This is a genomic window from Polaromonas sp. (assembly GCF_039932935.1).
GTDB lineage: Bacteria > Pseudomonadota > Gammaproteobacteria > Burkholderiales > Burkholderiaceae_C > Polaromonas.
Genome location: NZ_JBDTPB010000145.1, coordinates 1 through 55,801, shown reverse-complemented (window position 1 = coordinate 55,801; position 55,801 = coordinate 1). Strand labels below are relative to the sequence as shown.

The 55,801-nt window shown below is 62.3% G+C and carries 56 protein-coding genes (1 of these 56 cut by a window edge); 34 read left to right on the top strand and 22 right to left on the bottom strand.

All coding sequences use genetic code 11. The features are described from left to right. Together ABI546_RS21965 and ABI546_RS21960 are read left to right on the top strand one after the other, a co-directional pair. Nucleotides 1–3,291: the 3' portion of an efflux RND transporter permease subunit gene (locus tag ABI546_RS21965; RefSeq protein WP_348050240.1), read on the top strand. 12 nt of this gene lie to the left of the window's left edge; only the last 3,291 of its 3,303 coding nucleotides appear in the window; the start codon falls outside the window, past its left edge; the stop codon is at nt 3,289–3,291. An 11-nt stretch (nt 3,292–3,302) separates the two neighbouring features. Then, a complete protein-coding gene (locus ABI546_RS21960; protein ID WP_348050238.1) occupies nt 3,303–4,760 on the top strand; it encodes an efflux transporter outer membrane subunit in 1,458 nt (485 codons plus the stop codon). A gap of 258 nt (nt 4,761–5,018) precedes the next feature. Here the strand turns inward: ABI546_RS21960 and ABI546_RS21955 are convergent, their stop codons facing one another. Continuing rightward, nucleotides 5,019–5,966 carry a LysR family transcriptional regulator gene (locus tag ABI546_RS21955; RefSeq protein WP_348050236.1) on the bottom strand — a complete coding sequence of 316 codons (948 nt, stop codon included), beginning with the start codon at nt 5,964–5,966 and terminating at the stop codon, nt 5,019–5,021. Between the two features lie 121 nt (nt 5,967–6,087). On the opposite strand from ABI546_RS21955, the gene ABI546_RS21950 reads away from it, so the two are divergent. The 11 genes from ABI546_RS21950 (at nt 6,088) to ABI546_RS21900 (ending at nt 15,839) form a co-directional block, all read left to right on the top strand. After that, nucleotides 6,088–7,050, top strand: a complete 963-nt coding sequence (locus ABI546_RS21950; protein ID WP_348050234.1) for a tripartite tricarboxylate transporter substrate binding protein — start codon at nt 6,088–6,090, stop codon at nt 7,048–7,050. A 47-nt stretch (nt 7,051–7,097) separates the two neighbouring features. Further along, complete coding sequence (locus ABI546_RS21945) at nt 7,098–8,129, top strand: 4-hydroxythreonine-4-phosphate dehydrogenase PdxA (protein ID WP_348050232.1); 1,032 nt, start codon at nt 7,098–7,100, stop codon at nt 8,127–8,129. Nucleotides 8,130–8,234: 105 nt separating this feature from the next. Continuing rightward, nucleotides 8,235–9,407 (top strand): L-rhamnonate dehydratase, encoded by a 1,173-nt coding sequence (locus tag ABI546_RS21940; protein ID WP_348050230.1) that lies wholly within the window; start codon nt 8,235–8,237, stop codon nt 9,405–9,407. Nucleotides 9,408–9,416: 9 nt separating this feature from the next. Further along, nucleotides 9,417–10,349, top strand: a complete 933-nt coding sequence (locus tag ABI546_RS21935) for a dihydrodipicolinate synthase family protein (RefSeq protein ID WP_348050228.1) — start codon at nt 9,417–9,419, stop codon at nt 10,347–10,349. A 79-nt stretch (nt 10,350–10,428) separates the two neighbouring features. Beyond that, nucleotides 10,429–11,373, top strand: coding sequence for a YncE family protein (locus ABI546_RS21930; RefSeq protein ID WP_348050226.1), 945 nt, complete (start codon nt 10,429–10,431; stop codon nt 11,371–11,373). Nucleotides 11,374–11,413: 40 nt separating this feature from the next. Then, on the top strand, nt 11,414–12,379 hold the full coding sequence (locus ABI546_RS21925; protein ID WP_348050224.1) for an amidohydrolase family protein: 966 nt from the start codon (nt 11,414–11,416) through the stop codon (nt 12,377–12,379). A gap of 70 nt (nt 12,380–12,449) precedes the next feature. After that, nucleotides 12,450–13,901 carry an aldehyde dehydrogenase family protein gene (locus ABI546_RS21920; protein ID WP_348050222.1) on the top strand — a complete coding sequence of 484 codons (1,452 nt, stop codon included), beginning with the start codon at nt 12,450–12,452 and terminating at the stop codon, nt 13,899–13,901. A 2-nt stretch (nt 13,902–13,903) separates the two neighbouring features. Next, nucleotides 13,904–14,359, top strand: a complete 456-nt coding sequence (locus ABI546_RS21915; RefSeq protein WP_348050220.1) for a hypothetical protein — start codon at nt 13,904–13,906, stop codon at nt 14,357–14,359. Nucleotide 14,360: 1 nt separating this feature from the next. Further along, nucleotides 14,361–14,654: a hydrolase gene (locus ABI546_RS21910; protein ID WP_348050218.1), complete on the top strand. Its 294-nt coding sequence runs from the start codon at nt 14,361–14,363 to the stop codon at nt 14,652–14,654. A 28-nt stretch (nt 14,655–14,682) separates the two neighbouring features. After that, the gene (locus ABI546_RS21905) at nt 14,683–15,171 is read left to right on the top strand and encodes a hypothetical protein (RefSeq protein WP_348050216.1); all 489 of its coding nucleotides are present in this window, start codon (nt 14,683–14,685) and stop codon (nt 15,169–15,171) included. Between the two features lie 71 nt (nt 15,172–15,242). Further along, entirely contained in the window at nt 15,243–15,839 is a 597-nt protein-coding gene (locus ABI546_RS21900; RefSeq protein WP_348050214.1) for a DUF6151 family protein, read from the top strand. Between the two features lie 91 nt (nt 15,840–15,930). On the opposite strand, the gene glmM is transcribed toward ABI546_RS21900, so the two are convergent. From glmM to ABI546_RS21880, 4 genes are all read right to left on the bottom strand, one after another. After that, complete coding sequence (gene glmM, locus ABI546_RS21895; protein ID WP_348050212.1) at nt 15,931–17,262, bottom strand: phosphoglucosamine mutase; 1,332 nt, start codon at nt 17,260–17,262, stop codon at nt 15,931–15,933. An 89-nt stretch (nt 17,263–17,351) separates the two neighbouring features. Beyond that, a complete protein-coding gene (gene folP, locus ABI546_RS21890; protein WP_348050210.1) occupies nt 17,352–18,209 on the bottom strand; it encodes a dihydropteroate synthase in 858 nt (285 codons plus the stop codon). Nucleotides 18,210–18,357: 148 nt separating this feature from the next. After that, nucleotides 18,358–20,277: an ATP-dependent zinc metalloprotease FtsH gene (gene ftsH / locus ABI546_RS21885; protein ID WP_348050208.1), complete on the bottom strand. Its 1,920-nt coding sequence runs from the start codon at nt 20,275–20,277 to the stop codon at nt 18,358–18,360. A gap of 130 nt (nt 20,278–20,407) precedes the next feature. Further along, nucleotides 20,408–21,166 (bottom strand): RlmE family RNA methyltransferase, encoded by a 759-nt coding sequence (locus ABI546_RS21880; RefSeq protein ID WP_348050206.1) that lies wholly within the window; start codon nt 21,164–21,166, stop codon nt 20,408–20,410. 42 nt (nt 21,167–21,208) lie between these two features. Here ABI546_RS21880 and ABI546_RS21875 point away from each other — a divergent pair, with 42 nt between their 5' ends. The 3 genes from ABI546_RS21875 to ABI546_RS21865 all read left to right on the top strand — a co-directional run bounded on the left by ABI546_RS21875 (nt 21,209) and on the right by ABI546_RS21865 (nt 24,589). Continuing rightward, nucleotides 21,209–21,685 carry a YhbY family RNA-binding protein gene (locus tag ABI546_RS21875; protein ID WP_348050205.1) on the top strand — a complete coding sequence of 159 codons (477 nt, stop codon included), beginning with the start codon at nt 21,209–21,211 and terminating at the stop codon, nt 21,683–21,685. A 112-nt stretch (nt 21,686–21,797) separates the two neighbouring features. Further along, on the top strand, nt 21,798–23,870 hold the full coding sequence (locus ABI546_RS21870) for a M3 family metallopeptidase (protein WP_348050204.1): 2,073 nt from the start codon (nt 21,798–21,800) through the stop codon (nt 23,868–23,870). 98 nt (nt 23,871–23,968) lie between these two features. Further along, entirely contained in the window at nt 23,969–24,589 is a 621-nt protein-coding gene (locus ABI546_RS21865) for a glutaredoxin family protein (protein WP_348050669.1), read from the top strand. A gap of 65 nt (nt 24,590–24,654) precedes the next feature. Here ABI546_RS21865 and rpiA read toward each other — a convergent pair whose 3' ends face one another. Continuing rightward, complete coding sequence (rpiA, locus tag ABI546_RS21860; protein ID WP_348050667.1) at nt 24,655–25,326, bottom strand: ribose-5-phosphate isomerase RpiA; 672 nt, start codon at nt 25,324–25,326, stop codon at nt 24,655–24,657. A gap of 147 nt (nt 25,327–25,473) precedes the next feature. On the opposite strand from rpiA, the gene ABI546_RS21855 reads away from it, so the two are divergent. After that, on the top strand, nt 25,474–26,526 hold the full coding sequence (locus ABI546_RS21855; RefSeq protein WP_348050202.1) for a quinone-dependent dihydroorotate dehydrogenase: 1,053 nt from the start codon (nt 25,474–25,476) through the stop codon (nt 26,524–26,526). 12 nt (nt 26,527–26,538) lie between these two features. Here the strand turns inward: ABI546_RS21855 and xth are convergent, their stop codons facing one another. Next, nucleotides 26,539–27,420, bottom strand: a complete 882-nt coding sequence (gene xth / locus ABI546_RS21850; protein WP_348050200.1) for an exodeoxyribonuclease III — start codon at nt 27,418–27,420, stop codon at nt 26,539–26,541. Between the two features lie 10 nt (nt 27,421–27,430). Continuing rightward, on the bottom strand, nt 27,431–27,679 hold the full coding sequence (locus ABI546_RS21845; protein ID WP_348050198.1) for a hypothetical protein: 249 nt from the start codon (nt 27,677–27,679) through the stop codon (nt 27,431–27,433). A 405-nt stretch (nt 27,680–28,084) separates the two neighbouring features. Here ABI546_RS21845 and ABI546_RS21840 point away from each other — a divergent pair, with 405 nt between their 5' ends. Continuing rightward, nucleotides 28,085–30,136: an NADPH-dependent 2,4-dienoyl-CoA reductase gene (locus tag ABI546_RS21840; RefSeq protein WP_348050664.1), complete on the top strand. Its 2,052-nt coding sequence runs from the start codon at nt 28,085–28,087 to the stop codon at nt 30,134–30,136. A 66-nt stretch (nt 30,137–30,202) separates the two neighbouring features. Here ABI546_RS21840 and ABI546_RS21835 read toward each other — a convergent pair whose 3' ends face one another. Genes ABI546_RS21835 through ABI546_RS21825 form a run of 3 tightly spaced genes read right to left on the bottom strand, consistent with a single transcriptional unit; the run spans nt 30,203 to nt 31,280 of the window. After that, on the bottom strand, nt 30,203–30,667 hold the full coding sequence (locus tag ABI546_RS21835) for a tetratricopeptide repeat protein (protein ID WP_348050196.1): 465 nt from the start codon (nt 30,665–30,667) through the stop codon (nt 30,203–30,205). A 35-nt stretch (nt 30,668–30,702) separates the two neighbouring features. Further along, nucleotides 30,703–30,912 (bottom strand): DUF3820 family protein, encoded by a 210-nt coding sequence (locus ABI546_RS21830; RefSeq protein ID WP_348050195.1) that lies wholly within the window; start codon nt 30,910–30,912, stop codon nt 30,703–30,705. 8 nt (nt 30,913–30,920) lie between these two features. Next, nucleotides 30,921–31,280, bottom strand: a complete 360-nt coding sequence (locus ABI546_RS21825; protein ID WP_348050193.1) for a translation initiation factor Sui1 — start codon at nt 31,278–31,280, stop codon at nt 30,921–30,923. A 229-nt stretch (nt 31,281–31,509) separates the two neighbouring features. On the opposite strand from ABI546_RS21825, the gene ABI546_RS21820 reads away from it, so the two are divergent. After that, on the top strand, nt 31,510–32,265 hold the full coding sequence (locus ABI546_RS21820) for a DUF2726 domain-containing protein (protein ID WP_348050191.1): 756 nt from the start codon (nt 31,510–31,512) through the stop codon (nt 32,263–32,265). 29 nt (nt 32,266–32,294) lie between these two features. Here ABI546_RS21820 and ABI546_RS21815 read toward each other — a convergent pair whose 3' ends face one another. Continuing rightward, entirely contained in the window at nt 32,295–32,936 is a 642-nt protein-coding gene (locus ABI546_RS21815) for an FHA domain-containing protein (RefSeq protein WP_348050189.1), read from the bottom strand. A 135-nt stretch (nt 32,937–33,071) separates the two neighbouring features. Beyond that, nucleotides 33,072–33,530, bottom strand: a complete 459-nt coding sequence (locus ABI546_RS21810) for a surface-adhesin E family protein (RefSeq protein WP_348050187.1) — start codon at nt 33,528–33,530, stop codon at nt 33,072–33,074. Between the two features lie 254 nt (nt 33,531–33,784). Between ABI546_RS21810 and ABI546_RS21805 the strand changes: the two genes are divergently transcribed. Both ABI546_RS21805 and ABI546_RS21800 read left to right on the top strand, forming a co-directional pair. Next, nucleotides 33,785–34,015: a CsbD family protein gene (locus tag ABI546_RS21805; RefSeq protein ID WP_348050184.1), complete on the top strand. Its 231-nt coding sequence runs from the start codon at nt 33,785–33,787 to the stop codon at nt 34,013–34,015. A 211-nt stretch (nt 34,016–34,226) separates the two neighbouring features. After that, complete coding sequence (locus ABI546_RS21800; RefSeq protein ID WP_348050182.1) at nt 34,227–35,324, top strand: ROK family protein; 1,098 nt, start codon at nt 34,227–34,229, stop codon at nt 35,322–35,324. A 143-nt stretch (nt 35,325–35,467) separates the two neighbouring features. Here the strand turns inward: ABI546_RS21800 and ABI546_RS21795 are convergent, their stop codons facing one another. Further along, on the bottom strand, nt 35,468–37,933 hold the full coding sequence (locus ABI546_RS21795) for a transglycosylase domain-containing protein (RefSeq protein WP_348050180.1): 2,466 nt from the start codon (nt 37,931–37,933) through the stop codon (nt 35,468–35,470). Between the two features lie 621 nt (nt 37,934–38,554). On the opposite strand from ABI546_RS21795, the gene msrB reads away from it, so the two are divergent. The 4 genes from msrB (at nt 38,555) to ABI546_RS21775 (ending at nt 41,359) form a co-directional block, all read left to right on the top strand. Beyond that, nucleotides 38,555–39,001, top strand: coding sequence for a peptide-methionine (R)-S-oxide reductase MsrB (gene msrB / locus ABI546_RS21790; RefSeq protein ID WP_348050662.1), 447 nt, complete (start codon nt 38,555–38,557; stop codon nt 38,999–39,001). A gap of 2 nt (nt 39,002–39,003) precedes the next feature. After that, nucleotides 39,004–39,720 (top strand): peptide-methionine (S)-S-oxide reductase MsrA, encoded by a 717-nt coding sequence (gene msrA, locus ABI546_RS21785; protein ID WP_348050178.1) that lies wholly within the window; start codon nt 39,004–39,006, stop codon nt 39,718–39,720. A 192-nt stretch (nt 39,721–39,912) separates the two neighbouring features. After that, nucleotides 39,913–40,158: a DUF3606 domain-containing protein gene (locus tag ABI546_RS21780; RefSeq protein WP_348050176.1), complete on the top strand. Its 246-nt coding sequence runs from the start codon at nt 39,913–39,915 to the stop codon at nt 40,156–40,158. 91 nt (nt 40,159–40,249) lie between these two features. After that, entirely contained in the window at nt 40,250–41,359 is a 1,110-nt protein-coding gene (locus ABI546_RS21775; protein ID WP_348050174.1) for a lyase, read from the top strand. Between the two features lie 118 nt (nt 41,360–41,477). Here the strand turns inward: ABI546_RS21775 and ABI546_RS21770 are convergent, their stop codons facing one another. The 3 genes from ABI546_RS21770 to ABI546_RS21760 form a co-directional block, all read right to left on the bottom strand. Next, a complete protein-coding gene (locus ABI546_RS21770; protein ID WP_348050172.1) occupies nt 41,478–41,888 on the bottom strand; it encodes a hypothetical protein in 411 nt (136 codons plus the stop codon). Beyond that, complete coding sequence (locus tag ABI546_RS21765) at nt 41,885–42,265, bottom strand: hypothetical protein (protein WP_348050170.1); 381 nt, start codon at nt 42,263–42,265, stop codon at nt 41,885–41,887. The genes ABI546_RS21770 and ABI546_RS21765 overlap by 4 nt, the downstream gene beginning before the upstream one ends. Before the next feature lie 273 nt (nt 42,266–42,538). Next, nucleotides 42,539–43,069, bottom strand: a complete 531-nt coding sequence (locus ABI546_RS21760; protein WP_348050168.1) for a helix-turn-helix domain-containing protein — start codon at nt 43,067–43,069, stop codon at nt 42,539–42,541. Between the two features lie 100 nt (nt 43,070–43,169). On the opposite strand from ABI546_RS21760, the gene ABI546_RS21755 reads away from it, so the two are divergent. Beyond that, nucleotides 43,170–43,571, top strand: a complete 402-nt coding sequence (locus ABI546_RS21755) for a nuclear transport factor 2 family protein (RefSeq protein ID WP_348050166.1) — start codon at nt 43,170–43,172, stop codon at nt 43,569–43,571. Further along, complete coding sequence (locus ABI546_RS21750) at nt 43,568–44,068, top strand: DUF3237 domain-containing protein (protein WP_348050165.1); 501 nt, start codon at nt 43,568–43,570, stop codon at nt 44,066–44,068. The genes ABI546_RS21755 and ABI546_RS21750 overlap by 4 nt, the downstream gene beginning before the upstream one ends. 306 nt (nt 44,069–44,374) lie before the next feature. On the opposite strand, the gene ABI546_RS21745 is transcribed toward ABI546_RS21750, so the two are convergent. Beyond that, nucleotides 44,375–45,535: an esterase-like activity of phytase family protein gene (locus ABI546_RS21745; protein WP_348050164.1), complete on the bottom strand. Its 1,161-nt coding sequence runs from the start codon at nt 45,533–45,535 to the stop codon at nt 44,375–44,377. Between the two features lie 102 nt (nt 45,536–45,637). Continuing rightward, complete coding sequence (locus tag ABI546_RS21740; RefSeq protein ID WP_348050163.1) at nt 45,638–46,861, bottom strand: MFS transporter; 1,224 nt, start codon at nt 46,859–46,861, stop codon at nt 45,638–45,640. A 149-nt stretch (nt 46,862–47,010) separates the two neighbouring features. Between ABI546_RS21740 and ABI546_RS21735 the strand changes: the two genes are divergently transcribed. Next, complete coding sequence (locus tag ABI546_RS21735; RefSeq protein WP_348050161.1) at nt 47,011–47,367, top strand: VOC family protein; 357 nt, start codon at nt 47,011–47,013, stop codon at nt 47,365–47,367. Between the two features lie 113 nt (nt 47,368–47,480). Here ABI546_RS21735 and ABI546_RS21730 read toward each other — a convergent pair whose 3' ends face one another. Continuing rightward, on the bottom strand, nt 47,481–48,671 hold the full coding sequence (locus ABI546_RS21730; RefSeq protein ID WP_348050660.1) for a PLP-dependent aminotransferase family protein: 1,191 nt from the start codon (nt 48,669–48,671) through the stop codon (nt 47,481–47,483). A 209-nt stretch (nt 48,672–48,880) separates the two neighbouring features. On the opposite strand from ABI546_RS21730, the gene ABI546_RS21725 reads away from it, so the two are divergent. Genes ABI546_RS21725 through ABI546_RS21710 form a run of 4 tightly spaced genes read left to right on the top strand, consistent with a single transcriptional unit; the run spans nt 48,881 to nt 51,479 of the window. After that, nucleotides 48,881–49,480 (top strand): TetR/AcrR family transcriptional regulator, encoded by a 600-nt coding sequence (locus ABI546_RS21725; RefSeq protein ID WP_348050159.1) that lies wholly within the window; start codon nt 48,881–48,883, stop codon nt 49,478–49,480. Between the two features lie 30 nt (nt 49,481–49,510). Continuing rightward, on the top strand, nt 49,511–50,038 hold the full coding sequence (locus ABI546_RS21720) for an SRPBCC family protein (protein ID WP_348050157.1): 528 nt from the start codon (nt 49,511–49,513) through the stop codon (nt 50,036–50,038). Next, nucleotides 50,028–50,450 (top strand): PaaI family thioesterase, encoded by a 423-nt coding sequence (locus ABI546_RS21715; RefSeq protein ID WP_348050155.1) that lies wholly within the window; start codon nt 50,028–50,030, stop codon nt 50,448–50,450. Before ABI546_RS21720 ends, ABI546_RS21715 begins: the two co-directional genes overlap by 11 nt. 39 nt (nt 50,451–50,489) lie before the next feature. Continuing rightward, a complete protein-coding gene (locus ABI546_RS21710; protein WP_348050153.1) occupies nt 50,490–51,479 on the top strand; it encodes an AraC family transcriptional regulator in 990 nt (329 codons plus the stop codon). Nucleotides 51,480–51,531: 52 nt separating this feature from the next. On the opposite strand, the gene ABI546_RS21705 is transcribed toward ABI546_RS21710, so the two are convergent. Continuing rightward, entirely contained in the window at nt 51,532–53,244 is a 1,713-nt protein-coding gene (locus ABI546_RS21705) for an alkaline phosphatase family protein (protein WP_348050151.1), read from the bottom strand. Between the two features lie 188 nt (nt 53,245–53,432). Here ABI546_RS21705 and ABI546_RS21700 point away from each other — a divergent pair, with 188 nt between their 5' ends. Together ABI546_RS21700 and nth are read left to right on the top strand one after the other, a co-directional pair. Then, nucleotides 53,433–54,467 (top strand): BLUF domain-containing protein, encoded by a 1,035-nt coding sequence (locus ABI546_RS21700; protein WP_348050149.1) that lies wholly within the window; start codon nt 53,433–53,435, stop codon nt 54,465–54,467. 36 nt (nt 54,468–54,503) lie between these two features. Next, nucleotides 54,504–55,145, top strand: a complete 642-nt coding sequence (gene nth / locus ABI546_RS21695; RefSeq protein WP_348050147.1) for an endonuclease III — start codon at nt 54,504–54,506, stop codon at nt 55,143–55,145. Nucleotides 55,146–55,360: 215 nt separating this feature from the next. On the opposite strand, the gene ABI546_RS21690 is transcribed toward nth, so the two are convergent. After that, the coding region (locus ABI546_RS21690; RefSeq protein ID WP_348050145.1) for an ABC transporter substrate-binding protein at nt 55,361–55,801 on the bottom strand (441 nt) is incomplete at its 5' end.

Here is a 55,801-nt window from a genome sequence, read left to right as displayed (position 1 = left end):
GAACCCTTCGTCCGCCGCCCAGTAGCCACAGTCCTCCTAACCATAGGCCTGGCCCTCGCCGGCATAGCCGCATTCTTCGTACTGCCAGTCTCGCCACTCCCGCAGGTGGACTTTCCGGTGATCTCGGTCAGCGCCTCGCTGCCGGGCGCCAGCCCTTCCACCATGGCCAGCAGCGTGGCCACGCCGCTGGAGCGCCGCCTCGGCGTGATCGCAGGCGTCAACGAGATGACGTCCAACAGCGGCACAGGCTCGACGCGCATCAGCCTGCAGTTCGACCTGAACCGCAAGATCGACGCGGCGGCGCGCGAAGTGCAGGCCGCCATCAATGCCTCGCGTGCCGACCTGCCCGCTACCTTGCGCAGCAACCCGACTTACCGCAAAGCCAACCCCGCTTCGGCGCCTGTCATCATCCTGGCGCTCACTTCCAAAACGCGCTCACCGGGCCAGATCTACGACGAGGTGTCCAACCTCGTGCAGCAAAAAATTGCGCAGGTGCCGGGTGTGGGCGACGTGGAACTCGGCGGCGGTTCGCTGCCCGCTGTGCGCGTGGAGTTGCTGCCGTTTGCGCTCAACCGCTATGGCGTCTCCATGGAAGATGTGCGTGCGGCCCTGCAGGCGTCGAACGCCAACCGGCCCAAGGGCGCCATCGAAGGCAACGGGCAGCGCTTCCAGATCTACTCAGGCTCCAACACCGCCAGCGGCGGACTCAAGGCCATTGACTACCGCAACCTCGTGGTGGCCTGGCGCAACAATGCGGCCATCCGGCTGCAGGACGTGGCCGAGGTACAGGACGGCGTGGAAAACATCAACACGTTGGGTCTTTTCAATGGTGAACCCGCCGTGATCGTGCTGGTCACGCGCCAGCCTGACGCCAACGTGATCGCCACCGTCGACGGCGTGCGCGCCCTGATTCCCGAGCTGCAGGCCGCCCTGCCGCAGGATGTGCAGCTGCAGGTGGCGTCCGACAGCACCAACTCCATCCGTTCCTCGCTGCACGAGATCGAGGTGACGCTGCTGATCTCCATCGTGCTGGTGGTGCTGGTGGTCAGCGCCTTCCTGCGCAGCGCCCGCGCCACCATCATCCCGGCCGTCGCCACTGTGGTGTCGCTGCTGGGCACTTTCGGGGTGATGTACCTGCTCGGCTTCTCCCTCAACAACCTGAGCCTGATGGCGCTCACCGTGGCCACCGGCTTCGTGGTGGACGACGCCATTGTGGTGCTGGAAAACACCAGCCGGCATATCGAAGCCGGCATGGACCGCTTCAAGGCCGCACTGCTGGGCGCACGCGAGGTGGGCTTTACCGTGCTGTCGATCAGCCTGTCGCTGGTGGCGGTGTTCATCCCGCTGCTCTTCATGGGTGGGCAGGTGGGCCGGTTGTTCCGGGAATTTGCGGTCACGCTGTCTGCCGCGGTGCTGATCTCGCTCGTCATCTCGCTGACCACCACACCCATGATGTGCGCCTGGCTCTTGAAGCCCGATGCGCACCAGAAAAAATCCGGGCGTTTTGCCTTTGTGGCGCGCTGGTTCGAGCGCGGCTTCAACCGCGTGCATCGCAGCTACGAAGTGAGCCTGGACTGGGCCCTGCACAGCAAGCTGCTGGTGATGCTGATTTTGCTGGCCGTGATCGGGCTCAACGGCTTTCTCTTCGTCAAGGCGCCCAAGGGGTTCTTCCCGCAGCAAGACACCGGGCAGATCAACGGCGGCCTGCGCGCCGACCGCAGCATTTCGTTTCAGGCGCTGCAGTCCAAGCTCAAACAGCTGGTGGACATCATTCGTGCCGACCCGGCCGTGGACACGGTGGTGGGCTTTACCGGCGGTTCCCGTGCAGGCGGAGGCTTCATGTTCATCAACCTCAAGCCTGTGGGGCAGCGCGACGTCGCCGGCCAGGCCGTGATTGCGCGGCTGCGCCCGCAGCTGGCGCAAGTCACGGGGGTCAGCCTCTTCCTCAACCCCGTGCAAGACCTGCGCGGCGGTGGCCGCCAGACCAATTCGACTTACCAGTACACCCTCAAAAGCGACAATGCCGCCGACCTGCGCGTGTGGGCCACGCGCCTGGCCGACCAGATGAAACTGCAGCCCGCGCTGACCGACGTGGACACCGACCAGCAGGAAAACGGCGTGGAAACCATGGTCACTGTCGACAAGCAAAGCGCGGCGCGAATGGGCATCAGCTCAAAGGACGTGGACAACGCCCTCTATAACGGCTTCGGCCAACGCCAGGTGGCCACGATTTACGCCGAGCTCAACCAGTACCACGTGATCATGGAAGTGGCGCCCCGCTATACCCGAAGCCCGGAAGCACTGAAAGACATTTACGTACCGGCCAAGGGAGCCGGCAGCAGCGCCGCCACGACGGCCGCTGCCGCCGCGACAGGCAGCGCGGGCGGCTCCACCGCAGCGGCGGCCACGGTGGCCACAGCCACTTCCGTCGCCAACCCATCCCTGCGCGACTCCTCAACCGGCCAGGTCCTGAGCGCTTCAGCCACCACCATGGTGCCGCTGTCGGCGATTGCCACGTTCAGCGAAAACCCCACGGCGGCTTCGATCAGCCATGAAGACGGCGAGCTTTCCACCACGGTTTCCTACAACCTCGCCGACGGCAGCACGCTGAGCGACGGCCAGGCGGCGGTGCACCAGGCGGAGGCCGACATTCGCTTGCCCAACAACGTGCGCGGCAGTTTTGCAGGCACGGCACTCAACGCGCAGCAATCGCAAAACGAACAGCCGATGCTGATCCTGGCGGCGCTGGTGGTGATCTACATCGTGCTGGGCATCTTGTACGAAAGCCTGATCCACCCGATCACGGTGCTGTCCACCCTGCCCTCGGCCGGTGTGGGCGCGGTGCTGGCCTTGCTGCTGTTCAAGCTGGATTTCTCCCTCATCGCGCTGATCGGGGTCTTCCTGCTGATCGGCATCGTCAAGAAAAATGCCATCCTGATCATCGACTTCGCACTAGAGGCCGAGCGGGCCCGCGGCCTTTCTGCCGTCGAGGCGGTGCGCGAAGCCTGCCTGCTGCGTTTTCGCCCCATCCTCATGACCACCTTGGCCGCCATTTTGGGCGCGTTGCCGCTGGCCATCGGCTTTGGCGAAGGCGCCGAACTGCGCCGCCCGCTGGGCATCGCCATCATCGGCGGGCTGATCGCCAGCCAGGTGCTGACATTGCTCACCACGCCGGTGGTCTACGTGCTGATGGACAAGCTGCGCCGGCGCAGCCCGGCCGAGCGCCAGCTCAGCCGCCACCCTGACGAAGCCGACATGCCGCCGCCCGGCGCCCCGCTCCAACTGCAATGACTGACGCCGCCATGAACCACTTTTCTGAAACCCGCTCCGCGCACCTTTCACGCTTTCAGCTTCGCCTGCTGTGTGCGGCACTGGTGATCGCCGTCGGCGGCTGCGCGGTAGGCCCCGACTACCAGCGCCCGACCACGGTAGACGTCAGCACCTACAAGGAGGCTGAAGGCTGGGTTCCCGCAGCGCCCGCGGACGCCCTGGAGCGCGGGCCCTGGTGGTCGCTGTTCAACGATCCGGTGCTGGACCAGCTGGCATCGCGTGTGGAAGTGTCCAACCAGAACGTCGCGGTGGCCGTGGCAACCTATGCACAGGCCCGCGCGCTGGTGCGTGAGCAGCGGGCGTCTCTGTTTCCGACCGTTTCACTGAACGGCAACGCCAGCCGTTCGGGCAGTAGCAGCAGTAGCAGCAGCTCAACGACGGGAAGCTCATCGGGCGGGCGTGTCGGAAACAATTACCAGCTGAGCATTGGCGGCAGCTGGGAGCCCGATGTGTGGGGCCGCTTGGGCCGCAGCGTGGACGGCGCGAAGGCCGGCGAGCAAGCCAGCGCCGCCGACCTGGCATCGGCCAAACTGTCGGCGCAAGGTGAGCTGGCGACCAATTATTTGTCCTTGCGCCAGACGGATGCGCAAAAGGCCTTGCTGAAAACCACCATTGAAGGCTACCAGCGTGCGCTGGACATCACGCAGAACCGCTACACCGCGGGCATTGCCGCCAAAACCGATGTGTTGCAGGCCCAGACACAGCTGGCCAACGCACAGGCCGACGACGCCGGGCTGGTGCGCCAGCGCGCCCAGCTGGAGCACGCCATCGCGGTGCTGGTCGGCGAAGCACCGGGTAACTTTTCGATCGCCCCCGTCGCCTGGAACCCTTCGGTGCCCGACGTGCCCGTGGGCATTCCTTCGGAGCTGCTGCAGCGCCGCCCCGACATTGCCGCCGCCGAACGCCGCGTGGCGTCGGCCAACGAGCAAATCGGCATCGCCAAAAGCGCGTACTACCCCAGCCTGTCGCTGAGTGCGTCGGCGGGCCAGGGCGCCAGCCGGGTGGCCGACCTTTTCAAGGCCTCGAGCAGTGTCTGGTCCATCGGCATCTCGGCCGCGCAAGTGCTCTTCAATGCAGGGGCCACCGGCGCCCGCGTAGAGGGTGCCGAGGCCGGGCACCAGCAGGCCGTGGCGCGTTACCGCCAGGCTGTGCTGGCGGCCTTTCAGGACGTGGAAGACCAGCTCTCGGCCACCCGCGTGCTGCTGACCCAGCAGGAGCTGCGCCGCCAGGCGTCGCAGGCCGCCGACCAGGTGGAGCAGCAGGTGCTGAACCGCTACCGCAGCGGCCAGGTGGGCTACACGGAAGTCATCACCGCCCAGGCCACCGCACTGAGCGCACGCCGCGCGCTGGTGCAGGCCATGGCAGACCGGCAGACCACAGCGGTGGCCCTGATCCAGTCGCTGGGCGGTGGCTGGCAAACGGCAAAGTAGCGCGCCAACAGCAGCCTGCGAGTTTGACGATTGCTATCTATTTAATAGCTGCTTGCGCACGACCAATAAGGGTTGCAGCGCTGTTTTATAGTAAAAATCCCGCCATTCCGGGCTGCCGGGCAGTTACAGGAGCCCCGGAGGCGCAAAAACCAGTCTGACACGGCCAATTTATGCACAAAATCAGCCTCCAGCCCTTATTGGCCGTGCGCAAGCAGCTATCAAATAAGTAGCATTCAAGCGCCGCGGGCCCCCTCCAGCTCAGTGTGACGGCTCTTCCTGCAAGGCCGATCCGTGCAGCGCCGACAAAAAGAAGCGCGCAGCGTCGCTCAGCGGCCTGTCTTTGCGGGTGATGCTGCCGAAGGCTTCCATCTTGTGCTGGATAAAGCAGGGCAGCACCTTGAGCAACCCATGGCGGGCGTAGTGGTCGGCAATCGACTGCGGCATGACGCCCACCATGTCGGTTTCGGCAATCAGGTTGGTGGTGGTGAGGATGGACGCGGTTTCGATCAGGCCCTTGGGCGTCGGTGCCTGCAGCATGCGGAACTCCTGCTCAAGCACCTCGCGCATGGGGCTGCCTTTGGGCTGCAGTATCCACGGGTAGTCCAGCAGGCTGTCGAACCGGACGGTCTTCTTTGTCCCCAAGGGGTGATGCGTTCCCACCACCACCGACAGCGCCTCGTTTTCCAGCGCGGTGAAGGCGTAGTCGGCACGGTGCTCGTCGCGGATGCGGCCGATGGCCACGTCCAGCCGGCCCTCGCGCAGCAGTTCGAACAACCGGTCACTGGTGTCGAGCATGATGTCGACCGACAGCAGCGGGTAGGCCTTTTTGAGCGCGACGATGGCGTGCGTCAACAGGTTGGGCGACGGCGCCATGATGCTGCCCACCGACACGCGGCCCGAGCCGCCCAGCCGCAACTCAGCGAGCTCGCGCGTCATCGACTCGACCGAACCGCGCATGCCGCGGAAATACCGCAGCACGCTGTCCCCGGCCGGTGTGAGTTTTTGCCCGCGCCCTACCCGTTCAAACAGGCGCTGGCCCAGCGCGGATTCCAGCTCCTGAATCATCTTGGTGGCCGCCGGCTGCGTCATGCCCAGCTCGGCGGAGGCCTTTCGCAAAGTGCCGTGTTCACCCACAGCCAGGATGAGCGCCACTTGCCGCATGCGCAGGCGGTTCAGCAGTTGGGGAATGAGTGAGGCGTTGGGCATGGTTTGGCCTGATTCGATTGATAACCTGAGATTATCAAATAATCATGGATTTTCAATTTACGTTAACTGTCGCCCTGCCTACCATCAGCGCATTGATTCATAACAAATGATGGAGACAAGCATGAAATACCTACCTGTCCTGCTGGCGGCAGCCTGCGCATGGGCCACACACACACCCCTGTTGGCGCAAGAGTGGCCGACCAAGCCGGTGCGCATTTTGGTGGGCTCGGCCCCCGGCGGCGGCACCGACGCCATGGCCCGCGCCGTGGCCGACCGGCTGGGCCCGCTGCTCAAGCAACCGGTGGTGGTCGAAAACCGCCCCGGCGCTTCCAACACCCTGGCGGCCGACCTGACAGCCAAGGCCACCGACGGCCACACCATGATCATGGGCGTTTCCACTGCCCATGCGATTGCACCGCACCTGCTCAAGCTGGGCTACGACAACAACAAGGACCTGGTGCCCGTGGTCTTCGTCGGCGCCGTGCCCAATGTGCTGGTGGTCAACAACGCGCTGCCGGTCGACTCGGTGCAGTCGCTCATCAAGCTGGCCAAGGCCAAGCCCGGCCAGCTCAACTACGCCACCAGCGGCTCGGGCAGCACGCAACACATTGCGGCCGAGCTCTTCAAGGACCAGGCCGGCGTCTTCATCACGCACATCCCTTATCGCGGCAGCGGCCCGGCGCTGATCGATCTTGTGGGCGGCCAGGTGCAACTGAGCTTTGACACCATGCCCTCGGTGATCGGTCAGATCAAGAACGGCCGCATCAAGCCGCTGGCCGTCGCCAGCGCCAAACGCAACCCGCAGCTCCCCAATGTGCCGACCATGGCCGAAGCCGGCGTGAAGGGCGTGGAGATGAGCGCCTGGTACGGCATCTACATGCCGGCGACGACACCCAAGGCGGTACAGGAACGTGTTTACGCTGAAGTGACCAAGGTGCTGGCCATGCCCGAGACGCAATCCCGGCTGGGCGCCATTGGTGCAGACTTGACGCCGATGACGCAGGCACAGTTTGCGCAATTTCACCAGGACGAGAACAAGCGTTATGGTGACCTGATCGCCAAGAAAAACATCAAGCTCGACTGAGCTCGATTTATCTCGACGAACCTGAATTCACTGACTGGACCGACGCCATGAGCAACACGCAGACACCTGCACAAAAACCTGTGGTCGCGCTGACTCTGGGCGATGCGGCGGGCATAGGCCCCGAGCTGATCGCGCGGCTGCTGGCTCAGCCCGGCATCACGGAGGGCGCCAACATCGTGCTGGTGGGTGATGCCTGGCTCTGGCAACAAGGCCAGGCTATCGCCAAGCAGACTGTGGCCACGCAAGTTGTGACCAGTCTGGCCGAAGTGCGCGGTCGCGCCGACACCCGCCTGCCGGCCTTTTTGGCCACCGACACCGTTCAGGCCGCCCAGGTGCAGCGCAGCCAGGCGCAAGCCGCCTGCGGTGCGGCCGTGCTCACGGTGCTCAACCGCTGCATGGACGGCGCCAAGCGCGGCGAGGTTGACGCGATCTGCTTTGCGCCGCTGAACAAGCAGGCCATGAAGCTGGGCGGCCTGAAGCATGAAGACGAGCTGCACCACTTTGCCGAGTACCTGGGCGTGACGGGCTACTTCTGCGAGTTCAACACCCTGGGCGACTTGTGGACAGCACGTGTTTCTTCGCACATTCCGCTCAAGGATGCAGCAGCCATGCTCAGCAAGGAACGCATCATGGATGCCACCCGGCTGATCTATGCGTCGCTCAAGGCCAGCGGCAACCACAGTCCCAAAGTAGCGGTGGCCGCGTTTAACCCGCACGGCGGCGACGGCGGCGTCTGCGGGCGCGAAGAAATTGACATCATCGAGCCGGCGGTGGCACAGCTGCGCGCCAGCGGCATACCAGTGGACGGCCCCTTCCCGGCCGACACCATCTTCCTGAAAGCGCAAGCCGGCCAGTACCAGGCCATCGTCACCATGTACCACGACCAGGGGCAGATCGCCATCAAGCTTCTGGGCTTCAGCAAAGGCGTCACGGTGCAGGGCGGCCTGCCGGTGCCCATCACCACGCCGGCGCACGGCACGGCGTATGACATTGCCGGCCAGGGTGTGGCGGATGTGAATGCCACGCTCAATGCCTACAAGATTGCCTGCCGCATGGGGCAAGCAGCCCTCGCTCGTTAACCCGGCCGTTCGGACTGAGCCTGTCGAAGCCTCCATGCACGTCGACAGGCCCAATGCGAACGCTTACCTGACTACCCGTTTATTCAGCTCCCCAAGGAATTCACCATGAAAATCAAATCAGTGCGCGCACGCGTGTTCGAATGGAAGGGCAAAACCGTTCCACCGCAAGGCAACTTCTGCTCCAACGCGATGGACCTTGTCTACTCGAAGACCGAGTCGATGAGCACCTTCCGCTTCCACTCCTGGACGGTAGTTGAGATTGAAACCGACGACGGCATCATCGGCCTGGGCAACGTGGCGCTGGCACCGCACATTGCAAAAGCCATCATCGACCAGTACCTCACGCCGCTCGTGCTGGGCCAGGACCCGTGGGATTACGAATACCTGTGGCAGCGCATGTACCGCAGCACGCACGCCTGGGGCCGAAAGGGCGTAACCATGGCCGCGATTTCAGCGGTGGACCTGGCGATCTGGGACATCCTGGGCAAGTCGGTGAACAAGCCGGTGTTCAAGCTGCTGGGCGGCCGCACCAAAGAGAAGATTCCCTGCTACTACTCGAAGCTCTACCGCACCGACATCAAGGCCATGCAGGACGAGGCGCAGAAATACCTGGACCAGGGTTTCACCATGTTCAAGTCGCGCTTTGGCTACGGCCCGGCGCACGGCACCAAGGGCGCGACCGAAAACCTGAAGGCCGTGGAAGCCATTCGCGAAGTAATCGGCTATGACAACGACCTGATGATGGAGTGCTACATGGGCTGGAACCTGGAATACGCCAAGCGCATGCTGCCCAAGCTCGAGAAGTTCCAGCTGCGCTGGGTTGAAGAGCCGGTGATTGCCGACGACATCGACGGCTATGCCGAACTTAACCAGCTGACCAGCATTCCGATCTCGGGGGGCGAGCATGAGTTTTCGCTCTACGGCTTCAAGCAGCTGCTCGACAAAAAGGCCGTGTCGGTCGTGCAGTACGACACCAACCGCGTGGGCGGCATCACGGCGGCGCACAAGATCAATGCGCTGTGCGAGGCCTACAGCGTGCCGGTGATTCCGCACGCCGGCCAGATGCACAACTATCACCTTACCATGAGCACCCTCGCCTCGCCCATGAGCGAGTACTTTCCGATGTTCGACGTGGAAGTCGGCAACGAGCTCTTCTATTACATCTTTGACGGCGAGCCGGTGGCCGAAAACGGCTTCCTGCAGCTCGACGACAACAAGCCAGGCCTGGGCCTGACGATGAAGACCGAGTTCCTCAAAGACTTCAACATCGTCGAGTAAGCAAGCAGCATGAAAGCAAGCTATACCGGCGAAAAATATACCGGAGTCTTTCCGGTTGTACCCACCACCTTCAACGATGCGGGCGGGCTGGACCTGGAAAGCCAGAAACATTGCGTCGATTTCATGATCGATGCGGGCTCGACGGGCCTGTGTATCCTGGCCAATTTCTCGGAGCAGTTTGTGCTGTCCGACGAAGAGCGCGAAGTGCTCACCGCCGCCATCCTCAAACACGTCGCGGGCCGCGTACCGGTGATTGTGACGACCACGCACTTTGGCACCCGGGTCTGCACTGAACGCAGCCGCCGCGCGCAAGACCTGGGTGCGGCCATGGTGATGGTGATGCCGCCGTATCACGGCGCCACCATCCGCGTGACTGAAGAAAAGACCTATGAGTTTTTCGCCACGCTGTCGGCCGCCATCGACATTCCCATCATGATCCAGGACGCACCCGTCAGCGGTACGCCGCTTTCGGCGACCTTCCTGGCGCGCATGGCCAAAGAGATCCGCAACGTCGCCTATTTCAAGATCGAGACGCCGGGCGCGGCCTCCAAACTGCGCGAACTGATCCGCCTGGGCGGTGACGACATCGAAGGCCCCTGGGACGGCGAAGAAGCCATCACGCTGCTGCCTGACCTGGAAGCCGGCGCCACCGGCGCGACGACGGGCGGTGGCTACCCGGACGGCATACGCAAGATCATGGACGCCTGGGCGGCCGGCAAGCGTGACGAAGCCATTGCCGAATACACGCGCTGGCTGCCGCTCATCAACTACGAAAACCGGCAGGGCGGCATCCTGACGGCCAAGGCGCTCATGAAGGCCGGCGGCGTCATCGCCTGCGAAGCGCCGCGCCATCCGTTTCCCGCCATGCACCCTGAGGTGCGCAAAGGCCTTCTCGAAACCGCCCGCCGGCTGGATCCGATGGTGCTACGCTGGGGAAAATAGGCGGGCCTCACTGCAGCGTCCCTGACTGCCTTTTCACACTCCCCGTTTCCTTTCCGGCAACCCCATCTTCAGAAAAACCATGCCACTTCGGGAAACACTCTTGCTGGTGCAGAAATGCGCCCATACCTTCAGCTTTTACGACCTGGCGACAAGCCAGGCTGAAAAGCACATCGTGCTGCCCAATTTTCCGCATGAGTTCACGGTGGACCCGCGGCACCGGCGCGCCTACGTGGGCCACTACGGCATTGAAACCGCCAGCCACCTTGGCGACGTGGGCGGGCATTCGGTGTTTGTCATCGACCTGGACAAGCAGGCCCATGTGGCCACGCTCAACATTTGGCCGTTCTACCGCCCGCACGGGCTGACGGTCGATGCCGAGGGCCGCCTGTTCGTCATGTCGGAGGCACACAATGTGTTGCTGCGCTTTTCGGATCCGATCAACGTCCACGTACCCGACCTGGCGGTGCCATCGGGCGGCTACAAGACCCATCTGTTTGCGCTGACGAAGGACGCACAGACAGCCTACGCGCTGAACCTGCTGTCAAACACGGTCACCAAAATCAAGCCCAACGACCCGACCTTCACGCCCATCGCCATGGTGCCGGGCCCTGTGCCCGAGGGCAATGTGTTGTCGGCCGATGAGTCGCTGCTGTACGTGGCCAACCGCGGCGACGACACCATCGTCGCGGTTGACACGGCGAGCATGAAAGTCGTGGCGTCAGGCAAGACCCGGCGCGACCCGAACCGGGTTTACCGTTTCCGAGGGGCCGAAGGCGCCGACCTGCTGCTCACCACCAACTCCGGCGAGCATTCGTTGTCGATTTTCGGCCTTGACCTGCAGGAGCAGCGCTGCTTTGCGCTGCCGAGCAATCCGCTCGCGCTGTCATTTCACCCGGTGGACCGGGCGGTGTATATCTCGTTTCAGGACGAAACCGTGCGCCGCCTCAACCTTGACAGTTTTGAGTTTGAGCAGGAGATCAAAACCCTGCGCGAACCCGATTCATCGTACGTCTGGCGGCGTTGAGCTCAAGCAACGTGCCGGGGCATCTAATCCTTCAATCGCCATGAAGAGCGCGAGCCCCCCTCCTCCTGCCGCCTTGCAGCCAAGGCTTCGCATCGTCGATGCGCATCACCACCTCTGGGATCTGTCACAGGGCCACTATCCCTGGCTGCAGGAATCGTACGACCCGGAGGCATTTTTCCTGGGCGACTACCGGCCGATTTGCCGCGACTTCCTGGCCCCTGACTACCAGGCAGCCGCGGCCTCATGCGACGTGGTTGCAACGGTACATGTAGAAGCCGAACGCAGCCGCCTGGAGCAGGTCGCCGAAACGGCATGGCTGCATGAAGTCCATGCCCGATACGGTTTTCCAAATGCTGTCGTCGCCCACGCCTGGTTTGACCGCCCGGATACCGAGGAATGCCTGATCACGCAGTCTCAGTTTCCGCTGGTGCGGGGCATACGCAGCAAACCCGTGACTTCTGCCACCGCGGCGCACAGCGTGAAGGGGCAGGCCGGCACCATGCAGGACGAAGCCTGGTTACGCGGTTTCTCATTGCTCGAAAAATACGGCCTGCGGTGGGACCTGCGCGTGCCGGCCTGGCACCTGCCCGAAGCAGCGGCCGTGGCGGCGCAATTTCCCAAGGTGCCCATCGCCCTGAACCATCACGGCTTTGCCTGGGACCGGAGCGAGGAAGGCCTCAAGCGCTGGCGTGGCTGGATGGAGACCCTCGCGCGTCAGGAAAACGTGCACGTCAAACTGTCCGAATTCGGCCTGCGCGACCAGCCTTGGGACCAGCAGGAAAACGCGCGAATTGTGTATGAAGTGATTGCAATTTTCGGATGGCAGCGCTGTATGTTCGCGAGTAACTTTCCGGTGGCGAGCTTGCGCATAAACTATGCGGACCTGGTTGGCGGTGTGGCCGGCATGCTGAGCCACCTTCCTTCCGACCAGCAACATGCGATGATGTGTGAGAACGCCCTGCGTTTCTACGCGATTGACGTGACACCGGCTGTGGCAAATATCTAGTGAGTACCTAGCCAAACCGCAGCCCGCGTGCCCTCCGCCCCGATCAACCCCTGACTTCTGGAACTACCCCATGACCACAAAACACGACAACCTCATTGCCGGCCAATGGCTGGCCGGCACAAGCTACAGCCCCAACCTGAACCCCAGCAACCTCGCCGACGTGATTGGCGAGTACACGCAGGCCGACGCGGCCGGCCTTGACGCCGCCGTGCAAGCCGCACAGGCCGCTTTCCCCGCGTGGTCCACTTCGGGCATCCAGGCCCGTTCGGATGCGCTCGACAAAATCGGCACCGAAATTTTGGCCCGCCGTGAAGAGCTGGGCACCCTGCTCGCGCGCGAAGAAGGCAAAACCAAGCCCGAAGGCATTGGCGAAGCCACGCGCGCCGGCCACATCTTCAAATTCTTCGCCGGCGAATGCCTGCGCCTGGGCGGCGAAACCATTCCCTCCGTGCGCCCCGGCATTGGCGTGGAGATCACCCGCGAACCAGTCGGTGTGGTCGGCTTGATCACGCCATGGAACTTCCCCATCGCCATTCCGGCCTGGAAAGTTGCACCGGCGCTGGCCTTCGGCAACTGCGTCGTGCTCAAGCCCGCTGACCTTGTGCCCGGCAGCGCATGGGCTCTGGCTGAAATCATCTCGCGCTCCGGCATTCCGGCCGGTGTATTCAACCTGGTCATGGGCCCGGGCCGCGTGATCGGCGATGCGCTGGTCAACCATCCAGGCGTCAATGCCATCAGCTTCACCGGCTCGGTCGGTGTGGGCAGCCGCATCGCTGAAACCTGCGCAAAGAACCTCAAGAAGGTGCAGCTCGAAATGGGCGGGAAAAACCCCCAGATCATCCTCGACGACGCCGACCTGACCCAAGCGGTGGAACTGAGCGCACAAAGTGCTTTTTATTCCACCGGTCAGCGCTGCACCGCATCAAGCCGCCTCATCGTGACTGAGGGCATCTACCCCGCCTTCGTGAAGGCGCTGCACGAGCGCATGGCCCGCATCAAGGTGGGTGATGCCCTGACCGCCGGAACCGACATCGGCCCCGTCTCGTCGCAAGCGCAACTTGAGCAGGATTTGAGCTACATCGCCATCGGCCAGCAGGAAGGCGCAACGCTCTCGTTTGGCGGTGACCGTGTTCGCTGCCACACCGGCAGCGGTGCGGAAGGCTACTTCATGACGCCCGCGCTTTTCAGCGAAAGCACGGCTGGCATGCGCATCAACCGTGAAGAAATCTTCGGCCCCGTGGCCAGCATCATTCGCGTGAAGGATTACGACGCTGCACTGGCCACCGCCAATGACACGCCATTCGGTTTGTCAGCCGGCATTGCCACCACGTCACTGAAATACGCCACCCACTTCAAACGCCACAGCCAGGCCGGCATGGTCATGGTCAACCTGCCCACCGCGGGCGTCGACTACCACGTCCCCTTCGGCGGCCGCAAGGGCTCCAGCTACGGCCCGCGCGAGCAGGGCAAGTACGCGCAGGAGTTTTTCACGACGGTGAAGACGGCGTATACGCTGGCTTGACGATGGTGGGACTGACGCGGGGACTGATGCCGGGAGTACGGCACGCCCGCGGGCTGCCGAAGGTGTTGCTGGCCCTGACAGGAGCTTACTTCCTGACCAGCCTTGGGCACTTCAGCCACAACGCCGAGTTCATCTGCGAATACCCGAACCTGCCCGCCTGGCTCACACGTGCGCAGGTGTATGCGGTGTGGGCTGGCATCACCTCGGTTGGCGTAACCGGCCTGGTGCTGATGCGCAAGAAATTCATGGCCACGGGCCTCTTTTTGATGGCCGTTTACGCCGCAATGGGATTTGACGGCCTGGGTCACTATGCCTTCGCGCCTATCGAGTTGCATCCATTGATCGCCAATATCACCATTCTTTCGGAAGTCGCTGCCGCCGCGCTTTTGCTGCCGGTGGCCTTGTGGCTGCTGGCGTCACACATATTCCGGGGTCAAACAAAGGTTCAACACCCATGACTTGGAAAATCGTTTTGTCGATGTCGATGACACCATGGTCAGGTCCGTTGGTGCGAAGCGTATTCCCATGCCCGCGGTAATTGCCCAGGTCAGGCGACTGAAATCCGAAGGGGCGACTTTGTTTCTCTGGAGTTCCGGAGGCGCCGAGTACTGCAGGACCACGGCCATTGAACTCGAAATCACCGACTGTTTTGACGGCTATCTGCCGAAGCTCACGACCTATATTGACGACCAGCCCGTGCATGAGTGGCGGTTTTGCAAGCACCTTTATCCATCGCAGGCTGAGAATGCGTGATGCGAGCCATGGACAAATTGCGCACTCCATGCCCGCAGCGCGCGTCGTCCCCTTCTTCATGGGCTTGCTGCTTTGCTCGTTATCTGTATACGCGGCGGGCGCCGACAAACCGACAGGCAGGAACTGCGACCTGACGTTGCCGCCGGTCGCTGCGGGTGAAACAGCCCATCATGGCATCACCCTGCGCATCTACCCGCGCGCCAAGGACATCGACACGCGTTATAGCGGATGCCAGGTGCTGTTCGCTCCGGAGGGTGAAAAATGGATCATGCTTTCCCTGACCGAAGTGATCGACGGTGATCCGGTTCGGGTTTGGTCAGCCTATGAAACAGATACTGAGGTCCTCGCTTCCCGCTTCAGGCAAGGCAAGGTGGTTCAGGGCAACCCGGACGCATGTCCCGCGTCTCGATTCATTCTGCTCGAATCGCTGGCGCCAGGTTGTACACGCCTTGTTCAAGATGCTGTCACCAAATATGGCCTCGGGGCTCCGCGGCCGCCCGAATGCCAAACCCAGTGATGGGTATGCCAATGAATAAATTCACCTCTCATTCAATAGACGCTCCACCTCGCAAGCGGTAAGCTCCCCGCATGAACCACACCTTGCGCTGCCAATGCGGCACTTTACGAGGCAACGTCAGCCATACTGAAAGTGTGTCTCGAGGCGTTTGCTACTGCAAAGATTGCCAGGCTTATGCGCACTTCCTGGGCAAGGCCGGCGATATTCTGGATGAGATGGGGGGAACAGATGTGGTCGCTACCCTTCCCCAGTACGTCACCTTCACCCAGGGTTTTGAAGCGCTCGCCTGCATGTCGCTCAGCGACAAAGGCATGCTGCGCTGGTATGCGAATTGCTGCAACACGCCGATCGGCAATACGGCGCGGGACTTCAAGGTCTCGCATGTCGGCCTAGTGCATAACTGCCTGGAAGACCCGTCTACCAGTCTGGACAGCGCCTTTGGGCCCGTCCGCATGCGGGTGGGAATGAAGAGTGCCAAGGGAGCACCGAAGGCCATGCCGGTCAGCACCACCGTATCCATTCTGCGATTCATGGCGTCACTGATCCGCGCGCGGTTGAACGGTAGCTACAAGAATACGCCCTTCTTTGACCCGGATCAGGGAACACCTCGCGTAGCAGCTAGAGTGCTTACGCCGGATGAGCGAGCTCATTTGGCGCAAACCACCTAGCCTGCCCTGTCGCCATTGTTTTGCTATCCATTTGATAGCTGCTTGCGCCCGCTGTTAAATGGCTTCAGGCACTATTTACCTAGAAAGCAACTCAGGATCGAACTGTATCCGCCACACGCTCGGCACAGCTTTTTGCCTGCGCCGCATCGCGCGCCTCAACCATCACGCGCAGCAGCGGTTCAGTACCGCTGGCGCGGATCAACAGGCGACCGGTGTCGCCCAATTCGGTTTCGACGATCTTTGTCATGTCGGCCAGCGGCTTGTTGTCCTTCCACTCCTGCCCGGACTTGAGGCGCACGTTGATCAGTGTCTGTGGAAACAGCACCACATCGCTGAGCAGCTGAGCCAGTGTTTTCTTGCTGCGCACACAGGCCTGCAATACCTGCAAAGCGCTGATGAGGCCGTCGCCGGTGGTGTGCTTGTCGAGCGCCAGCAAATGGCCCGAGCCCTCGCCGCCCAGCAACCAGCCGCGCTTGTCGAGTTCCTCGAGCACATAGCGGTCGCCGACCTTGGCGCGCACGAATTCGACACCCTTTTTCTTGAGCGCGACCTCCACGGCCATATTGGTCATCAGCGTGCCGACGGCGCCCGGCACTTTCTCGCCGCGCGCCAGGCGCTCGTTGACCATGAGGTACAACACTTCGTCGCCGTTAAAGAGCCGGCCCTCGGCGTCCACGATTTGCAGCCGGTCGGCGTCGCCGTCCAGCGCAATGCCGTAATGCGCCTTGCTGGCCTTCACCTTGGCGATCAGCGCTTCGGGATGCGTCGCGCCGACTTCGTGGTTGATGTTGAGGCCATCGGGTGCGCAGCCGATGGCGATCACTTCTGCGCCCAGCTCATGAAACACCATGGGTGCGATGTGATACGCCGCGCCGTGGGCGCCGTCGACCACGATCTTCAGGCCTCGGAGCGTCAAGTCGTTGGCAAAAGTGCTTTTGCAAAATTCGGTATAGCGCCCGGCTGCGTCGTCGAGGCGGCGCGCCTTGCCCAGGTTGGCCGAATCGGCCCACACCGGCGGCTCGTCGAGTGCAGCCTCCACAGCCAGTTCCCACGCGTCGTCGAGCTTGGTGCCCTGGGCGCTGAAAAACTTGATGCCGTTGTCGGGATAGGCATTGTGGCTGGCACTGATAACGACACCCAGGCTGGCACGCTGGGCCCGCGTGAGGTAGGCCACACCGGGCGTGGGCAAAGGGCCGAGCAACACCACATCAACACCTGCAGAGTTAAAGCCCGACTCCAGCGCGCTTTCGAGCATGTAGCCGGAAATGCGGGTGTCCTTACCGATCAGCACCGTGGGGCGGGCTTCCGTCTTGCGAAGAACCCTGCCGACAGCGTGCGCGAGCCGCAGCACAAAGTCGGGGGTGATGGGAGGCTGGCCTACCGTGCCGCGAATGCCGTCGGTGCCGAAATATTTTCTGATCATTTGAATGTCCCCTGTGAAGCTTGTTGTTGTCGAGCGCTTGCCGTTATTTTAGGCGGTGCAATGCGTGGCCTCTGACAAGCGCCAGCCTCTTAACTGGCGGCGGACCACACCTTGAGGGCCTGCACGGTTTCGCGTACATCGTGCACGCGCACAATGCGGGCCCCGCGGTCAACGGCCAGCACTGCCGCGGCCACGCTGGGAACCATGCGGTCAACGACGTTTAGCTGCGCCACGCTTCCGAGCGACATCCCGCTCACCGCCGCCAGCGAGGACTTTCGGGACCAGGCCGCCAGCAAAGGGTATCCCGCCGCCAGAAATTCGTTCTGGCGGGCCAGTAATGAGAAATTCTGCGCGACGGTTTTTCCGAAGCCCACGCCGACGTCAAGAACGATGCGGGATTTGTCGACGCCAGCAGCCTGCAGGCCAGCGGCTGCAGCCTCCAAAAATGCCCTCACCTGCGGCACCACATCACCCTCCATGGGTGCGACCTGCATGGTTTGCGGCTCGCGGTGCATGTGCATCAGGCAGACACCGCAATTCGGATGCTGCGCCACCGCCTGCACCGCACCCGGCTTGCGCAGAGCCCAGATATCGTTGATGGCATCAGCGCCCAGGTCGAGCACGGCCTGCATGACCTCGGGCTTGTAGGTGTCGACCGAAAGCGGCACACCCAGGCTTGCCGCGTGGCGGACTACCGGCAACACCCGCGCAAGCTCTTCTTCGAGCGATACCGTCGGTGCTCCGGGGCGGCTTGACTCGCCGCCGATGTCCAACATGTCAGCGCCGTCACGGACCAGCTTCTCGCAATGCTCGAAGGCGCTTGAGAAACCGCCCTGCCGATTGAAGTACTTGCCCCCGTCAGAAAACGAGTCAGGCGTAACGTTCACGATGCCCATCACACGTGGCTGGGACAGATCTATCTGAAAGCGCGAGGTTTGCCAGATCATGAAACGTCCTCAATCAATGCGTGCAAAGTCGAACAACGGCGCAGCGCATACAAGGTGACAAACCAGGAGGTCATACGCTTTCCACCATGAAAAAACCGGGGACTGGCCCCGGTTTTTACGACTGCCTGGCAGTCCTTGTTCAGCATCCTCAGGCCACGGTGGGCGCTGGGTCGGTGTTCACAGCCGGTGTGCCGCCGCTGGGGCCGCCGCCGCCAACCGATGAATTGCGCGGTGTCCAGTCCTTGGGTGGGCGCGGTTCTTTGCCGGCCATGATGTCGTCCAGCTGGTCGCCGTCAATGGTTTCCCACTCCAGCAAGGCCTTGGCCATGGCATGCATCTTGTCCTGGTTGTCTTCGATCAGCTTGCGCGCCTGGGCGTACTGCTGATCGATGATGCGGCGTACCTCGCCGTCAACCTTTTGCAGGGTCGACTCGCTCATGTTGTTGGTCTTGGTGACCGAACGGCCCAAAAATACTTCGCCTTCGTTTTCGGCGTACACCATGGGCCCCAGGGCCTCGGTCATGCCGTAACGGGTGACCATGTCACGGGCCAGCGCCGTGGCGCGCTCAAAGTCGTTGCTGGCACCGGTGGTCATCTGGTTCATGAAGACTTCCTCGGCAATGCGGCCACCAAACAGCATGCTGATCTGGCTGAGCATGTACTCGCGGTCGTAGCTATAACGGTCTTGCGCCGGCAGGCTCATGGTGACGCCCAGTGCGCGGCCGCGCGGGATGATGGTGACCTTGTGGACGGGGTCGCACTTGGGCAGCATCTTGCCGAGCAACGCGTGGCCGGACTCGTGGTACGCGGTGTTGCGGCGCTCTTCTTCGGGCATGACCATGCTCTTGCGCTCAGGGCCCATCAGTATCTTGTCTTTGGCTTTTTCGAAGTCCTGCATCTCGACGGTGCGCGCGTTGCGGCGCGCAGCCATCAGAGCGGCTTCGTTGCACAGGTTAGCCAAGTCAGCGCCTGACATACCTGGTGTGCCGCGGGCAATCACCAGCGCACTGACGTCCTGGCCGAGGGGAACCTTGCGCATGTGCACATTGAGGATCTGCTCACGGCCACGGATATCGGGCAGCGTTACATAGACCTGGCGGTCAAAACGGCCGGGACGCAGCAAGGCGGCATCCAGAATGTCAGGGCGATTGGTGGCAGCCACCACGATCACGCCGACGTTGGTTTCAAAGCCGTCCATCTCGACCAGCATCTGGTTCAGCGTCTGCTCGCGTTCGTCGTTGCCGCCGCCCAGGCCTGCGCCGCGTTGGCGTCCCACTGCGTCGATTTCATCGATAAAGATAATGCAAGGTGCATTTTTCTTGGCGTTGTCGAACATGTCGCGAACACGCGATGCGCCCACACCGACGAACATTTCGACGAAGTCGGAGCCGGAGATCGAGAAAAACGGAACCTTGGCTTCGCCGGCAATGCTTTTGGCCAACAAGGTTTTACCGGTGCCAGGAGGGCCGACCAGCAGCAACCCGCGCGGAATGCGGCCGCCCAGTTTCTGGAATTTGGCCGGGTCTTTCAGGAAATCGACGACTTCCTTGACTTCTTCCTTGGCCTCATCGCAGCCTGCCACGTCGGCAAAAGTAACCGTATTGGTGGATTCATCGAGCAGGCGTGCCTTGGATTTACCGAAGCTGAAGGCGCCGCCCTTGCCGCCGCCCTGCATCTGCCGCATGAAATAAATCCACACGCCGATCAACAGCAGCATGGGGCCCCAGCTGATCAACAGCGAGGTGAGCAAGGAGGTTTCTTCGCGGGGCTTGACGTCGAACTTGACATCGTTGGCGATCAGGTCGCCGACCAGGCCGCGGTCAAGGTAAGTAGCCGTTGTGCGGATCTTGCGGTCGTCCACCGTGGTGGCCGCGATCTCGGTGCCGCCTTGGCCCTCGGCGATGGTGGCGGTCTTGATGCGCTTGCCGCGCACCTCTTCGAGGAACTCGGAGTAACCCATGTAGTTCGAGCCGGCGCTACCGCGTGGATCAAATTGCTTGAATACGGTAAACAGCACCATGGCAATAACCAGCCAGATTGCAATTTTGGAAAACCACTGATTGTTCAAGGACTACTCCGGTATAAGAACAAAAGTCACATGCGACTGATTTTAGGCGTTTCAAGGGCAAAAACCGCGTATTCCCCTGCTGGCCCCTGCTTTGAAGCGGGTTTAGGTGATTTTTGCCATCGTGATGCGCTCATTGTGCCGCTTCAGCGCGCTTTTTCAGCCCCCGCCCTATCAGGAAAATCTCGGACGAGCCGGGGCGAGACGCCTTGGGTTTAAGCGGCTTGACCACCTTGAACGTTTCCTTGAACAGCTTGACGAGCTGGTCGTATCCGCTGCCGTGAAAAAGCTTCACGACCAGCGTACCGTCCGGTTTCATGCGGTTCTGGGCAAACTCCACCGCCAGTTCGATCAAGTGAGCAATCCGGGCCGCGTCGGCCGATTCAATGCCCGACAGGTTGGGCGCCATGTCGGAGACCACCAGATCGACCCGGATTTGACCCTCGGACGACGCCAGCGCACTTTCCAGTTTTTCAAGCACTTCCGCCTCGCGGAAATCCCCCTGGATGAAGGTAACGCCTTCGATCGGCTCCATCGGCAGCAGGTCCAGACCGATGATGCGGCCATTGAGGTCCCCGGCGGCTGCGCCCGAAGGTGACAGCTTGCGCCGCACATACTGGCTCCAGGCGCCGGGTGTGCTGCCCAGGTCGACCACGCAGTCGCCCGGACGGATCAGGCCGAAGGTCTCGTCAATTTCCTTCAATTTGTAAGCGGCGCGGGCACGGTAGCCCTCTTTCTGGGCCAGTTTGACGTAGGGGTCATTGATGTGGTCATGCAACCACGCCTTGTTGACCTTTTTCCCCTTGGCGCTGGCTTTGGACACCGCCTTGGCGGCGGCCTTTGCATCGGTTTGCGTGCCGGGTTTGAAATCGGTCTTGGCATTTACTTTCATGGGGTCTATTGTCCTCTTCCCGACTCCCCCGATAATTGGGCCATGGCTCAAATACAACTTACCCCCGCCCAGCGCAAGGATCACCGCGCCGACGCCCATCATCTGAATGCAGTTGTGATGATCGGCTCCGACGGCCTGACCGCTGCCGTCAAGAAAGAAACCGACGCGGCCCTGAACGCGCACGGGCTCATCAAAGTGCGGGTGCAATCCGACGACCGCGCCGGCCGCGAAGAAATCTTCCAGACCCTGGCAGACGAACTCAATGCCGCCCCCATCCAGCACATCGGCAAGCTGCTGGTGCTGTGGCGCCCCATGCCGGAAAAGGAAAAGAAGGTCAACGAAGACCGCATGCCCGGCCCCCGCGACGTCAAGGTGCTGAAAAACAGCTCCCGCTACGGCCAGCGGCCCGAGGTCAAAACCCTGCGCGTGCTCGGCAACCAGCGCCTCACGCCCGGCGGCACCGTCAAACGCGCCAAAAAGCCCCAGCTGAAGAGCGCCAAGAAAAGCGCCCAGGGCTGACCCGGGTCCGGTTGCCTGCAGCCGGACGCGCCATCATTGCCCCAGACACATTCTTTCTGGCCGCATGGCCGCAGGCCTTTAGATTCGAGACTTTCGCCCACAGCTGTACGTCATGACCAATCCCCTTCTCGATTTTTCCGACCTCCCCCTGTTTGACCGGATTCAGCCTGAACATGTGGCTCCGGCCCTTGACGAGCTGCTGGCCAAGGCCGAAGGCGCCCTTGAACAGGTCACAGCGCCGGATTTTCCGGCCTCGTGGAGCGGCATTGCCGGCGTGCTGGATGTGGCAACTGAAAACCTGGGCCGAGCCTGGGGTGCCGTCAGCCACCTCAACAGCGTGGCCGATACGCCGGAATTGCGGGCCACCTACAACGCAGCGTTGCCGCGCGTGACCGAGTTCTGGACCCGGCTGGGCGCCGACGAGCGCCTGTATGCCAAATACAAGGCCATCGACATCGCCACCCTGAATGACGAGCAGCGCCAGGCCCACAAAAACGCCATCCGCAATTTCGTACTGTCGGGCGCAGAACTGCAGGGCAAAGACCGTGACCGTTTCGCCGAAATCCAGGAACGCCAGGCGGAACTGAACCAGAAATTCAGCGAAAACGCGCTGGACGCCACCGACGCATTTGCCTACTACGCGACAGAAGCCGAAATCGAAGGCATTCCTGCCGATGTGCTTGAAACGGCGCGCAATCAGGCCCAGTCGGAAGGCAAACAGGGCTACCGCTTGAGTCTGAAAATGCCGAGCTATCTGCCGGTGATGCAGTTTGCCAACAGCAGCAAGTTACGCGAAACCTTGTACAAGGCCTACACCACCCGCGCAAGTGACCAGGCCCCCCCTGAGTTCAGCCGGTTTGACAACGGCGCCATCATGCGGGAGATCCTTGCGCTGCGCCTGGAAGAAGCCCGGTTGCTGGGTTACCGCAACTTCGGCGAAGTGTCGGTGGTCGCCAAAATGGCCAAGTCGCCCGAAGAGGTCATTGTGTTTTTGCGCGACCTGGCAAAGCGTGCCCGCCCCTACGCCGAAAAAGATGTCGCCGACCTGCGCGCCTTTGCCAGCAGCCAGCTGGGCCTGCCAGACCCTAACCCCTGGGACTACGCCTACATTGGCGAAAAACTCAAGGAAGCACGCTACGCCTTCAGCGAGCAGGAAGTCAAACAGTACTTCACCGCGCCCAAGGTGCTCGCAGGCCTCTTCAAGATTGTCGAAACCCTGTTCGAGGTCGCAATCCGCAAAGACTCGGCGCCGGTATGGAAAGCCGGTGTGGAGTTTTTCCGCATTGAGCGCAATGGCCAATTGGTGGGCCAGTTCTATCTGGACCAGCCCGCCCGCACCGGCAAACGCGGTGGTGCCTGGATGGACGATGTGCGTGCGCGTTGGCTACGCCCCGACAACGGCAAACTGCAAACCCCGGTGGCGCATCTGGTCTGCAATTTCGCCGAAGGCGTGGGCGGCAAGCCGGCCCTGCTGACGCACGACGACGTGACCACGCTGTTCCACGAGTTCGGCCATGGACTGCACCACATGCTCACCCAGGTCAACGAACGCGACGTTTCCGGCATCAGCGGCATCGAATGGGACGCTGTCGAGCTGCCCAGCCAGTTCATGGAAAATTTCTGCTGGGAATGGGATGTGCTCAAACACATGACGGCACACGTCGACACCGGCGCCTCGCTGCCCCGCGCGCTATTCGACAAGATGCTCGCGGCCAAAAACTTCCAGAGCGGCATGCAAACGCTGCGCCAGGTGGAGTTCTCGCTGTTCGACATGTTGTTGCATACGTCCCACAACCCCGCCGACGAATTGATGGATTTGCTGAGCGACGTGCGCAAGGAAGTCGCGGTGATCCCTGCGCCAGCCTACAGCCGCCCGGCGCATACATTCAGTCACATTTTTTCGGGCGGCTATGCAGCTGGCTATTACAGCTATAAGTGGGCTGAAGTGTTGTCCGCCGATGCGTACGCCGCCTTCGAAGAGTCAGCCCTTGCCGGGCCGGCCGATCTGGGTACAAACACTGATGCCGGCGGCGGATCGGGTACCGTTAATGTAGAAACAGGCCGAAAATACCGCCAAGCCATCCTGGAAGCAGGCGGCAGCCGCCCGGCCATGGAGTCATTCAAGGCCTTCCGGGGCCGCGAGCCATCGCTGGACGCGCTGATGCGCCATCAGGGCATGGCTTGAAACACTGAGCCGAGCCGAACCGATTTAATTCAAGACCGACTGGGAAAACCATGAAATCAAACGCTGTTAAGTTCTTTTCGCCCAATGCCCTGCTGGCCATGCTGCTGCTCGGCGGAACCTGTATTTTGATGGCGCTGCCGTCGCATGCGCAGCAGGTTTACCGCATCGTGGGGCCGGATGGCAAGGTGACTTTCTCCGACCAGCCACCGCCCGCCGCAGGTGGCGGCAAGGTTACCGCAGGCACCCCAGGTGCAGGTGGCGCAGCAACATCCGCAGGTCTTCCTTTCGAACTGCGGCAGATCGCCAGCAAATACCCGGTCACTCTCTACACCGGCGACAAATGCGCACCCTGTGGTTCCGCTCGTGCCATGCTGATGAGCCGTGGCATCCCGTTCACCGAGAAAACGGTCAACAGCAATGAGGACATTGACGCCCTGCAAAGGCTCAGTGGCGATGCATCCCTGCCCTTCATGACCATAGCCGGCCAGCAGCTCAAGGGCTATTCGGACGCAGAGTGGACGCAGTTCCTGAATGCGGCGGGCTACCCAGCCAACTCGACTCTGCCAGCCAGCTATCGCAATCCAGCGGCCACACCCCTGGTGGTGGTCAGCAAACCTGCCGCAGCGGCTACCCCCGCCGCAAACGCAGCTCCCCGCGCGCCCACTACGCCAGCCGCGCCTCCACCGAGCGTCTCCAACCCTGCAGGCATCAAGTTCTAAGCAGGCTTTGAACAATGCAAAACGCCGGGCACAAGCCCGGCGTTTTGCATTCAGAGGCTGGCACCTCAAAACACCAGCGTCTTCACCCCGTCCGGCGTGCCCAACAGGCAGACGTGTGCTTTCTGGTGGGCAAACACACCCACTGTCACCACACCCGGCCACTGGCTAACCTGCGACTCGAACGCCAGCGGATCCGTGACCTTCAGGCCGGTCACGTCCAGGATGTGCTGGCCGTTGTCGGTGACCAGCGGCTTGCCGTCTTTCAGCCGCAAGTTCGCCGTACCGCCCAAAGCAGCAAACTGCCGCGCAATCCGTTTGGCCGCCATCGGAATCACTTCGACCGGCAGCGGAAAATTGCCCAAGGCCTGCACCAGTTTGGACTCGTCGACGATACAGACAAACTTGCGCGACTGGGCCGCGACGATTTTTTCGCGCGTCAGCGCCGCACCGCCGCCCTTGACCATATAGCCTGCGTTGTCGATCTCGTCCGCGCCGTCGATGTAGACCGCCAGTTCGTCGACCTCGGTGGCATCAAACACCTTGATGCCCAGCGCCTGCAGGCGTTCGGTAGAGGCCACCGAACTGGACACCGCACCGGCAATGCGGTCCTTCATCGTGGCCAAAGCATCGATGAATTTGTTGACGGTCGAACCAGTGCCGACGCCGACAATGCTGCCGGCTTCCACATAGTGCAGTGCCGCCTGGCCAACCAGGGTTTTGAGTTCGTCTTGGGTCATGGCTTGGGTCATGGGTATTGGGGAAGATATTAGGACGGCAGAAAGCGGGAAGGGAAATGGGGTTTTGCGACAATCAGGCCTCCTGCCCGGGATTTGGTACGTCGCCCGGGTAATTCACAGCCTTATCGCCACCAGCCGAATTATCCAATGTCCTTGCTCCCCTACGCCTTGGCCCGCCCGTTTTTATTCGGGCTCGACCCTGAGACCGCTCATGAATTGACCATGGCCTCGCTGGCGCGCACGCAGGGCACGCCGCTGTCACTCGCTTATTTATCCAGCCGCGTGAGCGACCCCATCGAGTTGGCGGGCCTCACATTCCCCAACCGCGTGGGCCTGGCCGCCGGGCTCGACAAAAACGCCCGCTGTATTGACGGCCTGGCCGCCATGGGTTTCGGTTTTGTTGAAGTCGGCACCGTCACGCCCAAAGCCCAGCCTGGCAACCCCAAGCCGCGCATGTTCCGCCTGACCGAAGCCAACGCGCTGATCAACCGCCTGGGCTTCAACAATGAAGGGCTGGACGCCTTTCTGGCCAACGTACAGCGCTCCAGCGTGCGCAAGCAGGGTGCAAAAAGCAATCTGCTGCTGGGCCTGAACATCGGCAAGAACGCCGCCACGCCGATTGAAAACGCGGTGGACGACTACCTGATCTGCCTGGACGGCGTGTACCCGCATGCCGACTACGTGACCGTCAACATCTCCAGCCCCAACACCAAAAACCTGCGCGCGCTGCAAAGCGACGAAGCGCTCGACGCCCTGCTCGGCCGCATTGCCGAACGCCGCGAAACCCTGGCAGCACAGCACGGCAAGCGCGTGCCGATCTTTGTGAAAATTGCGCCCGACCTCGACGAAGCCCAGGTCGACGTGATCGCCGCCACACTCAAGCGTCACGCCATGGACGGCGTGGTCGCCACCAACACCACGCTCAGCCGCGATGCGGTGAAGGGCATGCGTCACGCGGACGAAACCGGCGGCCTGAGCGGCGCCCCTGTGCTCGAGGCCAGCAACCGCGTGATAGGCCAGTTGCGCGCAGCGCTCGGCAAGGGCTTTCCCATCATCGGTGTGGGCGGCATTTTGAGCGGCGCTGACGCTGTCTCCAAGATCAAGGCCGGCGCCGACGTCGTGCAGATCTACACCGGGCTCATCTACAAAGGCCCCGAGCTGGTCACGCAGGCCGCGCAGGCGATCAAGAAAAGCCGCTAAGGCCTACCTCGCTCAGCGCGGAGCTCGCTTTTTTGGCGCGGCCTTTTTCGCTGCGGCTTTCCTGGTTGAGGCCTTTTGTGCCGGGACCTTTTTAGTCGCGGCTTTGCGCGCTGAAGCGGCCTTGTCCCCGAGTTGCACCCACACCGGCGCGTGGTCGCTGGCGTGCTCTTCCCCACGCACCCAGCTGTCTACGCCCGCAGCCTTCAGCCGCGGCGCCAGCGTGGCGTTGAGCAGGATATGGTCGATGCGCAAGCCCGCATTGCGCTGCCAGTGCTGGCGAAAGTAATCCCAGAAGGTGTAGATGCGTTCGTCGGGGTGCAGGTGGCGCAGGCTGTCAACCCAGCCCTGCGCCAGCAGCTTCTCATAAGCCGCCCGGCTTTCAGGTTGCATCAGCGCATCGCGCTTCCATGACGTGGGGTTGTACACATCCAGGTCGGTCGGGATCACATTGAAGTCGCCGGCCAGTGCGACGGGGTGCTCAGACGCGTAAAGCCCCTCTGCATGCCGGTGCAGCCTCTCAAACCACGCCAGCTTGTAGTCAAACTTGGGGCCCGGCTGCGGGTTACCGTTGGGCAGGTAGAGGCAAGCCACCACGATGCCGTCCACCGCAGCTTCCAGGTAGCGGCTTTGGTCATCGGCCGTGTCGCCGGGCAGCTCGCGGCGGATTTCAAGTGGCGCCTCGCCCTTGGCCAGAATCGCCACGCCGTTCCACGAACGCTGGCCCTTCCACAGCGCGCCGTAGCCCGCCTTATGCAACGCGGCCTCGGGGAAAGCGCCGTCGAGCGCTTTCAATTCCTGCAGGCACACGACGTCGGGCGACTCTTTGGCCAACCAGTCCAGCAGCTGCGGCAACCGCGTCTTGATACCGTTGACGTTGAAAGTCGCGAGTTTCATCAGCAGCCGCTCACACGCCGGGTGAGGGCTTGCCCCGGCCCGGTTTGCGCCGAAAAGCCTCTGCCCCGCCGCTGCCGCCGCCATCGGGGAAGTCATGCTTCTTGAGCCCAGCCGCCTCGCCGGGCTTCATGGGGTTTTCAATCAAGGTGCTGGCATCGTTGCCGTCGGCCTGGTCGTCCGGCTCGCTATGGGGCGGACGTGGAACAGCGGCGCCTTCGCCGGTTTTTGCGCGTGTCAGACTGGTGCTGGGTTTGGACATGATTGCCTTGGGAAGTATTGCGGTAAGCGTGTTGCGGTGAACGCCGCGAACCGCCAAGTTACCCCGGCAGGCCCGACGCGGGTGTCAGACAACACCGCAAGGCGTTGACCCACCCCAGAAAAAATCAGCCAAAACAGCCCGCAGCCCAATAAAGACGTGCGCAAGCAGCTCCTGAATTGATAGCGTCTTGCAATTCGCCATCCGCCTAGGGTTAGCCCCAAGGCCGGATAGAGCCTGTCCCCTAGAGCACCCGGCACGCCGTGCGAGGCCGTGTGTTGCGACTACCATGCAGGCAGTTTTGACAGGAGACCTGCCTTGGCCGCGACCCCCTCTTCGGCGACGACGCCCGCTTCCCTCACGCCGCTTTCTTCCACCTCTGCCTCCGGCACTTCCCCCTACCCCCACCTGCTAGCCCCGCTGGACCTCGGTTTCACCACGCTGAAGAACCGCGTGCTGATGGGCAGCATGCACACCGGCCTCGAAGACGGCCGCAAACATTTCCCGGCCATGGCCGCCTACTTTGCCGAGCGCGCGCGTGGCGGCGTGGGCCTCATGGTCACCGGCGGCTTCGCGCCCAACATCGCCGGCTGGACCAAGCCCTTTGCCGGCATGCTGGCCAGCTCTGGCGCAGCGCGCCGCCACAAGCAAGTGACAGACGCGGTGCACGCCGAAGGCGGCAAGATCGCGCTGCAAATTTTGCACACCGGCCGCTACGGCTACCACCCGCTGTGTGTCGCGCCCTCCCGCATCCAGAGCCCGATCTCGCCCTTCACCCCGCGTGAGCTCAGCGCGGGCGGCATCGAACGGCAGATCCGCGCCTTCATCCGCTGCGCCATGCTGGCGCGCGACGCCGGTTACGACGGCGTCGAAATCATGGGCAGCGAAGGCTACTTCATCAACCAGTTTCTCGTCACCCACACCAACCAGCGAACCGATGACTGGGGCGGCAGCTACGCCAACCGCATGCGCCTGGCCGTTGAAATCGTGCGCCGCACCCGCGAAGCCGTGGGCCTCGACTTCATCATCATCTACCGCCTCTCGATGATCGACCTCATCCCCGGCGGCAGCAGCTGGGAAGAAGTCGTGCTGCTGGCAAAAGCGGTTGAAGCCGCGGGCGCCACCATCATCAACAGCGGCATCGGCTGGCACGAGGCGCGCGTGCCGACAATCGCCACCTCGGTGCCGCGCGGCGCCTTTACCTGGGTCACCAAAAAGCTGCGAGGCGACCTGCGCGCCGCCGGCCTCACGATTCCGGTCGTCACCAGCAACCGCCTGAACATGCCCGAAGTGGCCGAGCAGGTGCTGGCAGACGGCTCAGCCGACATGGTCAGCATGGCGCGCCCGTTCCTGGCCGACCCCGAATTCATCAACAAGGCCGCGCAGGGCCGCCGCGATGAAATCAACACCTGCATCGCCTGCAACCAGGCCTGCCTGGACCACGCCTTCCAGGCCAAGCTGGCGAGCTGCCTCGTCAACCCGCGCGCCGGGCACGAGACCGAGCTCATCATCAAGATCACGCCCGCCAAAAAGCGCATCGCCGTTATTGGTGCGGGCCCGGCAGGACTGGCCGCCGCCACCACGCTGGCCCTGCGCGGCCACAACGTAGACCTGTATGACGCCGCCGACAAGATTGGCGGCCAGTTCAACCTGGCCAAGCGCGTGCCAGGCAAAGAAGAGTTTGAAGAAACCCTGCGCTACTTCGGCAACCGCATCACCGGCACCGGCGTGCGGCTGCACCTGAACACGCGCGTCAGCGCTGCGGATCTCATCGCGCAGAAGTTTGACGAGGTGATCCTTGCCACCGGCGTCACGCCACGCAACCCACGCATCCCGGGGCAAGAGCATCCCAAGGTGCTCAGCTACATCGACGTGCTGCTGGGCCGTCAGCCCGTGGGCGAGCGCGTGGCGCTCATCGGCGCGGGCGGCATTGGTTTTGACGTGGCTGAATTTCTGGTCACGCCCGCCGGGCATTCGACCGCGCTCGACTTGCCCGCCTGGCTGGCCGAATGGGGCGTGGCAGACCCCGGCCAAGTGCGTGGCGGCGTCGTGCGTCCGCAGGTCACGCCGCCGGCGCGCCAGGTCACGCTGCTGCAGCGCAAGCCCGGCAAGCTGGGCGCCGGCCTGGGCAAGACCACCGGCTGGATCCACCGTGCCGCGCTGAAGATGAAAAACGTGGAGATGCTCTCGGGTGTCAACTACGAACGCATTGGCGAAGACCCGCAAGGCGGTTCAGGCCTCGGCCTTTTCATCACCTTCGGCGAAAAGCGGCAAGACGGCACCGTGCTGTCCGTCGACAACATCGTGCTGTGCGCGGGGCAGGAACCCCTGCGTGAGCTGCTGGAGCCGCTGCGCGCAGCCAACGTCAAGACGCATTTGATAGGTGGCGCCGACGAAGCCGGTGAGCTGGACGCCAAGCGCGCAATTGACCAGGGGACGCGTCTGGCGGCAAAGATTTGAGCCTGGACCCAGTGAAGCCGTTTAGTTTGACCCATGCTTCATCCACAGTTTCGCGGCTGTGCGCGTTCAGTGGCCGCCTAACTCCTTCAGCAGAAGCTCAGCTTTTTCCTTTGAGGCCTCGCAAACATTCTCTCCAAGTTGGACCATCTCTAAATATTGTTTGACCGTTTCCACCTCGAGATCGCTAATCAGGTACAGCCTTGCAAGCTCCAACGCCGCTTCAGTATCACCCGCATCAAGGGCTTTCTCAAACCAATGCCGCGCCTGCCGTAGCTCCCCCTTGATTCGATAGGTGATTCCCAAATTCAGCAGTGCCGAAGTGTTCCCGGATTCGCTGGCCTTGTGCTCCCACGCTATGGCCTTGTCGTAGTCACAAGCAACTCCCTCACCGCAGGTATACATAACGCCCAAACGAATCATGCAATCCACATCTCCGCCTTCAGCGCCCCTTTCAAATAGGCTAAAGGCCTTTCTGAAATGACCCCTCTCATAAGCCAGGTGACCCGCTTCGAAGGTGGATTTGAAAGTCAAGTTTTCCCCCAGAAATTGAATTTAGACCGACCCGGCTATCGCCGCAGCGGATCCAGCAACGGCTTCAGCCCGTTGTGGTCGATCTCCTGCATCAGCTGCAACAGGCGGCCGATTTCGCCTTTGGGGAAACCTTCCCGGGCAAACCAGTTCAGGTAGTTGCCGGGCAGGTCGGCAATCAGGGTGCCCTTGTGCTTGCCGAAAGGCATCTCGCGGGTCACCAGGAGCTGGAGGTCTTCAGGGCTCATGTCAGAGCCTAGCCGCCTGCCCGCTTGGGGGCGTAGCCCTGCTTTTGCAGCGCCTGCATCACGGTGTCGCAATGGTCGCCCTGCACTTCAATAACGCCGTCTTTGGCGGTACCGCCCGAACCACACGCGGCCTTGAGCTGCTTGCCGAGCTGCGCCAGGGCTAGCGCGTCCAGCGGCAAGCCCTTCACGAGCGTGACCGTTTTACCGCCTCGGCCCTTGCTTTCCCGCGTGACGCGCACTACCCCGTCGCCCTTGGGCGCGGCCTGCGCCTTGCAAACGCAGGCCGCCACAGGCTGGCGGCAGTCGGGGCACATTCTTCCGGCGTCTGTGGAATACACAAGACCGCCGCTGTGGGTGGGCTTCTTCATGGATGCAAGGTGGCGGGCGCTAGGCCCGCTCGGTGGAGCCGATAGGCAGTTTGGTACGTTAGTTCACAAATTTTGTGAACTAAATCACGAAAAAATGAAAATGTACCTTATAAACACGGCTGGGATTTTCGGCTTGCGCCGCAACCGCCGCCATTCAGCTGCTCATTCAGCAGTCACTTTGGCCGTAGCGCCTGACGGCTCCCGCAACACTCAGCACCAGGACGCATTCATGACGGGCACTTCTTTTCTGATTGGCTTCTTTATATTTGTCGGCAGTGTGGCCCTGGGTGCCTTGGGCTACGAACGCTGGCTGTCGCATGTGGTGGCGGCCCGCAAAAAGGTGGCCCGCAACCACACGCTGCGCCGCAAGCCGCTGACCAGCCGCGACGAACTCACCGTGTGGCGCTGGCTGCAAGAGGTTTTCCCCGACCACCACGTGCTGATCAAAGTGCCTTTTACCGGGTTTATCGAGCCCAACAGCCGCGGCGGCGACGCGCACTGGCAGGCGCTGCTGAGCACGGTGAGTTTTGCCTGCGCCGTGTCCGACCGCAAAGGCGCGGTGCTGGGCTGCGTCGACGTGCTGGGTCGCGGTGAACTGGCCGACCGCAAGCATGCGTTCAAGCGCGAGCTGCTGAGTCGCGCCGGCATTCCCTACTGGATTGTTGACAGCCAGCGCAGGCCCGACGCCGCCTTGCTGCGTGAAAAGTTCACCGGCGCCGCGGCGGCCCAGGCCGTGCTGAAGAAGACCTCACGGTCGGCCAAGGGTGCCGCGCCCGTCACCGCGCTGGAGCAACGCCGCCTGTCACGCGTGTCCAACAATGCATCGGACCTGACCCGGACCGGCATGACGCCCGTACATTTGAAGTCCACCCTGAAGCTGAAGGCACTGGCCCGCGCCGTCGTGTGGCGCCTGGCCGGCGAGCCGCCGTCGCGCAGGGGCCGGGTGGGTTACCCCGCCACCAGCATCGGCAGCTCCATGGTTTGAGCCGCCGTGGGACTCACCCCGCGCAAGGCTCAGGCATTCTTCAGCAAAAACTCCATCTCGGTTCCTGCCAGGTTCAGGATGTCGTGGTGGGCCAGCGCAATCGCTTTCACGCCGATCGGTTTGCCGTTGCACGTCGGCGGCGTTTCACCGTCCATGTGCGCCACGTAGTAGCCGTCGCGCCGGTGCGATATCGACACCACCGCCACCCCGGGTTGGCCGAAGGTCGTGACGGCCTTGACCACCGGCACCTCCAGCCCCGCCGACGAGCCCGACAGCACCTTGAGGCTGGCATGCATGGTGCCGCTGGTGCCGGGCAGGCCCAAGGCGTCCAGCGCCATGGCGGTGGTTGCGTGCTCGCGCGGTTGCTCTTCCTGCTTTGAGCTGGCCAGGTACTGGATGCGGAAGTTGCCGATGTTGATGACGTCGTTGTCATGAAGCAGCTCACGCGACTTGACCATGTGGCCGTTCAGGTAGGTGCCGTTGGTACTGCCCACGTCTTCGATGTACACATCCGCAATGCCCTTCATCACAAACACGCAGTGCTCGCCGCTGACGACCAGGTTGTCAAAAATGATGTCGTTGTACGGTCTGCGGCCCAGCGTGGTGCGGTCACTCTTGAGGTAAATGTGTTTGATTTCAACGCCTTCGACCGAGGCAATGAGTTGCGGCATGAGAAGAAGCCTTTCTGCGAATTCTGCGAAGAGAGTCACCCGTCTCGCCCGATGCGCAGGTGATGAGCCATCGTAGCCGCGGCAACAAAAAGGCACAAGCCGCCGCTTGCAACTGTGCCGGCTCCCGGGGCCGCGCTAGTTGTTGGTGACCTTGCCGGTCTCACAGGCGGCGCGGATGATGCGCTCGGTCGGGTTCGGTGTGACGTCGCGAAACGCCATCGGTCGGACCACATCGTTGTTGTACGTGACGGTCTTGTGCGACTCGCCTTTCCACAAGGGCTGCAGGTAAAACGCCAGCGTCACGTACTTGGCGCTCTTGTCGGCGCAGTCAAACAACACGGTGGAAACATAGGAACGGTAAGGCACGCCGTCCCAGCTGGTGCGCGACTGGGCCCGGCTGACGCGAACCTGCATGGCACGCATATCGCCGTTGGCCGCCACGGGTGTTGGGTCTACCTCAATGGTATTGACCGTTGGATCCTGCGGATCCCCGGTGACGGTAAACCAGATGGCGGGCGCGGCAGGCGCTGCCGGCGCGGCCCACACAGAGTTTGTGCATGCCAAAGTCAACAAAATGATGATGATTTTTTTCATGAATATTCTTCTCTCCCATCCTTCTGCGCCGCCTCCTGCTCACTGCGGCGGCCCACTAGCCTGAATACAGTTTAGTTTAATTGGATCAACAAACTTCTTGTTGCAAATGTTGCGCAACAGGGCGCAGTCCGGTGGCGAACGGCTCTGTAGGCAGACACCCACAAGGCAACGCGCCGCATGACTGCGCCATGATGCCGGCGGGCGATTTACTTTGAAATCTGGAATTTTCCAAATCTTCAGAAAGGTAGCCTCTCATGAACAAAGACCAGGTCAAAGGCAAGATCAAGGAAGCCGCCGGCGAAGTGCAGGAGCACACCGGCAAGATGCTGGGCAATGCGGAACAGCAAGCCAAGGGCCATGCCCGCGAGTTTCAAGGCAAGGCACAAAAGGCCGCCGGTGACGCACGCGAGAATGCCGAAGACGCAAGCAAGGACCTCGACAAAAACCTGAACAAGGACCTCACCCGAGACCCGACCCGGCGCTAAGCCATCCAGGTTTCCCCGAGGTTTCTGTACCTCAATGATCGGCCGGTTCTACCGGCCGATTTTTTTTGCCCGGCCCATCGCCCCCTATCAGCGATTGGCTGACGCCGCGAAGCGCGTTGGCTGATAGTCTGCAGGCCGCCCCGGCAGCATCATGGTGTTTCAGTTCCACAACCGAGTTCCACAACCGAACCGCACCACAGGACTCTCCCACATGCCGCGTAAAGCCTCTACCGCCTCCCTGCCCGACGAGCTCTTGCATGGCAAGCTGAAGCTATCTTCAGTCACCATCAACGGCTACAGCCTGGAGCTGCATGACGGAGAACGTTTTCTGGGCGACAGCGTGAGCCGCGTTGCCTACAGCGAGATGCTCGATGCATGGCGCAATGTTTTTCGCCGCATCAGCGGCGAAGACGTGCTGGGCACCAAGCCGACACCTGAACTCAGCAAAAAGCGGCTGGACCTGCTGCTCAAGCGCGACGGCAAGGCTGCCGCCGTGATTTCGGCCGCATCGGAAGACTACGCCTGGCAACTGGTGCGCGTGGTGCGGCGGTTTTTGGCACACCCTTCATGGCATGGCGTGCAGCGCATTGTGGTGGGCGGCGGCTTTCAGCAAAGCCTCGTGGGCGAGCTGGCCATCGACCGCGCGGCCGAGCTGCTCTACCAGCAAAACGCCCGCGTGCATTTGATGACCCTGCGCCATCACCCCGACGAAGGCGGCCTGATCGGCTGGGTGCACCTGGCCCCGCCGGAGCTGCTGTCACAGTACGGCGGTTTCCTGGCGGTCGACATAGGCGGCACCAACGTGCGCTGCGGCATTGTGCGGCCCCGCCTGAACAAGTCGCCCGACCTGTCGGACGTGCGTGTGGCGGGCCTGGAAAAATGGGGCCACCGCGGCGACGACGACGTCACCCGGCGCGAGCACCTGGTGCAGGGCATTGCCGCCATGCTGAAAAAGCTCAAGCGGCTGGCCGATAAAAAAGGCATCACGCTGGCGCCCTTTGTGGGCGTGGCCTGCCCCGGCCTGATTTGTGAAGACGGCTCGATCGCCACGGGCGCGCAGAACCTGCCTGGCAACTGGGAAAGCCCGCGCTTTAACCTGGCACATGACCTGAGTGAGCTGCTGCCGCGCCAGGACGGCCAGACCACGCAAGTGCGGCTGCACAACGACGCGGTGGTGCAGGGCCTGTCAGAGCTGCCCTTCATGCAGGGCGTGAAGCGCTGGGCAGTGCTGACGGTAGGCACCGGGCTGGGCAACGCCAGCTACGTCAACACCAGTCCACAGCCACCGGCGCGCAAAACAAAACGCTGAGGCAGACACTCCAAGCCACGTGGCGCCCGCTATGGCTGAAGAAAAAAAGGTCTGCAAGGCAAGCCGGACGATCGCAAGCAGCTATCAATTAAATAGCAACCGCAACCGCAACCGCGCCCGCACCCGCGAGAAGCGAGCAACGCCTAGCGCGGTGCGATGGGTGCGCCCACCACCACGCCTGGCACGACAGGCATGTTTTCCAGCGCAGCTTCGGGCTGCACGCGCCGCGGCTGCTCAGGTGGCAGCACCACGCCCGGCGCACCAGCGGGGTTGGTGGATGCCGGTGTGCCGTCGGCAGCAGGCCCGTTCACAGTGATGTATTTGATTACCGGCGCTGGCTGCCACACGCGCGGCTGGCCGCCCTGGGTGGCCGGAGCGCCCAGGGCGCCTTGTGAACCCAGGGGCTGGGGCATGCCGCTGTCACCTGCCTGGCCCGGCTGGCTTTCCTGCGGCGGCTCGGCGCCATTAAACAGAGCCTCAATGCGCTGGCGCTCCGGGTCCGTCACGGCGGAGCCTTGCGGCGCGGCAAAGCGCAGGTTCACGTCCACAACTTTCGTCTTGATGGCACCCTGGAAGAACTCACCCACCATCGGCAGCGCGCTGCGGGCGCCCTGCCCCCAGCTGTCGCCCATGGTCACGCGGTTGTCGTTAAAGCCCACCCACGCGCCGGCCACCAGCTGCGGATGCATCATGATGAACCAGCCGTCGGTGTTGCCCTGCGTAGTGCCGGTCTTGCCGGCCACGTCGGCCCGGATGCCGTAACGGCTGCGAATAGCCGCGCCCGTGCCCTGGTCGATCACGCCGCGCATCACGTCCAGCAGCGTCTGCGCCACCGTGGTCGGCATCACGGTTTCGGCCAGCTTGGGCTCAAACACTTCCAGCACCTTGCCATCGCGGTTTTCCACCTGCGTGATGATGACGGGCTCGATATAGCGGCCGTCATTGGCCAGCGTGCCATAGGCCGCCACCATTTCTTTGAGCGTGACAGGGCTGGTGCCCAGTGCGAGTGACGGCACTTCTTCCAGCTTGCTCTGGCGCACACCCATGGCCTTGGCCAGTTTGGCCACATTGGCCGGGCCTACCGCGTTCATGACCTGCGCGGTGATGGTGTTCTTGGAAAACATCAGGCCCTGGCGCAGCGTCATCATCTCGCCGCTGGGGCCGCCACCGTCAGTCGGCCGCCAGAAGGCGCCGTTGCCCAGCGGAATCTCCACCTCGCCGTCGAGGAAGACATCCGACGGCTTGGCGCCGTTCTCAAACGCCGCGCCGTACACAAAGGGCTTGAAGGTCGAGCCCGGCTGGCGGCGCGCCTGCTGCACGTGGTCAAACTGGTCACGCGCAAAGTCGCGGCTGCCCACCCAGGCCCTGACCTGCCCGTTGGTTGGGTCCAGCGCCATAAAGCCGGCCTGCAGGCGCGTCTTGTCGTCCTTCAGGTTTTGCATGAACTCGGCGTCTGCCAGCAGCGTCTTGATGGCCTGGTCGTCGGCCACCCCTTTGGCGCGCGCGGCCTTGTATTCGGCGGTGTCGCGCATAAAGGTCAGGGCCAGCTCGCGTGCCGGGCCGCTCTTGGCCTTCCAGCCCGAGTTAAAGCGCCAGTCAACGGCAACTGTCTTTTGCAGGCGGTCTATCTGCACCGCCACGGCCTTGTTGGCCATGTCCTGCAGGCGCGAATCAATCGTGGTGCGCAGCACCAGGCCGTCGGCGTAAATGTTGTAGTCGTTGCGGTCGGCCCATTCAATCAGCCAGCGGCGCAGCTGCTGCGCCAGGTGCGGCGCGGAGCCCAGCTCTTCGTCTTGCCGCTCAAAGTCGATTTTGAGCGGCATCTTCTTCAGCGCGGCCAGCTTGTCTTCGGGCAGCTTCTGGTGCTTGACCATTTGCGCCAGCACCGTGTTGCGGCGCTGCATGGCGCGCTCGGGGTTGGTTACCGGGTTGTAATAAGCCGTGCCCTTGAGCATACCGACCAGCGTGGCGCTTTGCAGCACGTCCAGCTCGTTGGCGGACTTGTCGAAATAGGTGCGCGCCGCCATTTCAATACCGTAGGCGTTGTACAAAAAAGGCACGGTGTTGAGGTAGCTCTCCAGGATCTCGTCTTTGGAGTAAACCGCCTCAATCTTGAACGCCGTGATGGCCTCCTTCAGCTTGCGCGCCAGCGACAAGGACCGGCCGATTTCTTCCGGGTACAGGTTGCGCGCCAGCTGCTGCGTGATGGTCGAGCCGCCCTGCGTTTTGCCCGTGACGGTTTGCAGCACGGCCGACACCGTGCGCTTGATGTCCATGCCGTGGTGCTCGTAAAAGCGGTGGTCTTCCGTGGCGATCAGCGCGGCCACCACGTTGGGCGAAATGTCTTCCAGCTTCACCCAGTCACGGTTGGCCCGCTTGAACACCGCCAGCGCCTGACCGTCAGACGACATCACCACCGAGGGCTTGGCGGTCTTGGCTTTGAGCAGGTCGTTGATGCTGGGCGTGAACGGGATCAGGATCAGCACATACAGCACCAGCAGCACCGGAATGGCCGCCAGTGTCAGCAGCACGCCGCGTTTGGTGGGGTGGCGCAAGCGGCCCGGAATGGTGGCCGCAAAGTCGCGAAATTGGGTCAGGAGCTGTTTCATCATTGCCCGCAAGTCTAAAGGGAGGGTGTAAACGGGACTGTAGGACTGCGGCGCAGCGAAAAACGTGCGCCACCGGGAAGGTTGACTCGCATCACATGAGAAAAACAATTTTTAAGCATAAAACAGGCTCCTGGCCCAATCAGAATGGGCGCAAGCAGCTATTGTTTTAATAGCGCCCTGCAGGGCAGTTTTGAGGGCTTTTTGGGCCTGTTTTGCCCATTTTTTTGCCTGCTTTTCACCCGTTTTTGGTCCTGCAGGTGCTTTTGGGGCCTTTCGGCGCCAATTTCATGGCTCGCAAGCGGTTATTTACGCATCAAATCAGCCTCCAGGCCAATAGGGACGAGCGCAAGCAGCTACGGTATTGATAGCGATTCCATTCTGGCTACCGGCCGTTTGGGACCGCCCGGAACTGAACCGGCACGGCGTCATCCAATCTTTCGCGATCAAGCCGCCCTCATTCCGCACATTCCATCGTGATTCGTAAGAAACACCTCGCCACGCCGACCAATCCTCATGCCGCCTGTTCAACGTAAGCCAAACCCACCACCACCCACCACAAAAGGCCAACGCATGATGACCCGCAGAAACTCCCTGCTCCAACTGGGCACCCTCTCCGCCGCCATGGCCGTCGGCCTGCGCGGGCTGCTGATGACCACGCCCGCGCACGCAGCAGCGCGCGCCTATGAGGTCACCCGCACCGAGGCCGAATGGCAAAAGCTGCTTCGGCCCGACCAGTACCGCGTGCTGCGCAAGGCCGGCACCGAGACGCCCTTCACCAGCCCGCTCAACAAAGAAAAGCGCACCGGCGTTTTCAGCTGCGCCGGTTGCGACTTGCCCCTTTTCTCGTCGGCCACCAAGTTCGACAGCGGCACCGGCTGGCCCAGCTTCTGGCAGGCCTTGGGCAACGCTGTGGTTGAAGAAACCGACACCGCCTTCTTCATGAAACGCACCGAAGTGCTGTGCCGCCGCTGCGGCGGCCACCTCGGCCATGTGTTTGACGACGGCCCCAAACCCACCGGCCTGCGCTATTGCATGAACGGCGTGTCCCTTAACTTCAAGGCAGCATAAAAATGAACAAATACCTTTTCGCCCTGGCTGCAGCCGCACTGGCCGCGTGGACATTTGTGGGCGGCGGCCTGGGCGCCAGCGCCCAGGCCGCTGACGAAAAAGCCGTCAAGCTGCCCGCACCCACCGTTGACGCCATGGCCCCCGCGCAAGCGGGCACCGCCACCGCCGTGTTTGCCGGCGGCTGCTTCTGGGGCGTGCAGGCTGTTTTTCAGCACACCGATGGCGTGCTCAACGCCGTCTCAGGCTATTCAGGCGGTGAAAAAGCAACTGCCAGCTACGAGATGATCGGCTCGGGCCGCACCGGCCATGCCGAGGCCGTGCAAATCACCTACGACCCGAAAAAGATCAGCTACGGCAAGCTGCTGCAGATCTATTTTTCTGTGGCGCACGACCCCACCACACTGAACCGCCAGGGCCCCGACAGCGGCACGCAATACCGTTCAGCCGTTTTCTACAAAGACGCCGAACAAAAGAAGGTGACCGAAAGTTACATCGCGCAGCTCGACGCCGCCAAGGTTTTCCCGAACAAGATCGTGACGCAGCTGGCGCCGCTTGCCGCCTTCTACCCCGCAGAGGCCTACCACCAGGACTACGCCACCCTGCACCCCAACCAGCCCTACATCGCAAGGTTTGACCTGCCCAAGATTGCGAACCTGAAAACCGTGATGCCCGAGGTGTACCGCGAAAAGCCCGTGCTGGTGGCGCAGGCCGGCAAGTAAGGCAGGCCGGGCCCTCCGCAGGCCCGGCGGGCAGCCGTTGCCGCCGGGACCTCATCAACGGCGAAATGGAGCCTTTTTTCGCACAAGCGACCGCTGGGAGGGGCCCAAAAGGCGCAAGTAGCCAATGGCCTACAACCATAAGACTCCAAGCGGACTAAGGTGGTTCTTTGCCAGTAGTCCAAAGGAGCCGCCATGACACCGATGACACCGACCAGCGAGCGACCCGGCATAGAGCCAGACCGCATTAACCTGAACCACAAAGACAACACCGAGCAATGGATGAAGAAGCTGAACGTGACCCACGACCAGCTTCGCGACGCAGTGGCTGCCGTGGGCGACCTCGCCACCAACGTGGAAATGCACCTCAAGGGCGCCCGCAGCACCACCAACGCCGACCGCACACGCGAGCTGGAGACCGGCGAGCAACCGCCCAGATGAGCTTGATGGCGGCGTGCATTGCCGCCAAAATGCCAGGGACATCGCCCCTCAAGGTGTTCACCGCATCAACCGATGCGCAGGAGGTATTGCCATGGCATTGCAAACGTCCCCTCATTCATCTCGCCGCGTAGAACCATCGGGCTCAACGCAATCAACGCAGCAACCTGGGTTGACCCGGCGCACCGCGCTGGCGGCCATGGCGCCCGTACCAGGCCTCGCAGCTTGGAGCCTCTGCAACGAGGCCAGCGCACAAACTCCAGCTCAACCATCACCACCAGCATCAGGCACCACCCGGCTGCAATCATGGCCACTCAACGCCCGTACCTTCACCGGCATTCATGACATCGCACCCGCCCCCGATGGCGGCGTGTGGTTGTCGGCCCAGCGCAGCGGCCACCTCGGCTGGTTTGACCCGCGAAGCGGCAAGACCGACCTGGTGGCGTTGGGCAACGGCTCGTCACCCCACGGCGTGATCACCGGACCTGACGGCGCCGCCTGGCTCACCGACGGCGGACAAAACGCCATCGCCCGCGTCAGCTGGCCTTCGCGCGAGGTCAAGGTTTTCCCCTTACCCGCCGGCACACCAAACGCCAACCTCAACACCTGCGCATTTGATGGCGACGGCAACCTCTGGTTCACCGGGCAAAGCGGCTATGTCGGCAAAGTCGAGGTGCGCACCGGCACCGTCACCGTGAAAGAGTCACCACGCGGCCGCGGGCCCTACGGTATTTGCGCCACGCCCAAAGGCGACGTGTGGTGGTGCTCCCTGGCCGGCTCCTTCATTGCGCAGATCGACCGCAAGACCGGCACCTCACGCATCGTGGAGCCACCCACGCCACACCAGGGCGCACGCAGAGTCTGGTCAGACAGCAAAGGCCGCATCTGGGTATCGGAATGGAACAGCGGCAACCTCTCAATGCACGACCCCGCACTGGGCGCAGGCGCCAACAGCTGGCGCACCTGGAAAGCGCCCGGCAATGAACCGCACGTGTACGCCGTCTACGTCGACAACAAAGACATCGTCTGGGCCTCAGAGTGGAGCAACAACGCGACGCTGCGCTTTGACCCGGCGAGTGAAAAATTTGATGTGATCACCATGCCGCGCGCGGCGGCGAGCGTGCGGCAGATCCTGGGCCGGCCCGGGGAAGTTTGGTTGCCGGAGAGTGGGACGGAGTTTGTGACGGTGATTCGGACTGGGTGAGAGCGATGGCTTTCAAACAACACATTTGATCTCCGGTTCGCCTCAATGCTGCCGGTTCTTCCCCGCCATGCCGGGCCGTGGGGTCAGCCTTCAGCTCAATTCAACAATCTCAGTTAATTTAGCCAGTTTTATCATCAGCGTGGCGAGCGTTTTCAGTGGGATTCGTTTTTTGCCCCCCCGAGTCTTTTCCCAGCAGATACCCAGCAATTGCGCCAAACAATCCAACAATTGGGGTCAGCTGCGCGCTGCTATAGCCGCATATCAATAGGAAGGTGGAGAGACCAGCAATTAGGATGATTCCAAAGATGCGCAGCATATGATCCGCTGAACTGCGTTGCCGCCACATTAAAAACGTAGAGGCAAGCACAACAACCGATAGAAATCCCAACAGGGAACTGGTAAGAAACATCAGGTGGTCGTGCGACCATCCCACACCATTGGCAACCTCTGCAGCCTGTTGAGTTGAATCGAAGGCACGCTGCCCCACTTGCAGTTTTTGTACTGCATCGCCGCTCGCAATTGTTGTCACTTTTTTTGCCCCTTATTTTTTTCAAGTGCTTCGAGTCGAGTTTCGATAGCACGAAGTCGCTCTGACAGGTCTGTTATGGCATCGGTCTGCAACTTAAGCAAGTTATTGGCGCGTTCCGCAGGGACTACAACAAATGTTCCGCGAGCAAAATTTCCATTAGTCTCAAGCTCAGTCGAATAGAGCTTCGATTTAACAGACCCTGTCATCCCTCCGTCTTTAAGAAGCTCAATCTTAAATTTGTCCAGCTCCGTTTTTGGTGAGGTAGGCGAAGAGGTTACGTAGGCAGGCCCACCAACGACGACCGGTGTTTGTGCATTCGCGATCCCAACGACGAGGGCGCTCCATAGCAATGATCCAACCAATACCCGAACGCACATGCTGAGCCCTCCAAGACTAAGTCTGTCCAGTTATATCACCGCAGAACATCGCGGCGTAGCTCAATTTTCAATGCATGCCAAGGTAGGCGAGTCATCCTCCAATTAGAGGATGACTTAAGGCCAGCTCAGCTGTTCCCCAAGGACATGCCGCGCCGGCCGTATATGCGCTCCAGCACCAGCAGGTGTACTCATCGAGCAGCAGGATTTCGCTCCCGCCGCTGTCGGAAAAAGCGCGGGGGACCCATGGCACCTCGGAGATGGCATCGGCAGCATTCACGATGGACTGCACTTGAACGCGCTCGTCCGCCCCTGTCGCTCCGCGTCGAAAGACTTGCTCAGCTTCGCTGAAAGGTCCTCCCTCCGCAGTACCCCTCCGCACTCCTGACACGTGGGGCCCAGGCCGGGGTTCTTTCCGCACGGAATGTGCTTGTATTGAATAGCAACTTCCTGTTTTTTGGACTTGCACCAGGTCTCGCCCCACGCACGCAGTGCCAGAAGCACCGGGTGAAGGGCGGTGCCCTTCTCGGTCAGGTAGTACTCGTGCCGCAGCGGCTTCTCGTTGTAGGGCCGCCGTTCGATCAATCCATCTGATTCCAGCTTCTTCAGGCGGCTCGCCACCATTTGTGGAGTGGCTTGCGTTTGCGCCTGAATCTCCTCGAAGCGATGGCTTCTCAAGAACAATTCCCGAAGAACCAGGACTGTCCAGCGGTCACCAATGATCTTCTGGGCAAGTGCAATGGGACACACCGTGTCCTGTGCTTCGGAAGAAACCGGCGGCGCATTTTTTTCCATCTTTATCATCATACCCCTTGTCACTATGATAATCATAGGTACACTTGCCGAAGTTCGCAAAATGCTGGCAGGCCGATCGCGAACCGTGTCTATTAACTTCGAAAGGATTCACATGTCTGAACTGACCGAACACACTATTGCCGCAGTCGCCGACCGCTACGCCGCGGCATGGATCTCTCGCGATCCCGAGGCGATTATGGCGCTGCACGCACCGGACTCGACATTCCAGGCGCATGGCAGCGGCGCAGCGGTGAGGGGCAAATCCGCATTGTTTAAGGAGTTTGCCGATATTTTTGAACGCTTTCCCAACTTCGGGGTCGAGACCCGGCGCCTCTTGCTGGGAGACAAGCACTGGACGCTCGACTGGACCCTGACGTTTCAACCTGCAGGCAAGGAACGCAGAGGGTTCCACGCGCTCGACGTCGTTGAAGTGGATGACGCCGGACTCATTACCCGAAAGGACACGTTCTTCGACTACGCAGAGCTCAAGGCAGCCATGGGGTCGGGGAAATGAGCGCGGCGCTGAGCGAGCAGCCCCTGCTCGAACACCCGACACTCGAGGCCCTGCCGATCGGGCATCTATGCGACCTGCGAGTGCAGCTCGAGTCTCCGGTGGTGATACCCACGCCGCGAGGCACCCTGATTCCCTATATCGGTAAAGGCGGCCGCTTGGACGGGCCAAGGTTGCACGGGGAATTCTTGCCGGGGAGCGTCGACTGGGTTTTGATTGGAAGCGATGGCATCAACCGCCTCGACATTCGCGGTGCCATTCGCACCGACGACGGCGCAATGATCTATTTCGAAAGCAAGGGCATCGCCAAGCTACCGGCCGACGGTGGGAAAAGACTGTCGAAAGGCGAGCGACTGACTTTCGCAGAGACGTATTTGCGAACCACACCCAGGCTTGAAACTTCTGATGCGCGTTACCTGTGGGTGAACGACCTTGTTCTTGTTGCCTACAACGAACTGTCATCAAGTCAGATTGACTTTCGCATCTACAGCGTCCTCTGACGTCAATCGACGGGCGTGGATGTCGCAGGGTTGTGTCAGTGAACTGCGGAGGCACGATGCTTGAGGTCCTCAATAACAAGCTCAGAAAATGGATGAGAGAGGCTGCGGCGCGAAGGGAGTTCGCCCAAGCTAGCAGTGCCTTTGCCGGCCTCGATGCATCTACGATCCGGGATCTCGGCATGAGCCGTTCCGAATTCAGTTCACACTGGGCGGAGACTCATGGGCTTGCTGAGCAGACTCGCGTCCGCGTGCTCATGCACGCCACAGAGAATGATTGCAGACGCGGCAAACAGCGCGATCACACAATCACAAACCAGAAACCGCAAACACCGCAATCTGCGTCACCTGAAGCGGATTGAAGTTGTCATCGCTCACGACCCACAGGCTTCGCCGGCCGTCGGGCAAGTCGGGGCCCCAGGTCATGCCTTCGGTATTGTCCAGGCGCGAAAGACCCAAGTGGGCGAAGTCGGCAACCAGTGTCTTGCGTGCCGGTTGGTGGTTGGCGGGGGTCAGGGTATCTAACTTCAGCGTGTCGCTGCCGTCTCTGGTGTCGATTTGGTAGAGGCGCAAGGACATGCCGCGGCCAATCGCATACGCGCGCTCCAGCACCAGCAGGCGGTGCTCATCGATTGGCAAAATTTCGCTCACGCCGTTGTCGGCAAAAGCACCGGGGATCAACGGTGCTATGGGAATCGCATCGGCGGCATAGGCAAGTTGCCGCACCGCGTTGCCTGTGGGCACATCGAACAGGGTAAAGCGGCACGGACCGCCTCTTGAGGTAACAGTTGGGGTGGGCCCATCTTGCTGCAGCGCGTTTTCCATGGCGACCCAGGCCATGGTGCCAGAGCGGTTAACTGCGAGCCCTTCAAACGCCAGGTTGTAACGCGCGCCATGCTCCTTGCCCACGGCAAAACACGCCGGCAATGCAAATTCCCGAACCAGGGTGCCGTCGGCGCGTGCCTCGTACAGGGCGGGCCCGAAACCGCGCATCAGGTCGCCCTCGCTGGTCCACAAGAAGTTGCCATTGGGCAGGCGGCGCAGCGCCTCGGGGTCGGGCACCGGGACACCGCTAACCGCATTCTTTCTGCCGGGCCACGCCTGGCCATTGGCTTGCTTCAGCGTGATGACGTCCAGCAGCTCTGGTGGGTGCAGGCCCTCGGCGCTCAGGCCAAGGCGCGCGCGGTAAAGGCGCGCCGGGGCCGCTGCTGACCGGTCGTCACTCAGCAGGTCGAAAAGCCCGGTGACCGGGTCGTAGTCAATGGCGGAGAGGCCGCCTACGGTGGTGTCCCTGAAGTTGAAGCGATAAGGGATGGTGGCCTCACCCAGCAGCGTGAGTGGGCCCGCGGCTACCGCAGGCGGTGCCGGCACCGGCGGGGCACAGCCCGCCAGCAGAAGCGAAGCGGTACCCAGCAAGAGGCTGCGGCGCTGCAGTGCAGGCCCGTTGTTGTCGAGATCAGTGAGCACCATCAGTGGCCCTTTTTTGAAAACCAGAACAGTCCTAAAAAGTACCGAATAGTCTTATTGTGCGAAACCGCATGACCCGTGCATGACAAGGGCCAGCTCTTTATGTCAGGCCGTGCCGCGCCGTTTCAGCACCCAGGCAAAGTAAACGCCTTCCACGGCAATCACCGCACCGCCCAGCGCCACCACGGCATGGCTGCCGATGCGGGCAATCAGCCCTGCTGCCAGCACCACGCCCAGCGACTGACCCAGAAACAGGAAAGACGAAAACAGCGAAACGGCGGTGCCCCGCGCTTCGGGTGTCATCTGCGTGGCGTTGGCCTGCATGGTGTTGTGAAAAGCAAAAAAGCCAAAGCCTGCGAGCAGGCTGGCGGGTATGGCGGGTGCCCAGTGCGGTGTATAGGCCAGCACCAGCGCACTCACGCCCACAAGCGCCCCGCCAAACAGCACCAGGCCCTGCTGGCCAAGCCGGCGAATCAAATGGCGGCCCACGGCCATGTAACCCATGCCGCCCAGGCCAAACAACGCGACGATGGCACCTGAAACAGAAAGCGACAAGCCCAGCGACTGGTGCAGGTGCGAAGCCCACATGGCCAGCACGCCAAAGCCTGCAGCGCCCTCCACCACCGCCATCAGCAGCACGGTGCGCGGCCAGGGCGCGGCCACGATGAGCAGTGCCTGCTTCACGAAATGCGGCCGCACCACCGGCGTATCGGGCACCACCACAGGCTCGGCCTGCTGGCGGCGGTGGTCCTGGTACAGCAGCGAGCCGACTACGCCAAACAGCACCACCATAAAGCCAAAGGCCCATCGCCAGCCCAGCGCATCGGTAAGCAGCCCGCCCACCAGCTGGCCCCCGGCAATGCCCAGCGTGCTGCCCAGGCCGGTGCGCGTGAGCATCTCCTGCACCTGGTTGGCGGGTACCGAGTCACCCACCCAGGCCATGGCCAAAGGTATCAGTGCTGCGGCACCCACAGCCATCAATACCCGCGCGACCAGCAGCGAGTCGAGGCTGGTAGCAAACAGGGCAAACAGACTGCCCACACTGCACCCCAGCGTGGCAAAGGTGACGATGCGGAACTTGCCGAGCCTGTCGCCCAGCGGGCCGTAAAACAGCTGCGAGATGCCGTAAGTAATGGCAAATACCGAGACGACTTGCGCCGCCTGCGAAAGGCTGACGGCAAACACGCGCGAGAGCTCGGGCAGCATGGCGTCGCAGATGCGCTGCGCGCACATGCTGGAAAAAGTGCCGAAGGAGAGAAGAAGGATTGAGCGCCGGGTGGCGGGGGAAATGCTGGCGTGAGTGGCGCTGTGCGCGGCGGCAGAAGTCATGAAGGTAAACAGGCTCAAATCAGGGATGCCGCAGGCAACACACCCGCGCTCTGTTTGATTGTAGGCAGTAGAGGCAAAACACGTGCGGAGGCCATGGCGCCGTTGCACCGTCTGTGCAAAATGGCAGATTGATCAATTCTGGAGACACCATGCCCGCCACGCCTGAGAACTGCCGCATCAACTACGTAGAGCTGAACGTTCGCGACCTGGACAAAGCCAAAGCCTTTTACGGCAAGGCTTTCGGCTGGACTTTTACCGACTACGGCCCACAGTACACCGAGTTTTCAGACGGCACAATGAAGGGCGGCTTCACGACGCAAGCTGCGCCCTTTCCCGCCGGTGGCCCGCTGGTAGTTTTGTACGCAGACAAGCTGGAAGCCGCGCGCGACAGCGTGCTGGCCGCAGGAGGAAGCATCAAGCTTGATATCTTTGCTTTCCCTGGCGGGCGCCGCTTTCATTTCAATGACGCCGACGGGTATGAACTGGCTGTCTGGTCCAAAGACTAGGCGTAGGCGGCACGCGGCGTTGTGGATGACTTTCGGGAAGGGAGAGCCGTCGCCCTGACTGCTTCTAGGGCCATCAGTGGCCGCCCTGCAACGAAAAGCAAAACGACCAGCGATTACAGCGCCTTGCCCAGCCGCCCCACACCCTCTTCAATCTTCGCCACATCCGCCGTGGCAAAGCTCAGCCGCAGCGTGGCCATGTCGGGGTTGCTGGCGTAAAAAGGCGCGCCGGGCACAAAGGCCACGAGTTTCTCGATCGCCTTTTTGGCAAACTCGCCGGCGTCTTTGCTCTTGCCGCCCGCGCCTGTGAGGCGGGCCCAGAAGAACAGGCCGCCTTGCGGTTGCGTGAACTCAATCGCGTCACCGAGTTCGCGCCTGAGCGCTGCGCCCATGGCGTTGGCGCGCTCGCCATATACCTTGCGCACGTGTTTCAACGTATTGGGCATGCGGCCGGCCTTCAGGTATTGGGCGGCGGTGGCCTGGGCAAAGGTGCTGGTGTGGGCGTCGCTGAACTGCTTGCACATGGTGGCCTTGGCCAGCAGCTCGGCGGGGGCGATCATCCAGCCCACGCGCAGGCCGGGGCTCAGCACCTTGCTGAGTGAGCCGCAATGCGCGAGCAGCTCGCGGCTGCCGGGCACGCTGGGGCTCAGTGCCAACAGCGACGGCGGTGGCGCTTCGCCGAAATAGAGGTCGCCGTACGGGTCGTCTTCAACAATCAGCGTGTCGTATTTAACGGCCATCTCGAGCACCTTCTTGCGGCGCTCCAGGCTGAGCAGCGCACCGCTGGGGTTGCCAAAGGTGGGAATCAAATACACAAATTTGGGCTTGTGCTCGGCAATGAGTTTTTCGAGTTCGTCGGTCTTGACGCCGTGGGCATCAATCGGTGCGCTGATGAGTTCTGCGCCATAGAGGCGAAAGCACTGAATGGTGGCCAGAAAGGTCGGGCCTTCGACGATGACTTTGTCGCCGGGCGAGATCATGGTTTTGCCGAGCAAATCAAGCGCCTGCTGGCTGCCGGTGGTGACGATGAGGTTTTCGGGGGTGACGTCTTTGGCGCCTTTGGTGGCCATGAAGGCGGCGAGCTGTTCGCGCAGCGGGCCGTAGCCTTCGGTGGCGCCGTATTGCAGTGCGCCGCCGGGTTCTTCAGTCAGGGCCTTGTTGCTGGCCTCTTTGATGCCTTCGACATCAAACATGGCGGGGTCCGGAAAGCCACCGGCAAAGCTGACGATGCCGGGCTTGCCCAGCAGTTTGAAGAGTTCGCGGATGGCAGAGGTTTCAACGTTGTTGAGGCGGTCGGCAAAGTGCAGTGGCATGGGGGTCTCGCTTTCTGTTTTGTATTGTCGCCAATTTGCGCGCAGGTTTCCTGCGGCAAGGGCGGCCGGCCTGCGCCCGCTGCAAGCCTGCGCGGGCTGGGCCAGCAAGCAGATGAGGCAGGCGAAGCAGGCCGGGTTGACAGGGAAGTTGAGAAATTGGGAGATAAGTTGACAGAGTAATAGTCTAGAGTAATACTCTAGTCATGAGTTCTGTCACGCCCCCTGCCTCCGCCGCCCTCTCCACCCGGGAGCGCCTGCTGGGCGCCGCCACCCAGGTGTTTCTGGAACACGGCTTCACGGCTGCCTCGATGGACCAGGTGCGCCAGGCGGCCGGCGTGAGCAACGGCAGCCTGTATCACCACTTCCCCACCAAGGCGCTGCTGGCCGATGCGCTGTACGCGCACACGCTGCGCGACTTTCATGCGGCGCTGCTGCAGCCCATCACCGGCAAGGCCACCGCGCAATCCGGAGTCAAGGGACTGATGCGCGCCTATATCCAGTGGGTGCTGCAGCACCCCGACCAGGCGCGGCTGCTGCATGCGCTGCGGCGCGGCGGCGACGTAGCGAGTGGTGCAGAGATTGACGCGGCCAACGAGCTCGCTTTTGCCACGTTGAAGGCGTGGATGGAGCAGCGCATGGAAGCCGGCGAGATGCGGCCCATGCCTTTTCACCTGTGGATGGCGCTGATGTTTTCGCCGGCCATGTCGCTTACGCAGCGCTGGGTGAGCCAGCCCACCCCGGCCGTTGCGCCCAAGGTGCGGGCCGCGCTGGAACACGCGGCCTGGATGGCGGTGGCGCCGTAAAGAGTTTCCAGGTTCAACAGGAGTACTTGCATGAAAGTTGTCAATGTCCATCAACGTTTGCTGCACGCCAGCCCGCAGCAGGTAGGCGCGCTGATTGATGCGCTGGCCTCCCCGGCCGACGCGCTGTGGCCCGGAAAAATCTGGCCACGCATGAAGCTCGACAGGCCGCTCGCCGTGGGCGCCATTGGCGGGCACGGGCCCATACGCTATGTGGTGGAGGCCTATACACCCGGCCAGTCTGTGCGGTTTCGCCTCACCGCACCTGCGGGCTTTGACGGCTGGCACGGTTTTGAGGTGCTGGACGCCACGCCCGCGCATTGCGTGCTGGAGCACCGCATCGAAATGAAGGCGCGCGGCTCTGGCCTCTTATTCTGGCCGCTGGTGATTGGCCCCCTGCACGACGTCTGCGTGGAAGACGTGCTGTCGCAGGCGCAGCTCTCGCTGGGCAACGAGCCGCGGCAGGTGCCCTGGCCGGCCTACATACGCCTGCTGCGCTGGCTGGTGTCGGGTGGCAAGCGATTGGCCCCACCGTTTTCGCGGAGTCAGCATGCCCGCTGACCCAAGCGCTGATCTTTTGCCCTTCGGCCGCGAAGTGCTGGGCCGGCAACCGTTCAGCGCGCTGCTGAACGCACAGCTGGACGCCTTTGCGCCCGGCCTTGCGGAACTCTCGGTGCCTGTGGTGCCGGGCCTGTTGCAACAGCACGGCTTTGTGCACGGCGGTGTGCTGTCTTACCTGGCCGACAACGCACTCACGTTTGCCGGCGGTTCGGTGCTGGGCGACTCGGTCACGGCCGAGTTCAAGATCAACTACCTGCGCCCGGCCAAAGACGCCGAGCGCCTGCTGGCCGTGGCCTCGGTGGTAGGCAGCGGCAAAACCCAGGCCGTGTGCCGCTGCGATATTTTTGTGCTGCGCGGACAGGAGCGCACCCTGTGCGCGGCTGCGCAAGGCACGATTCGCAAGGCGGGTTAGCCGCCACAACCGACAGGCGCTGCCGCTAGACTTGACGGCATGCATTTGACACAGACGCAAGACCCCGCGCTCAACCCGCACCAGCACGCCTACATTGCGCGCATCAACCGGGTGGTGGACCACATCAGCGCCAACCTGGCCGGCACGCTGGATTTGCAGGCGCTTGCGGACGTGGCGCATTTCTCGCCCTGGCACTTTCATCGCGTGTTCCAGGCTGTCACAGGCGAAACCCTGGCTGACTGCGTGCGCCGCCTGCGGCTTGAGTCGGCGGCCCAGCGGCTGATTTTCACGTCACAGTCGGCGCTGCAGATCGCGCTCGACGTGGGCTTTGCGTCAGCCGAGGTGTTCAGCCGTGCCTTTCGCGCCTATTTCAGCACGACCCCCACGGCCTGGCGGCGCGGCGAGTGGCGCGACTGGGCAACGCGCCACCAACTTGAACTCCGCAAGATTCATCAAGCCCAGCACAAGACAAGTCAAGACATCGCACTGACGTTGTTCAAAGATAGAACCCTCTGGCCTGTCGGGCCGGTTTCATCTGAAAGAACCTTGACCATGCACATTGAACTGAAGACTTTCCCCGCCATGCGCCTGGCCTACATGCGCAACACCGGCCCTTACGGCCCCGGCGTGGCGCAGCTGTGGCAGCGCTTTGCCGCCTGGTGCGGCCAGCACGGCTACATGAGCCCGCGACGCAAGATGTACGGCATCAGCCAGGACAACCCTGAAATCACACCGGCCGACAAATGCCGCTATGACGCCTGCATTGAGGTGGATGAAGCGTTCAAGCCGCAGGGCGAAATGGGCGTGCAAAACTTTGGCGGCGGGCGCTATGCCTGCGGCCGCTTCACCGGCAAACCGGGCAACGACGTGCACGAAGCGTGGACGCATATGTTTGCCGAGTGGCTACCGCAAAGCGGCTACCAGCCAGACAACAACCCGGCGCTTGAACTGTATGAAGAAGACTTTGTGGTCGACCCGAAGACCGGTGCTTTCAGTTGTTGGCTTTGCGTGCCGGTGCGGGCACTGTAGCCGGTTTTTTTAGAAGCAGGGGCTTAGGCCCCACAACCCCCTTACATCCCCCTCACAGGCCCTGCAACGGCAGAAGCTTGCCTTCGGCTGCGGAAGGCGGCGCAATGCGCAACATGCGAGACAGCGTGGGCGCGATGTCGACCACCTCCACGCGGGCATCGATGCGGCCGGGCTTCACCCAGACGGGGCCATACATCAGGATGGGCACCTGGGTGTCATAGGGATGCGGCGAGCCATGCGTGGCGACCGTGTTGCCGAACATCCAGCCGGGCTTGAGCGAATACTGCACGTCGCCCGACACGTCGGCATGCCAGGACTTGCGCATCGCGTCGAAAGCGGGCGCGCCGGCGCGGCTGCCGCTTGCCAGCTCGGGGCGGGTATAGGCCGCGGCAAAGCCTGGCTCCGCCAACAGCAAGGTGCGGGCTTCTTCCGCCAGCGCGTTCGGGTCGGCCTGCTTTTGCGCGATGAGTTTTTTGTCGAACAGCAAGCTGGAGCCTGAAAACCCTGCGGCCCATTTGCCTTCACCGAAGCGCTTTTCCAGGCCGGCGTTGACGCGCCCCAGCACCTGGCTGCTGTTGACACGCCCCGCTTCACGGCGCTGGCTGGCGAGGTAGTCGGGCGACGGCATGAAGCCGTGGTCGGCTGTCAGCATGACAAGGTAGTTGTCTTTGCCGATGCGGGCATCCAGGTCCTGAAAGAATGACTGCAGCATGCGGTCGAGCTGTAGCAGGTGGTCATGCGACAGGCGCGACTCGGCGCTGAAGGCGTGGTTCACGTAGTCGTGGCCTGACAGGCTGACCGACAGGATGTCGGGAATGTCGTCTTGCCCCAGTTGCTCGCCGGCAATGGCCGCCCGGGCAAACTCCAGCGACATGGCGTCGACGAACGGCCCACGCAGCAGCGAGCTGTAAAACCGCGGACCGGCAGCCGTGTCGTCGGGCGCGCCAAAACGCGCTGGCAACCCACCGCCGGCGGGACCGAACCATTTTTGCTGGTCGGGCAACGAGCGCGCATAAGCGGCCTCGGGCAGCACGGCTTTCCATTCGGCCTTGAAATAGCGGTCGGCCAGCTTCTGCCCGTTAAAGGTGTTGACCCAGCCGGGGTGCGCGGCCATGTAATGCGTGCTGGACGCAAACTGCCCCGTGGCGCCCATGTACATATAGGCCGTGCCGGTTTTGCCGGCGGGCAGGATGGCGCCTCGGTCTTTGCCCGAGATGGCGATCACTTTAGAGCGACTGTCGACCCGCCGCAGCACGTCGCCCACCGTTTCCACCTTGAGGTTCTTCGGGCTGGTGCCGTCCAGTGCGTTGGTCTGGTGGCCGATATAAGTGGCCGTGGTGTCGCCCGTGCAATACACAGGCTCGGCAGTGACCGGGTCGCGCCAGTCGTTGCCGATGATGCCGGTGCGGTGCGGGTACGCCCCTGTGAGCATGGTGGCGTGGCCGGCCGCGGTGACGGTAAAGGCATGGCCGTAATGCGCATTGGCAAACCACGCGCCGCGGTCCAGAAAACGCGCCAGGCCATCGGGCGCAAGCTGGTCGCGGTAGTCGAGCACCTGGCGTTGCGGCAGGCCGTCCACCACCAGGAAGACCACCAGTTTGGGCCGCGGCACCGCGGCTTGCGAGCCCGCGGTAGAGCCAGGTGCGGCGGCGCAACTGGCCAGCAATACCGCGGTGAGCGCGGACGCCAGAAAACGCAAAGGTGTGTGAAGTGTCCTGGAGATCATTGTCTTGGAGATCATTCGCTTGATGCTAGATGAGTTCATGGTGTGCCGACAACAGTAGTCACCCGCAGAATGCTAGCGTAGTAACTAAGGCCTTACGCACCCACTCCTGCTTTTGTAGGACCACAGCGTCCTTCATGGATACTTTCGTCTCGTTCACATTTGGTTTCAATGCCAAAGGATTGACGTACGTTTCGGTTGTAGTGCAGCATGTATTCATGAAGAGCAACATGACGCCTGACACCGCGCCTAACCTGGCGCCGTATGTCGCTGCCCCGGGGGAAGCGGAAGTAGAACGCGTGGTGACGGCGAGCATGTGCAACATGCGGGAAGGCATCTTCGCGCAGATGGAAAACATCCGCACGGAGTCGCTGCGCCACAACGCACCTCTGGGCCTGCACGTTGTGCTGCATTACCAAAGTGGCTGGTTTGTGCATTGGGTCGAAGGGCCTTCGGCGGCCGTGCGGGACTTGCTGCAGCATGTCGTGCCACACGACCCGCGCCACCATTCACCCCACACCCTGCACACCAGCAAAGGACGGCGGCTTTTGCCCACACCCTGGTCCATGGCGATGTCGCAGGCCACCGAGTCGGCGGTGTACTTTGGCCGGCGCGTCATGGCCCTGCGCGAGCAGCTGGAAAAAGGCAAGCAGTACTCGCCCTCCTCGGTGCTTCGCCGCCTGTCGGCGCCCATGCAGTTGGCCCAGGCACAGACGCTTGCAGACCCCGAAGCCTTTCACCGCATGGGCATTTGCTCTGCCAGCGGCAACGAGGCTTTTGACATGGTGGGGTGGCTGGCCCAAAAGACCGGCGGGATGGTGGCCAAGCGGCGCTTTGCCGGTGAGACCGACTTTGACGGCAGCAGCGAGTACGTCGATTTCATGGAAGCGGGCTACCCATGCCGGCTGATTGCCGTGGCGCGCAACGGCCTCACGCATGGGCTTCGCCGGGCTTTCCTGCCGGATTGGCCTTATTTTGTGATGCTGTTTTGCGGCACGCCCAAGTTTGACGATGCGTTGATGGCCCGCATGGTGGCGGCTTGCGACGGCCTGGCGGCCAAGCCTGTCCTGCTGGGCGTTGCGCGCGACGCCGACACCCATCAGCGCATGCAGGACATGGCGCAGGCGGCGCAACTCGATTATGTTGTTGGCGGTGTTGCCACGCCCGACAACTGCACCGCCATATGGCAAACAATGCGCGATCAGCTAGACCGGGCCGGTGCGCCTTCCAGTTCGGTGTGGGATGTGCCGCGCATGGCGGCCTGAAATGCCGCTGTTGCCCGCGCCGATACACTGCGGGGCATGAAAAAAGAAGAAATCGCCCTTTTCTTTGCCACACTGAAGGCGGCCAATCCGATGCCGGTGACCGAGCTGGAATACACCAGCGTGTTTGAGCTGCTGGCCGCCGTGCTGCTGAGCGCACAGGCGACTGACGTCAGCGTGAACAAGGCGACGCGCAAGCTTTTCCCGGTGGCCAACACACCGCAGGCCATCATGGCCCTGGGGCTGGAGCGCCTGGAGTCTTATATCCGCACAATCGGGCTGTACCGCACCAAAGCCAAAAACCTGCTGGCCGCTTGCCAGATTCTGGCGGAGCAGCATGGCGGCAAGGTGCCGCGCAGCCGAGAGGCATTGCAGGCCCTGCCCGGCGTGGGCCGCAAGACGGCCAACGTAGTGCTCAACTCGGCATTTGGCGAAGCGACGATGGCGGTGGACACGCATATCTTTCGCGTGAGCAACCGCACAGGCCTGGCGCCCGGCAAAAACCCGCTGGAAGTCGAGCTGGGCCTGCTCAAACGCGTGCCCCCTGAGTACCTGGTGGATGCGCACCACTGGTTGATACTGCACGGGCGCTATGTGTGCACTGCGCGCAAGCCCTTGTGCTGGCAGTGCGCGGTGGCGCCGTATTGCGATTACACGCCGAAGACGCCTGTACCGGCGTAATAGTGACAGGGGTCGATTGCTACTCTATTGATAGCTATCTGAGCACAACTGGGTTTTCTCGCGCGCAAACTGCCCGGTGGCGTACTTGCGGCACCCTTCGGAGGTCATAAGCAGGGGGTCAGGTCGCAGTCGCCCAGCCCCCGGTTGTGGGCGACGTCCATGGAGGGCCTGAGACGCTGTGCGCGCACCACCGCTGAGCGGCCGTGCAACGCGACTCAGTTGCGCAGCTTGCCGTCGCGCGTCACCATGCCCAGCTCCACATACTTGCTGCCGTGCTGCTGGCCGGGCGAGTAGGACACGGTGAAGCCGCCGGTGTCATAGCTTCCCAGGGTGCTCATCGCGGCCAGCAAGGCCCGGGCATCGCCGGGTTTCTTGCTGCGGCGCATGGCCTCGGTGAGCACCTTCGCGCCAATGCAGGACTCCAGGTGCGCACTGTTCATGGCCGCCGTGATGCCGGCATCCTTCAGGGCCTTGGCACATTCCTTGACCACCGGCAGCGGTGAACTGGCGTTGGGCACGACCTGTGAGATCGACACGCCGGCACCGGCTTCGCCGGCTGCCTCGATGTACTGCTGTGCGCCCACGAAGGACAGGCTGGACGTCGGAATGAACTTGCCCTGCGCAACAATCCGCTTGCTGATGTCCGCCGCAGCGCC

What these genes read in the sequence shown, in the direction of transcription:
- msrA (WP_348050178.1), top strand. Translation starts at nt 39,004, where the DNA reads ATGAACAAATACCTTTTCGCCCTGGCTGCAGCCGCACTGGCCGCGTGG.
- ABI546_RS21960 (WP_348050238.1), top strand. Translation starts at nt 3,303, where the DNA reads ATGAACCACTTTTCTGAAACCCGCTCCGCGCACCTTTCACGCTTTCAG.
- ABI546_RS21725 (WP_348050159.1), top strand. Translation starts at nt 48,881, where the DNA reads ATGAGTTCTGTCACGCCCCCTGCCTCCGCCGCCCTCTCCACCCGGGAG.
- ABI546_RS21755 (WP_348050166.1), top strand. Translation starts at nt 43,170, where the DNA reads ATGTCTGAACTGACCGAACACACTATTGCCGCAGTCGCCGACCGCTAC.
- ABI546_RS21765 (WP_348050170.1), bottom strand. Translation starts at nt 42,265, where the DNA reads ATGTGCGTTCGGGTATTGGTTGGATCATTGCTATGGAGCGCCCTCGTC.
- ABI546_RS21905 (WP_348050216.1), top strand. Translation starts at nt 14,683, where the DNA reads ATGCCCGCAGCGCGCGTCGTCCCCTTCTTCATGGGCTTGCTGCTTTGC.
- ABI546_RS21935 (WP_348050228.1), top strand. Translation starts at nt 9,417, where the DNA reads ATGAAAGCAAGCTATACCGGCGAAAAATATACCGGAGTCTTTCCGGTT.
- ABI546_RS21855 (WP_348050202.1), top strand. Translation starts at nt 25,474, where the DNA reads ATGTCCTTGCTCCCCTACGCCTTGGCCCGCCCGTTTTTATTCGGGCTC.
- ABI546_RS21925 (WP_348050224.1), top strand. Translation starts at nt 11,414, where the DNA reads ATGAAGAGCGCGAGCCCCCCTCCTCCTGCCGCCTTGCAGCCAAGGCTT.
- ABI546_RS21920 (WP_348050222.1), top strand. Translation starts at nt 12,450, where the DNA reads ATGACCACAAAACACGACAACCTCATTGCCGGCCAATGGCTGGCCGGC.
- ABI546_RS21780 (WP_348050176.1), top strand. Translation starts at nt 39,913, where the DNA reads ATGACACCGATGACACCGACCAGCGAGCGACCCGGCATAGAGCCAGAC.
- ABI546_RS21815 (WP_348050189.1), bottom strand. Translation starts at nt 32,936, where the DNA reads ATGCCGCAACTCATTGCCTCGGTCGAAGGCGTTGAAATCAAACACATT.
- ABI546_RS21710 (WP_348050153.1), top strand. Translation starts at nt 50,490, where the DNA reads ATGCATTTGACACAGACGCAAGACCCCGCGCTCAACCCGCACCAGCAC.
- ABI546_RS21715 (WP_348050155.1), top strand. Translation starts at nt 50,028, where the DNA reads ATGCCCGCTGACCCAAGCGCTGATCTTTTGCCCTTCGGCCGCGAAGTG.
- ABI546_RS21945 (WP_348050232.1), top strand. Translation starts at nt 7,098, where the DNA reads ATGAGCAACACGCAGACACCTGCACAAAAACCTGTGGTCGCGCTGACT.
- ABI546_RS21830 (WP_348050195.1), bottom strand. Translation starts at nt 30,912, where the DNA reads ATGAGCCCTGAAGACCTCCAGCTCCTGGTGACCCGCGAGATGCCTTTC.
- ABI546_RS21745 (WP_348050164.1), bottom strand. Translation starts at nt 45,535, where the DNA reads ATGGTGCTCACTGATCTCGACAACAACGGGCCTGCACTGCAGCGCCGC.
- ABI546_RS21775 (WP_348050174.1), top strand. Translation starts at nt 40,250, where the DNA reads ATGGCATTGCAAACGTCCCCTCATTCATCTCGCCGCGTAGAACCATCG.
- ABI546_RS21955 (WP_348050236.1), bottom strand. Translation starts at nt 5,966, where the DNA reads ATGCCCAACGCCTCACTCATTCCCCAACTGCTGAACCGCCTGCGCATG.
- rpiA (WP_348050667.1), bottom strand. Translation starts at nt 25,326, where the DNA reads ATGACCCAAGACGAACTCAAAACCCTGGTTGGCCAGGCGGCACTGCAC.
- ABI546_RS21760 (WP_348050168.1), bottom strand. Translation starts at nt 43,069, where the DNA reads ATGATGATAAAGATGGAAAAAAATGCGCCGCCGGTTTCTTCCGAAGCA.
- glmM (WP_348050212.1), bottom strand. Translation starts at nt 17,262, where the DNA reads ATGATCAGAAAATATTTCGGCACCGACGGCATTCGCGGCACGGTAGGC.
- msrB (WP_348050662.1), top strand. Translation starts at nt 38,555, where the DNA reads ATGGCCGTCGGCCTGCGCGGGCTGCTGATGACCACGCCCGCGCACGCA.
- ABI546_RS21700 (WP_348050149.1), top strand. Translation starts at nt 53,433, where the DNA reads ATGACGCCTGACACCGCGCCTAACCTGGCGCCGTATGTCGCTGCCCCG.
- ABI546_RS21870 (WP_348050204.1), top strand. Translation starts at nt 21,798, where the DNA reads ATGACCAATCCCCTTCTCGATTTTTCCGACCTCCCCCTGTTTGACCGG.
- ABI546_RS21875 (WP_348050205.1), top strand. Translation starts at nt 21,209, where the DNA reads ATGGCTCAAATACAACTTACCCCCGCCCAGCGCAAGGATCACCGCGCC.
- ABI546_RS21740 (WP_348050163.1), bottom strand. Translation starts at nt 46,861, where the DNA reads ATGACTTCTGCCGCCGCGCACAGCGCCACTCACGCCAGCATTTCCCCC.
- ABI546_RS21735 (WP_348050161.1), top strand. Translation starts at nt 47,011, where the DNA reads ATGCCCGCCACGCCTGAGAACTGCCGCATCAACTACGTAGAGCTGAAC.
- ABI546_RS21950 (WP_348050234.1), top strand. Translation starts at nt 6,088, where the DNA reads ATGAAATACCTACCTGTCCTGCTGGCGGCAGCCTGCGCATGGGCCACA.
- ABI546_RS21845 (WP_348050198.1), bottom strand. Translation starts at nt 27,679, where the DNA reads ATGTCCAAACCCAGCACCAGTCTGACACGCGCAAAAACCGGCGAAGGC.
- ABI546_RS21810 (WP_348050187.1), bottom strand. Translation starts at nt 33,530, where the DNA reads ATGAAAAAAATCATCATCATTTTGTTGACTTTGGCATGCACAAACTCT.
- ABI546_RS21795 (WP_348050180.1), bottom strand. Translation starts at nt 37,933, where the DNA reads ATGAAACAGCTCCTGACCCAATTTCGCGACTTTGCGGCCACCATTCCG.
- ABI546_RS21800 (WP_348050182.1), top strand. Translation starts at nt 34,227, where the DNA reads ATGCCGCGTAAAGCCTCTACCGCCTCCCTGCCCGACGAGCTCTTGCAT.
- ABI546_RS21750 (WP_348050165.1), top strand. Translation starts at nt 43,568, where the DNA reads ATGAGCGCGGCGCTGAGCGAGCAGCCCCTGCTCGAACACCCGACACTC.
- folP (WP_348050210.1), bottom strand. Translation starts at nt 18,209, where the DNA reads ATGATCTGGCAAACCTCGCGCTTTCAGATAGATCTGTCCCAGCCACGT.
- ABI546_RS21880 (WP_348050206.1), bottom strand. Translation starts at nt 21,166, where the DNA reads ATGAAAGTAAATGCCAAGACCGATTTCAAACCCGGCACGCAAACCGAT.
- ABI546_RS21900 (WP_348050214.1), top strand. Translation starts at nt 15,243, where the DNA reads ATGAACCACACCTTGCGCTGCCAATGCGGCACTTTACGAGGCAACGTC.
- ABI546_RS21930 (WP_348050226.1), top strand. Translation starts at nt 10,429, where the DNA reads ATGCCACTTCGGGAAACACTCTTGCTGGTGCAGAAATGCGCCCATACC.
- xth (WP_348050200.1), bottom strand. Translation starts at nt 27,420, where the DNA reads ATGAAACTCGCGACTTTCAACGTCAACGGTATCAAGACGCGGTTGCCG.
- nth (WP_348050147.1), top strand. Translation starts at nt 54,504, where the DNA reads ATGAAAAAAGAAGAAATCGCCCTTTTCTTTGCCACACTGAAGGCGGCC.
- ABI546_RS21705 (WP_348050151.1), bottom strand. Translation starts at nt 53,244, where the DNA reads ATGAACTCATCTAGCATCAAGCGAATGATCTCCAAGACAATGATCTCC.
- ABI546_RS21720 (WP_348050157.1), top strand. Translation starts at nt 49,511, where the DNA reads ATGAAAGTTGTCAATGTCCATCAACGTTTGCTGCACGCCAGCCCGCAG.
- ABI546_RS21825 (WP_348050193.1), bottom strand. Translation starts at nt 31,280, where the DNA reads ATGAAGAAGCCCACCCACAGCGGCGGTCTTGTGTATTCCACAGACGCC.
- ABI546_RS21805 (WP_348050184.1), top strand. Translation starts at nt 33,785, where the DNA reads ATGAACAAAGACCAGGTCAAAGGCAAGATCAAGGAAGCCGCCGGCGAA.
- ABI546_RS21940 (WP_348050230.1), top strand. Translation starts at nt 8,235, where the DNA reads ATGAAAATCAAATCAGTGCGCGCACGCGTGTTCGAATGGAAGGGCAAA.
- ABI546_RS21915 (WP_348050220.1), top strand. Translation starts at nt 13,904, where the DNA reads ATGGTGGGACTGACGCGGGGACTGATGCCGGGAGTACGGCACGCCCGC.
- ABI546_RS21820 (WP_348050191.1), top strand. Translation starts at nt 31,510, where the DNA reads ATGACGGGCACTTCTTTTCTGATTGGCTTCTTTATATTTGTCGGCAGT.
- ABI546_RS21865 (WP_348050669.1), top strand. Translation starts at nt 23,969, where the DNA reads ATGCTGCTGCTCGGCGGAACCTGTATTTTGATGGCGCTGCCGTCGCAT.